The organism is Pseudonocardia sp. OZ21 (assembly GCF_059359135.1).
Genome location: NZ_JCADBN010000010.1, coordinates 224,987 through 281,994, shown reverse-complemented (window position 1 = coordinate 281,994; position 57,008 = coordinate 224,987). Strand labels below are relative to the sequence as shown.

At 70.8% G+C, this 57,008-nt stretch carries 52 protein-coding genes and 2 pseudogenes (1 of these 54 cut by a window edge); 27 read left to right on the top strand and 27 right to left on the bottom strand.

Going from position 1 to position 57,008, the window contains the following annotated elements; all coding sequences use genetic code 11:
• Nucleotides 1-6: 6 nt before the first annotated feature.
• From AC5L35_RS23705 to AC5L35_RS23695, 3 genes are all read right to left on the bottom strand, one after another.
• Nucleotides 7-258 carry a hypothetical protein gene (locus AC5L35_RS23705; protein ID WP_495061870.1) on the bottom strand — a complete coding sequence of 84 codons (252 nt, stop codon included), beginning with the start codon at nt 256-258 and terminating at the stop codon, nt 7-9.
• Between the two features lie 188 nt (nt 259-446).
• A complete protein-coding gene (locus AC5L35_RS23700; protein ID WP_495061869.1) occupies nt 447-1,166 on the bottom strand; it encodes a YoaK family protein in 720 nt (239 codons plus the stop codon).
• A 441-nt stretch (nt 1,167-1,607) separates the two neighbouring features.
• A complete protein-coding gene (locus tag AC5L35_RS23695; protein WP_495061868.1) occupies nt 1,608-2,957 on the bottom strand; it encodes a Rieske 2Fe-2S domain-containing protein in 1,350 nt (449 codons plus the stop codon).
• A gap of 249 nt (nt 2,958-3,206) precedes the next feature.
• On the opposite strand from AC5L35_RS23695, the gene AC5L35_RS23690 reads away from it, so the two are divergent.
• Genes AC5L35_RS23690 through AC5L35_RS23665 form a run of 6 tightly spaced genes read left to right on the top strand, consistent with a single transcriptional unit; the run spans nt 3,207 to nt 11,144 of the window.
• Nucleotides 3,207-4,502, top strand: a complete 1,296-nt coding sequence (locus AC5L35_RS23690) for an ABC transporter substrate-binding protein (RefSeq protein WP_495061867.1) — start codon at nt 3,207-3,209, stop codon at nt 4,500-4,502.
• Nucleotides 4,502-5,395, top strand: a complete 894-nt coding sequence (locus AC5L35_RS23685) for a carbohydrate ABC transporter permease (protein WP_495061866.1) — start codon at nt 4,502-4,504, stop codon at nt 5,393-5,395. The genes AC5L35_RS23690 and AC5L35_RS23685 overlap by 1 nt, the downstream gene beginning before the upstream one ends.
• Nucleotides 5,392-6,267, top strand: coding sequence for a carbohydrate ABC transporter permease (locus AC5L35_RS23680; RefSeq protein ID WP_495061865.1), 876 nt, complete (start codon nt 5,392-5,394; stop codon nt 6,265-6,267). The genes AC5L35_RS23685 and AC5L35_RS23680 overlap by 4 nt, the downstream gene beginning before the upstream one ends.
• Nucleotides 6,268-6,309: 42 nt before the next feature.
• Entirely contained in the window at nt 6,310-7,521 is a 1,212-nt protein-coding gene (manD, locus tag AC5L35_RS23675) for a D-mannonate dehydratase ManD (RefSeq protein WP_495061864.1), read from the top strand.
• Nucleotides 7,522-7,557: 36 nt separating this feature from the next.
• The gene (locus AC5L35_RS23670; RefSeq protein ID WP_495061907.1) at nt 7,558-9,849 is read left to right on the top strand and encodes a glycoside hydrolase domain-containing protein; all 2,292 of its coding nucleotides are present in this window, start codon (nt 7,558-7,560) and stop codon (nt 9,847-9,849) included.
• Entirely contained in the window at nt 9,786-11,144 is a 1,359-nt protein-coding gene (locus AC5L35_RS23665; protein ID WP_495061863.1) for a glycosyltransferase, read from the top strand. Before AC5L35_RS23670 ends, AC5L35_RS23665 begins: the two co-directional genes overlap by 64 nt.
• A 460-nt stretch (nt 11,145-11,604) precedes the next feature.
• Here the strand turns inward: AC5L35_RS23665 and AC5L35_RS23660 are convergent, their stop codons facing one another.
• From AC5L35_RS23660 to AC5L35_RS23650, 3 genes are all read right to left on the bottom strand, one after another.
• A complete protein-coding gene (locus AC5L35_RS23660) occupies nt 11,605-14,379 on the bottom strand; it encodes a helix-turn-helix transcriptional regulator (protein ID WP_495061862.1) in 2,775 nt (924 codons plus the stop codon).
• 325 nt (nt 14,380-14,704) lie between these two features.
• On the bottom strand, nt 14,705-15,886 hold the full coding sequence (locus AC5L35_RS23655) for a C45 family autoproteolytic acyltransferase/hydrolase (RefSeq protein WP_495061861.1): 1,182 nt from the start codon (nt 15,884-15,886) through the stop codon (nt 14,705-14,707).
• A gap of 23 nt (nt 15,887-15,909) precedes the next feature.
• A complete protein-coding gene (locus AC5L35_RS23650; RefSeq protein ID WP_495061860.1) occupies nt 15,910-16,458 on the bottom strand; it encodes a GNAT family N-acetyltransferase in 549 nt (182 codons plus the stop codon).
• 485 nt (nt 16,459-16,943) lie between these two features.
• On the opposite strand from AC5L35_RS23650, the gene AC5L35_RS23645 reads away from it, so the two are divergent.
• Nucleotides 16,944-17,321, top strand: coding sequence for a hypothetical protein (locus tag AC5L35_RS23645; protein ID WP_495061859.1), 378 nt, complete (start codon nt 16,944-16,946; stop codon nt 17,319-17,321).
• Nucleotides 17,322-17,401: 80 nt separating this feature from the next.
• Here AC5L35_RS23645 and AC5L35_RS23640 read toward each other — a convergent pair whose 3' ends face one another.
• From AC5L35_RS23640 to AC5L35_RS23610, 7 genes are all read right to left on the bottom strand, one after another.
• Nucleotides 17,402-18,379, bottom strand: a complete 978-nt coding sequence (locus AC5L35_RS23640) for a 5-oxoprolinase subunit C family protein (protein ID WP_495061858.1) — start codon at nt 18,377-18,379, stop codon at nt 17,402-17,404.
• Nucleotides 18,376-19,260 (bottom strand): 5-oxoprolinase subunit B family protein, encoded by an 885-nt coding sequence (locus AC5L35_RS23635; protein ID WP_495061857.1) that lies wholly within the window; start codon nt 19,258-19,260, stop codon nt 18,376-18,378. The genes AC5L35_RS23640 and AC5L35_RS23635 overlap by 4 nt, the downstream gene beginning before the upstream one ends.
• 30 nt (nt 19,261-19,290) lie before the next feature.
• Complete coding sequence (locus tag AC5L35_RS23630; RefSeq protein ID WP_495061856.1) at nt 19,291-20,649, bottom strand: acetyl-CoA carboxylase biotin carboxylase subunit; 1,359 nt, start codon at nt 20,647-20,649, stop codon at nt 19,291-19,293.
• Complete coding sequence (locus tag AC5L35_RS23625) at nt 20,646-20,906, bottom strand: acetyl-CoA carboxylase (protein ID WP_495061855.1); 261 nt, start codon at nt 20,904-20,906, stop codon at nt 20,646-20,648. Before AC5L35_RS23625 ends, AC5L35_RS23630 begins: the two co-directional genes overlap by 4 nt.
• Before the next feature lie 10 nt (nt 20,907-20,916).
• On the bottom strand, nt 20,917-21,642 hold the full coding sequence (locus tag AC5L35_RS23620) for a LamB/YcsF family protein (RefSeq protein ID WP_495061854.1): 726 nt from the start codon (nt 21,640-21,642) through the stop codon (nt 20,917-20,919).
• Nucleotides 21,643-21,876: 234 nt separating this feature from the next.
• Complete coding sequence (locus AC5L35_RS23615) at nt 21,877-22,605, bottom strand: HAD-IA family hydrolase (protein ID WP_495061853.1); 729 nt, start codon at nt 22,603-22,605, stop codon at nt 21,877-21,879.
• Nucleotides 22,581-23,561 (bottom strand): MurR/RpiR family transcriptional regulator, encoded by a 981-nt coding sequence (locus AC5L35_RS23610; RefSeq protein WP_495061852.1) that lies wholly within the window; start codon nt 23,559-23,561, stop codon nt 22,581-22,583. The genes AC5L35_RS23615 and AC5L35_RS23610 overlap by 25 nt, the downstream gene beginning before the upstream one ends.
• A 140-nt stretch (nt 23,562-23,701) precedes the next feature.
• Between AC5L35_RS23610 and AC5L35_RS23605 the strand changes: the two genes are divergently transcribed.
• The 4 genes and pseudogenes from AC5L35_RS23605 to AC5L35_RS23590 form a co-directional block, all read left to right on the top strand.
• Entirely contained in the window at nt 23,702-25,096 is a 1,395-nt protein-coding gene (locus AC5L35_RS23605; protein ID WP_495061851.1) for an MFS transporter, read from the top strand.
• 53 nt (nt 25,097-25,149) lie between these two features.
• A complete protein-coding gene (locus tag AC5L35_RS23600) occupies nt 25,150-25,560 on the top strand; it encodes a GAF domain-containing protein (RefSeq protein WP_495061850.1) in 411 nt (136 codons plus the stop codon).
• A complete protein-coding gene (locus tag AC5L35_RS23595; RefSeq protein ID WP_495061849.1) occupies nt 25,557-26,771 on the top strand; it encodes a metal-dependent hydrolase family protein in 1,215 nt (404 codons plus the stop codon). Before AC5L35_RS23600 ends, AC5L35_RS23595 begins: the two co-directional genes overlap by 4 nt.
• A gap of 37 nt (nt 26,772-26,808) precedes the next feature.
• Nucleotides 26,809-26,907, top strand: a pseudogene (locus AC5L35_RS23590) (DNA-binding response regulator); the annotation flags it as partial.
• Between the two features lie 61 nt (nt 26,908-26,968).
• Here the strand turns inward: AC5L35_RS23590 and AC5L35_RS23585 are convergent.
• The 3 genes from AC5L35_RS23585 to AC5L35_RS23575 all read right to left on the bottom strand — a co-directional run bounded on the left by AC5L35_RS23585 (nt 26,969) and on the right by AC5L35_RS23575 (nt 30,034).
• Complete coding sequence (locus AC5L35_RS23585; protein WP_495061848.1) at nt 26,969-28,579, bottom strand: ABC transporter substrate-binding protein; 1,611 nt, start codon at nt 28,577-28,579, stop codon at nt 26,969-26,971.
• 328 nt (nt 28,580-28,907) lie between these two features.
• Nucleotides 28,908-29,912: a hypothetical protein gene (locus tag AC5L35_RS23580; RefSeq protein WP_495061847.1), complete on the bottom strand. Its 1,005-nt coding sequence runs from the start codon at nt 29,910-29,912 to the stop codon at nt 28,908-28,910.
• A complete protein-coding gene (locus AC5L35_RS23575) occupies nt 29,909-30,034 on the bottom strand; it encodes a hypothetical protein (protein WP_495061846.1) in 126 nt (41 codons plus the stop codon). The genes AC5L35_RS23580 and AC5L35_RS23575 overlap by 4 nt, the downstream gene beginning before the upstream one ends.
• Nucleotides 30,035-30,177: 143 nt before the next feature.
• Between AC5L35_RS23575 and AC5L35_RS23570 the strand changes: the two genes are divergently transcribed.
• Nucleotides 30,178-31,107 (top strand): GntR family transcriptional regulator, encoded by a 930-nt coding sequence (locus AC5L35_RS23570; RefSeq protein WP_495061845.1) that lies wholly within the window; start codon nt 30,178-30,180, stop codon nt 31,105-31,107.
• Nucleotides 31,108-31,462: 355 nt separating this feature from the next.
• Here AC5L35_RS23570 and proS read toward each other — a convergent pair whose 3' ends face one another.
• From proS to AC5L35_RS23540, 6 genes are all read right to left on the bottom strand, one after another.
• Nucleotides 31,463-32,881 carry a proline--tRNA ligase gene (proS, locus tag AC5L35_RS23565; RefSeq protein WP_495061844.1) on the bottom strand — a complete coding sequence of 473 codons (1,419 nt, stop codon included), beginning with the start codon at nt 32,879-32,881 and terminating at the stop codon, nt 31,463-31,465.
• Between the two features lie 109 nt (nt 32,882-32,990).
• The gene (locus tag AC5L35_RS23560) at nt 32,991-33,641 is read right to left on the bottom strand and encodes a hypothetical protein (protein ID WP_495061843.1); all 651 of its coding nucleotides are present in this window, start codon (nt 33,639-33,641) and stop codon (nt 32,991-32,993) included.
• A 76-nt stretch (nt 33,642-33,717) separates the two neighbouring features.
• Entirely contained in the window at nt 33,718-35,433 is a 1,716-nt protein-coding gene (locus tag AC5L35_RS23555; RefSeq protein ID WP_495061842.1) for an acyclic terpene utilization AtuA family protein, read from the bottom strand.
• Nucleotides 35,430-36,236 (bottom strand): TIGR03084 family metal-binding protein, encoded by an 807-nt coding sequence (locus AC5L35_RS23550; protein WP_495061841.1) that lies wholly within the window; start codon nt 36,234-36,236, stop codon nt 35,430-35,432. Before AC5L35_RS23550 ends, AC5L35_RS23555 begins: the two co-directional genes overlap by 4 nt.
• Nucleotides 36,237-36,258: 22 nt before the next feature.
• Nucleotides 36,259-38,241 carry an acetyl/propionyl/methylcrotonyl-CoA carboxylase subunit alpha gene (locus tag AC5L35_RS23545; RefSeq protein WP_495061840.1) on the bottom strand — a complete coding sequence of 661 codons (1,983 nt, stop codon included), beginning with the start codon at nt 38,239-38,241 and terminating at the stop codon, nt 36,259-36,261.
• Nucleotides 38,242-38,249: 8 nt separating this feature from the next.
• Entirely contained in the window at nt 38,250-39,848 is a 1,599-nt protein-coding gene (locus tag AC5L35_RS23540; protein ID WP_495061839.1) for an acyl-CoA carboxylase subunit beta, read from the bottom strand.
• A 255-nt stretch (nt 39,849-40,103) separates the two neighbouring features.
• Here AC5L35_RS23540 and AC5L35_RS23535 point away from each other — a divergent pair, with 255 nt between their 5' ends.
• From AC5L35_RS23535 to AC5L35_RS23525, 3 genes are all read left to right on the top strand, one after another.
• Nucleotides 40,104-40,589 (top strand): MauE/DoxX family redox-associated membrane protein, encoded by a 486-nt coding sequence (locus tag AC5L35_RS23535; RefSeq protein ID WP_495061906.1) that lies wholly within the window; start codon nt 40,104-40,106, stop codon nt 40,587-40,589.
• Nucleotides 40,586-41,389 (top strand): DsbA family protein, encoded by an 804-nt coding sequence (locus tag AC5L35_RS23530; RefSeq protein ID WP_495061838.1) that lies wholly within the window; start codon nt 40,586-40,588, stop codon nt 41,387-41,389. Before AC5L35_RS23535 ends, AC5L35_RS23530 begins: the two co-directional genes overlap by 4 nt.
• A 124-nt stretch (nt 41,390-41,513) precedes the next feature.
• Nucleotides 41,514-41,981 carry a nuclear transport factor 2 family protein gene (locus AC5L35_RS23525; protein WP_495061837.1) on the top strand — a complete coding sequence of 156 codons (468 nt, stop codon included), beginning with the start codon at nt 41,514-41,516 and terminating at the stop codon, nt 41,979-41,981.
• Here AC5L35_RS23525 and AC5L35_RS23520 read toward each other — a convergent pair.
• The 4 genes from AC5L35_RS23520 to AC5L35_RS23505 all read right to left on the bottom strand — a co-directional run bounded on the left by AC5L35_RS23520 (nt 41,899) and on the right by AC5L35_RS23505 (nt 44,458).
• Nucleotides 41,899-42,378 carry a hypothetical protein gene (locus tag AC5L35_RS23520; RefSeq protein WP_495061836.1) on the bottom strand — a complete coding sequence of 160 codons (480 nt, stop codon included), beginning with the start codon at nt 42,376-42,378 and terminating at the stop codon, nt 41,899-41,901. The genes AC5L35_RS23525 and AC5L35_RS23520 overlap by 83 nt on opposite strands.
• 740 nt (nt 42,379-43,118) lie before the next feature.
• Nucleotides 43,119-43,454 carry a winged helix-turn-helix domain-containing protein gene (locus AC5L35_RS23515; RefSeq protein WP_495061835.1) on the bottom strand — a complete coding sequence of 112 codons (336 nt, stop codon included), beginning with the start codon at nt 43,452-43,454 and terminating at the stop codon, nt 43,119-43,121.
• Nucleotides 43,451-43,903: a hypothetical protein gene (locus AC5L35_RS23510; RefSeq protein WP_495061834.1), complete on the bottom strand. Its 453-nt coding sequence runs from the start codon at nt 43,901-43,903 to the stop codon at nt 43,451-43,453. The genes AC5L35_RS23515 and AC5L35_RS23510 overlap by 4 nt, the downstream gene beginning before the upstream one ends.
• 84 nt (nt 43,904-43,987) lie before the next feature.
• A complete protein-coding gene (locus AC5L35_RS23505) occupies nt 43,988-44,458 on the bottom strand; it encodes an SLC13 family permease (protein ID WP_495061833.1) in 471 nt (156 codons plus the stop codon).
• Nucleotides 44,459-44,512: 54 nt separating this feature from the next.
• On the opposite strand from AC5L35_RS23505, the gene AC5L35_RS23500 reads away from it, so the two are divergent.
• The 12 genes and pseudogenes from AC5L35_RS23500 to AC5L35_RS23445 all read left to right on the top strand — a co-directional run bounded on the left by AC5L35_RS23500 (nt 44,513) and on the right by AC5L35_RS23445 (nt 56,609).
• Nucleotides 44,513-44,689: a hypothetical protein gene (locus tag AC5L35_RS23500; protein ID WP_495061832.1), complete on the top strand. Its 177-nt coding sequence runs from the start codon at nt 44,513-44,515 to the stop codon at nt 44,687-44,689.
• Nucleotides 44,686-45,363, top strand: a complete 678-nt coding sequence (locus tag AC5L35_RS23495) for a response regulator (RefSeq protein WP_495061831.1) — start codon at nt 44,686-44,688, stop codon at nt 45,361-45,363. The genes AC5L35_RS23500 and AC5L35_RS23495 overlap by 4 nt, the downstream gene beginning before the upstream one ends.
• Before the next feature lie 147 nt (nt 45,364-45,510).
• Complete coding sequence (locus tag AC5L35_RS23490; protein WP_495061830.1) at nt 45,511-46,020, top strand: hypothetical protein; 510 nt, start codon at nt 45,511-45,513, stop codon at nt 46,018-46,020.
• Nucleotides 46,021-46,022: 2 nt separating this feature from the next.
• Nucleotides 46,023-46,454 carry an SPFH domain-containing protein gene (locus AC5L35_RS23485; protein ID WP_495061829.1) on the top strand — a complete coding sequence of 144 codons (432 nt, stop codon included), beginning with the start codon at nt 46,023-46,025 and terminating at the stop codon, nt 46,452-46,454.
• A gap of 115 nt (nt 46,455-46,569) precedes the next feature.
• Entirely contained in the window at nt 46,570-46,947 is a 378-nt protein-coding gene (locus AC5L35_RS23480) for a hypothetical protein (protein ID WP_495061828.1), read from the top strand.
• 49 nt (nt 46,948-46,996) lie between these two features.
• Nucleotides 46,997-49,246, top strand: a complete 2,250-nt coding sequence (gene secD / locus AC5L35_RS23475; protein WP_495061827.1) for a protein translocase subunit SecD — start codon at nt 46,997-46,999, stop codon at nt 49,244-49,246.
• A 98-nt stretch (nt 49,247-49,344) separates the two neighbouring features.
• Nucleotides 49,345-49,773 (top strand): annotated as a pseudogene (locus tag AC5L35_RS23470) (acyltransferase family protein); the annotation flags it as partial.
• A 224-nt stretch (nt 49,774-49,997) separates the two neighbouring features.
• Nucleotides 49,998-50,207: a hypothetical protein gene (locus AC5L35_RS23465; RefSeq protein ID WP_495061826.1), complete on the top strand. Its 210-nt coding sequence runs from the start codon at nt 49,998-50,000 to the stop codon at nt 50,205-50,207.
• A gap of 8 nt (nt 50,208-50,215) precedes the next feature.
• Nucleotides 50,216-50,773, top strand: a complete 558-nt coding sequence (locus tag AC5L35_RS23460; RefSeq protein WP_495061825.1) for an SGNH hydrolase domain-containing protein — start codon at nt 50,216-50,218, stop codon at nt 50,771-50,773.
• Between the two features lie 300 nt (nt 50,774-51,073).
• Nucleotides 51,074-53,860 carry an ATP-binding protein gene (locus tag AC5L35_RS23455; protein WP_495061824.1) on the top strand — a complete coding sequence of 929 codons (2,787 nt, stop codon included), beginning with the start codon at nt 51,074-51,076 and terminating at the stop codon, nt 53,858-53,860.
• Nucleotides 53,861-54,065: 205 nt separating this feature from the next.
• Nucleotides 54,066-56,054, top strand: coding sequence for an AAA family ATPase (locus AC5L35_RS23450; protein ID WP_495061823.1), 1,989 nt, complete (start codon nt 54,066-54,068; stop codon nt 56,052-56,054).
• Nucleotides 56,055-56,192: 138 nt separating this feature from the next.
• Nucleotides 56,193-56,609, top strand: a complete 417-nt coding sequence (locus AC5L35_RS23445; protein ID WP_495061822.1) for a hypothetical protein — start codon at nt 56,193-56,195, stop codon at nt 56,607-56,609.
• A gap of 34 nt (nt 56,610-56,643) precedes the next feature.
• Here AC5L35_RS23445 and AC5L35_RS23440 read toward each other — a convergent pair whose 3' ends face one another.
• Nucleotides 56,644-57,008, bottom strand: partial view of an arylamine N-acetyltransferase family protein gene (locus AC5L35_RS23440; protein WP_495061821.1) — the 3' portion only. The gene runs 496 nt beyond the window's last position; the window shows 365 of its 861 coding nt (coding positions 497-861); the start codon falls outside the window, past its right edge; the stop codon is at nt 56,644-56,646.

Genomic DNA, 57,008 nt, shown 5'->3' with positions numbered 1-57,008 from the left:
TCACCCTCAGGCGGCGTCGCCGACCTGAAGATCCAGTTGCAGGAACATGCGACGTTCGAGCAGCAGGTTGATGTCCGCCCAGAGGTCCTGGATGGCACTCGCCGAACCCGCGCCGTCGATCCGCCAGTACAGCCAGGCGATGTGCTTGTCGACCGCCGAGACGTCCGGGCACGCATACGGAGTGCCGCGGCTCCCGATCACCGAGGTGAGATACACGTCGTGGGCGCGCTGGTCCGACCCCGCCCTCCGGTTGCTCATACAAGAAGCGTCCCGGCCACACCCCCCGCGTCGCATCACCGCCAGCAACCGTCACGGTCGGGTGCTGGCCGGGATCGTCCACCCCTGCTGGCAGGAAAGGGCGCCGTGGCGGTCGGACGCCCGGACACGAAGCGCCCGTGCACCCGTCTCGGTGGGTGCACGGGCGCCACGTGGTGGACGTCGGCCGGCTACCGCCGTGCGTGCTCCTCCTTCAAGGAGACCGACGCGATCACGAGCACGATCCCGATCACAAGCACCGGCACGACCGCGGCGTACGGGTGCGCGTGCTTGAGCGACCAGGTCCCCACGAACGCACCCAAGATCAAGGCCACGACGACACCGGCCAGGCGACGTGCCGCAGGAGCCTTGTGCGACCAGGTGGCGGCACCGGTGGCCAAGGTGATGAAGGTGGCCGTCGCGGCCGTGGTCGAGATGCCCGGCACGTGGAGCGACCGGATGGCGTTCATCTGCATGCCCAGGGCGAACGCGCTCAGGGCGACCAGAATGTTCTCGACATCGCTGGACAGCGGAAGGGCGATCCACAGGGCGAGGAAACCGACCTGCGCGACGAGCGCGACGCCGAGTGCGGCCGACACGCGGCGCGGCCACACCTGGAAGACCTCGTCGTCCTCCAGTTCCTCGTCGCCGTCGAACGCCTTCAGGATCCGCACCGCCACCATCGCACCTATCGCGAACGCGCCGAGAGATATGAGGACGCGTACCTGGTCCGGACCATCCGGCGGGCGGACGCCGGCGATACCGAGACCGAGGAACACGATGTTTCCGGTCTGGAACGCCGTGAAGACTTTACCGAAGGAAATGAAACAGATCGCCTCGTAAATACCTGACGCGAACGCCAGGCCCACGAGCAGCCGGTCCCTGATCGCCAGAAGGCCTGGTGACGCCATTGCGGCAGCCAGGTCCACACTCCGGTCGTCCGGTCGATCGTCAGGTCTGAGACTTCTGGACGTGGTCAACCGATTTCACCCCCATCACGCAATTCGCGCGGAGTCACGCCCACGCGCCCGCCGGCGCTCTGACGTCTCCGCAAGGGTCGGTCGATCCGCCTGATGCTCGACGTCGTCGTCTTGTACACGCGACTACGTTCAACCGCCGTTTCGCCGATGTCAAGGTCGAATTCGAATCGGTGCCGCAGCCGCAAGAAGCTTGCCGGCCCCTCGGCGCGTTTCGCCTGATTCGAATATCGGTGCAATCGGTCGGCTGTTGTTTATCGCCCGGACGGGCCGTTCCGGTTCAACCGGACGACCAGGATCATGCGCGGCAGAATCGTCGGCGGCCCGGTCGGAACGATGACCGTGTCCACCGGTCCCGGCGTACTACGAAAGCAGTCAGGAGCCCGCGACGGAAGCGCGGTCGGATGCCCAGGCGATGTCCATCTCCTTGACCAACGGATCTTCGTTGGTACCGAGAATGCGCCACTCCTCGCCCGGCTCCAGGATCTTCTCCGCCGAGCGAATCTCGTGGTAGTCGTGATCGGCGGAGGTGGCAGGCGCCTCGCCGCCCTCCCGGACCTGCTTGGCCGCCGCGATCAACAGCCGGCGCATCCGGATGATCGCTCTGTCGGAGGTGCCGAGTCGCTCCTGGGTGCGGTCATAGATCGGACCCATCGACTCGGTCACCATGAGGTCCTGACTGGCGAACTCGGCTACGCCCGAGTAGGTCGTCGACCGCTGCTCGTCGCGATCGATGCCGTAGTCGTTCTCGGCCGTGTACTCGCGGGGAACGATCCCGTTGCCGTTCACCTCGGCCCTGGCGAGCCGGAACGGCGCCACCGCGAACAGGTTCGCCCCGCCAACGCCACGGGAGTTGTCGATCACGCGGGTGGTGAAGCTGTACCGCCAGCAGTTCTCGTCGTCGATCGGCACGAACATGCTCTGCCGCACACCGAACGGAATGGTCGCCACAGCCGTGTTGTACGGGTAGCAGAACGCGGTCATCCGGACGTGCGTGAACCCGTTGGGAGTGGTGCGGATGCCAGCGTACTTGAACCCGTACCAGGTGTCCTCGACCTCCAGTCGCGGCGCCCGGTCGTGGCGCCAGAACTTCCAGGACATCGCATGCGACGGGTAACCGGGCTTGTCGCTGCCGTCGTCGGGAATCTGGTCGACACCGTCGAACTGGTGCAGCCAGGAGACGTGGGAGGTGTCGAGGTTGCCCTCCATCGCCTGCACCCAGTTGCACGTGGTGTGCATCTTCGTGGCGGCGACGTGCTCGGGGGCGAGGGTCTCGGTGCCGAAGTCGCGGAAGGGGGTGATCGTGTCCGCCGGGCCCATGTAGGTCCACACGATGCCGCCCGACTCGTGGGTCGGGTAGGCCGTGGCCCTCACCTTGTCCTTGAAGACGCTCTTCGGCGGCTCGCTGGGCATGTCGACGCACGCGCCGTCGGCGTCGAACTTCCAGCCGTGGTACGGGCAGCGCAGCCCGCACTCCTCGTTGCGTCCGAAGTAGAGCGACGCACCGCGGTGCGGGCAGTTCTCCTGGATCAGCCCGACCCGGCCGTTCGTGTCGCGGAACGCCACCAGGTCCTCACCCAGCAGCCGCACCCGCACGGGGTCGCCGTCGGGGGTGGGCGCCTCACCGGCCAGGAGCGCCGGCGTCCAGTAGCGGCGCAGCAGCTCACCCATCGGAGTTCCGGGCCCCACCCGGGTCAACAGCTCGTTGTCCTCGGCTGACAGCATTGTCCCCCTCTTTCCGGCTACCCCGGGTTCAGCGCCGACGACCCGGCACCCGTGCTCCGCTCACCGCACGACCACTCGGGTGCCCGCCATGGCACCCGAATGTGCATTGCTAACCATAACGGCCGACACCCAGAGTGGCAACCAGATTGTTAACAATCTGGCTCGTCGCCACAGCACTTGATCATCGTTCGAGAACGTTGAACGCTGTCAGGGCGCGCAGGGCGAGGACTCGGCGGAGTGGGGGCAACGGTGCTGAAACGACGGGACTTCCTGCGGGCCGCCGGTGCGGGTGTTCTGGCAGGTGCGGGCGCCATCGGGTTCGGCGGATGCGGACGTGCCGGTGGCGGCCCGGACGGCGACCTGCGGCTCGCGCTGGCCAACCACGTGTGGACCACGGCGATCCGCGAGCGGATCGGCGAGTTCGAGGACATCGCCCACCGCCGCGTGCTCGTCTCGACGATGACGGCTGATCAGCTCTCGTCCACCTACAACGTCAAGCTGAACGCGAGCGCGCCCGACGTCGACGTGATGATGTACCGCCCGCTGCAGGAGCAACTGCTCTTCGCACGCAACGGCTGGCTCGCCGACCTCACCGACCGGGTCGCGGGCGACGCCGGGTACGCCTGGCCCGACATGCAGGCGGGTGTGCGGGAGCGCGTGACCGTCGAGGGCCGGGTGTTCGGCCTCCCCATCGTCACCGAGCGGCCGACGCTCTACTACCGGCGGGACCTCGTGCGCGACGGCCGCCCACCCGCCACGCTGGAGGAGCTGTTCCAGGCCGCTCGGCGGCTGCACGACCCCGCAGCCGGGCTCACGGGCTTCGTCGGTCGCGGGCAGCGCAACGCCGCCGTCAGCATGTTCTCCAGCTACCTGTACTCCTTCGGAGGCGACTTCATCGTCGACGGCCGCTCCGGCATAGCCGCGCCGGAGGCCGTCGCCGCCTACGAGTTCTACGGGCGGCTGCTGCGCGAGGCCGGGCCGCTCGGAGCCACCAACATGAGCCTCGAGCAGATCACGCCGATCTTCGCCCAGGGAAAGGCCGCGTTCGCCATCGACGCCGACGCCGTCTACCAGAACTTCATCGACCCGGCGACGTCGCTGGTCGGCGACAGGACGGGCTTCGCGGCCTTCCCTGCGGGGCCTGCGGGGTCACGGCCGTTCAACATCCCGTCATGGGGCCTGGCGATCAATGCGTTCTCCGAGCGCCGCGACGTCGCTTGGGAGTTCCTCCGCTGGGCGACGGGTCCCACAACCGTGCTCGCGCTGCAGCGCAACGGTGTCCCCGGTGCACGCACCTCGGCCTGGCAGGACGCGAGCGCACTGGCGGCGTTCCCGCCCGACCTCGCGGCGTCGATGGCAGCGGGCAGCGCCACCGGGGTCGCGCGGGACCGGCCGGACGTCGTCCAGGTCGGGCGGGCGCGTGACATCGTCGGCCGGCCCATGATCGCCGCCATCCTCGGTGACGACGTCGCCGCCGAGGCCCGCGACGCGTCCTCCGAGCTCGAGGACTTCCTCGCCCGCGACGCCCGGCAACGGAGGATCTGATGGCCGCCAGGACGCTCGAGCAGGAGAACCGGCGGCTCAAGTGGACGATGATCTCCCCGGCCGTCGTCTTCATCGGGCTGATGATCGTCTTTCCGCTGCTCTACACGGTGTGGCTGAGCACCACCGACGCCTTCGGCGCCGTGAACGCCGACACCGGCTTCCTCGGGCTGCTGAACTACTCCGACGCGCTCGGCGACGTCCGCCGGTTCTGGCCGGCGGTGCTGCGCACGGCCGTCTTCACCGTGGCGGCGGTGGTGCTCGAACTCGGACTGGGGCTGGCGCTGGCGCTGCTGCTGCGCAGGCCGTTCCGCGGGATGCGGTGGGTGCGCACGATCATGATGGTGCCGCTGCTCGCCACGCCGGTGGCGGTCGGCGTGCTCTGGATGCTGATACTCGACCCGACCGTGGGCATCGCCAACCAGCTGCTCGGGCTCGTCGGGATCCCGCCGCAGCCGTTTCTCGGGTCGATCGCCCAGTCGCTGCCGACTCTGATCCTCATCGACGTCTGGCAGTGGACGCCGATGATGACGCTGCTGCTACTGGCCGGGCTCAGCACGCTGCCGACCGAGCCGGAGGAGGCGGCGCTCGTGGACGGGGCCACGGGCTGGCAGCGGTTCCGCTTCGTCACGGTGCCGATGCTCGCCACGACGATCGTCACGGCACTGGTGCTGCGCAGCGTCGACGCGCTCAAGACGTTCGACCTGATCTACGCCACGAAGGGCCCCGGAGGGGGATCCAGCCACGAGGCCGAGACCCTCAACGTCTACGCCTACGGCCTCACGTTCGACTACCAGGAGTACGGGCTGGCCGCCGCTGTGCTCGTGGTGTTCACCGTCCTGATCATCCTCATCGTCGTCGCGCTGCGGCGCCGCTCCGCGAAGGCCGACTCATGACCACCACCCTCTCCCGTCCCGCACCAGCGGGCGCACCGTCGGGCCGGCGCGGGGCCCTGCGCGGCGAGCGCCGCCTGGAGGGCCTGCGGTTCGCCGCGATCGCCGTGGTGAGCCTGGTCTTCGCGGCGCCACTGGTCTGGATGGTGCTCGCCGCGTTCAAGACGAACGTGCAGATCGGCAACCCCGACAACGCGATCGTGTTCAGCCCGACCACGCAGAACTTCCGCACCGTGGTCGAGCAGGGCGTGTTCCTCCCCGCAATGGTGAACTCGATCGTCGTGGCGCTGGTGTCCACGGTGCTGTCCGCGCTGGTGGCGGTGCCCGCGGCCTGGGCGATCGGCCGGTTCGGGATGCGCCGCGGTGGGGGCTGGGTGCTGATCGCCCGGATCATCCCGGCGATCTCGCTGCTGGTGCCCTGGTACTACCTGTTCGCGCGGCTGGAGCTGGTGGGCGGCTACACCGTGCTGGTGCTCAGCCACATGTTCGTCTCGGTCCCGCTGATCACGTGGATCATGATCGGCTTCTTCGAGGGGCTGCCCGTCGAGCTGGAGGAGGCAGGCCGCGTGGACGGGCTGTCGGCGTTCGGGGCGTTCCTGCGCATCTCGCTGCCGCTCGCCACGGCCGGGACCGCCACCGCCTGCGTGCTCGCCGCCGTCTTCAGCTGGAACAACTTCATCTTCGCGCTGATCCTCTCCGACGAGACCACCAAGACCCTGCCGGTCGCGCTGTTCAACTTCATCTCCTATGCGAGCGTCGACTGGGGCGGGCTGATGGCCGCGTCGACGCTGATGAGCATCCCGGTCGTCCTCGCCGCCGTCTTCGGCCAGCGTTATCTGGTCGCCGGGCTCACGGCGGGTGCGACGAAAGGCTGAGACACCCCTCAAGCCCCACCACCTCCCCACGGAAGGAACCGCATGCGGATCGCCGGCGCGGACGTCATCGTCACCAGCCCGGGACGCAACTTCGTCACGCTCGAGATCACCACCGACGACGGGCTGACCGGGTACGGCGACGCGACGCTGAACGGTCGCGAGCTCGCGGTGGCGAGCTACCTCTCAGACCACGTCGCTCCCCTGCTGATCGGGCGCGACGCGCACCGGATCGAGGACACCTGGCAGTACCTGTACCGCGGCGCGTACTGGCGGCGCGGCCCGGTGACCATGGCCGCGATCGCCGCGGTGGACGTGGCGCTGTGGGACCTCAAGGCGCAGGTGGCGGGGCTTCCGCTGTACCAGTTGCTGGGCGGGGCGAGCCGCAGCGGGATCCGCGCCTACGGGCACGCGAGCGGGCGTGACCTGCCGGAGCTGCTCGACTCGATCCGGGCCCGCCAGGAGCAGGGCTTCCGATCCATCCGGGTGCAGTCCGGCGTACCGGGGCTGGAGACGATCTACGGCATCTCCGCCGCCCCCGACGCCGGCTCGGGGAACGGACGCCACCCGCAGCCGCCGGAGGAGATCTGGGACACCCAGGCCTATCTGCGCCACCTGCCGACGGTGTTCGAGGCGGTGCGCAACGAGTTCGGCCCCGAACTGCCGCTGCTGCACGACGTGCACCACCGGCTGACACCGATCCAGGCGGCGAAGCTGGGGAAGGCGCTCGAGCCCTACGACCTGTTCTGGCTGGAGGACTGCACACCCGCGGAGAACCAGGACGGCCTGCGGCTGGTCCGGCAGCACACCACCACCCCACTGGCGATCGGCGAGGTCTTCAACTCGGCGGTCGACTACCAGACGCTGATCCGCGAGCAGCTGATCGACTACGTCCGCTCGGCGGTCACGCATGCGGGCGGCGTCACGGCCATGCGCAAGCTGTTCGACCTCGCCGCTCAGTACCAGATCAAGTCGGGCATCCACGGCCCCACCGACATCTCCCCCGTCGGAATGGCCGCCGGGCTGCACCTCGACCTGGCGATCCACAACTTCGGCATCCAGGAGTTCATGCCGCACAGCGCGGAGACCTACGAGGTGTTCCCGCACTCCTACACGTTCCGGGACGGCTACCTGCACCCCGGCGAGACGCCCGGCCTCGGCGTCACCGTCGACCGCGCGGCCGCGGAGCGGTTCGAGTACCGGCCGGCCTACCTCCCGGTCAACCGGCTGCGGGACGGGACCGTCCACGACTGGTGACGATCGGGTCGACGTCGGACGCCCCGACGGCGGCAGCTGAGTTCACGCCGTCGCAACCTCCAGGCCGCACCCGGCACCCATACTCTGGCCATCTTTCACGACGTCGACCCCTTCATCGGGACAGCCGCGACGAGCCTGCCTCCCGCGAGCGGTCTCGCAGCGACCTGGTGGTCCCCCAAGCCGCAGGTCGGCAACACCCACCCCGGAGCCACGTCGCCGCTGGGCATGGTGTCGGCGTGCGCCTACTCGGGGGCGTACCCCACCGGCTACGGGCGCTACGCGAAGAGCACCGAGGGCGTGCCCGAGGAGATGCTGGAGTCACTCCAGGCGTCGGGCTTCACGCACTTCCAGCAGTCCGGCACCGGCGCGATCCGCAAGTACTACAACTACGTGCGGGTCACGCCGATGGTGCAGCCGCTGGACGACCTCGGGGAGGCGTGGCCCCTGCACGACGAGACGGCGGCGGCCGGGTACTACGCCGCCACCCTGGACACCGGCATCCGGTGCGAGCTCACGGTGGGCGAGAAGGCCGCCGTTCATCGCTACACGTTCCCCGCGAGCACCAGTGCCCGCCTGGTGCTCGACCTGTCGTGCGGCGGGCTCGCCATCGAGCACGGCCGGACGGTCCCGCTGCGGGCCCACGTGGAGAGCCTCGGGCACGGCCGGGCGCAGGGCACGGTCGTGATGGAGGGCGTGCCCCTGTCGGTGTACGTCGAGGTGCACAGCCCGAACTGGCGACAGATGCTCTGGTACGACCGCCGGCTCGTCGAGGGTGGCACCCGGCTCGACTTCGACAGCATCCGGCAGACCACGCTGCGCCCCTTCGGGCTGCTGTTCATGGGCCGCGCACTCGCGGGCCAGGCCGTCGAGGTGCGGCTGGGCTTCTCGCTGCGCGGCTGCGACCAGGCGCGGGAGAACCTGCGACGCGAGTGCGGTGAGACCGAGCCGTCCTTCGACGTCGTCCGGACCCGGACCACCGCACGGTGGGCCGACCACCTCGACCGCGTCCGGGTGGACGGCGGCACGCCTGCGCGGCGCACGGTGCTGACCACCGCGCTCTACCACTCGCTGATCAAGCCGTGCTTCGGCGACGACGAGAGCCCGTTCTGGCCGGCGTCAGGCCCGTTCGCGTTCGACGTCTGCACGATGTGGGACATCTACAAGACCCAGATCCCGCTGATGCTGGCGATCACGCCCGACCGGGCCGCTGACCTGCTGGAGTCGTTGATCCGGGTCTGCGAGGAGGAGGGCAACTTCCCCATCGGATACCGGATGGCCCGCGGTGCGGACCGGTTCTTCCGGCAGGCCAGCGCGCTCGCCCACACCGCACTGGCCGACGGCCACGCTGCCGGGATCGGCGATCTGGACTGGAGCTGGGCCCTCGTGCACATGGAGGCCGACCTGCGACGCCTCTACGGCGAGGACTTCTTCGAGCACGGCGTGGCCTACCCCATCTCGCACACGGTCGACCTCGCCTACGCCCACCAGTGCACGGCACGGATCGCCCGGGCGCTGGGCGACAAGCGGCTGGCCGACGACCTGGAGGCGCGGAGCCGGCTCTGGGTGAACGCGTTCGACTCCTCCACCGGCCTGCTGCGCGACTCGGAGTTCTACGAGGGCGGTAAGTGGAACTACTCGTTCCGGCTCCTGCACGACATGCGGGCGCGGATCGCCATGGCAGGCGGCGACGACGCGTTCGTCGCCATGCTCGACGCGTTCTTCGGCTTCGGCGCAGCCGCCGTCACCCAGCCCGGCCGGCGTCCCCCGCCCGCCACGATGGCCGCGGGCTACGCCCTCAACCGGTTCGAGGGGCTGAACAACGAACCGGACATGGAGGCGCCGTGGGCCTACCACTACGCCGGCCGCCCCGACCGCACGGCCGGCATCGTGAACGCCGCCCTGACCTGGCAGTTCGGCACCGGCGCAGGCGGGCTGCCGGGCAACGACGACTCCGGGGGGCTCAGCTCGTGGTACGTCTGGGCCTCGCTGGGGCTCTTCCCGGTCGCCGGTCAGAGCCTGTTCCTCGTCAACACGCCGGCCTTCGCCCGGGCCGCGCTCCGGGTTGCCGGCGGTGAGTTCGTCATCGAGACCACAGGGCACCGAGATACCCCGATCGGCGCCGACGGCGTCGAGGCGACACCCCCCACCCAGTACGTGCAGTCGGCGACGCTGAACGGACGGCCATGCGAGACAACCCACATCAGCGCGGCGGACGTGTACCGCGGCGGCGTCCTGCACCTGGAGCTCGGCCCGGAGCCGTCCCCATGGGGACGCTCGGCCCGCCCTCCCTCGCTGTCCGACTGCCGACCGGAGGGAGCGAGGGCATAGAGCGTCCCGAACGGCGGCTCGTCATCGTCGTGCGCGCCGACCCCGTGATCTGCGGCCACTCCGGCGAGGCCCGCAACCTCGCCGAAGTGGCACTGACCCGAGGGTTCGACGACGTGCGGCTGCTGACGTGGCCGATCGCGACGCTGCAGGCCGCCGGGCTGCCGCTCAAACCGCTGGACCGGCTGCAGCCCTACAGCGCCGGGATCACCGTCGAGCGCCCGGAACCCGTCGGCGACTACCGCGTGCCGGACGGCAGGCACCTGGCCGGTCTCACCGGCCGGCTGGTCGAACTGCTCGCCGAACCGGTGCCGACCACGTGCCTCTCGATGTACCTGGCGCCGCACGCGAACGTCGTCATGGACGCCGTGACGGCGGCGGACGCGGCCGGTGTCCTCACCGACGTCCACACGATCGCCAAGGCGGTGGGCTCGGACGTCACCAACGTCATCCGCTCCAGCCTGCGCGAGCAGCGGTTCGGCGCCGCCATCACGACGCTGACCACCTACCTGGCCCACGACGAGGTCGTGGCGGTCTCCGAGTACACCCGGGAGCAGATCGTCGCCTCCGCCGAGGACGTCGACCGGCACTGCGGCACCCTGTTCGCCCAGCAGTGCCGCGCCAGGGTGACCGTCAGCTATCCACCGATCGACACCTCGGCCTACCTCGACCTCGATCCGCAGGCCGTGGACGCCGCGCTCGCCCGCCGCGGCCTCCGGCGCGACGGCTACGTGCTGTTCCTGTCCCGGGTGACGACGGCGAAGGGCATCCACGACCTGGTTGCGGCCTACGCCGCGTCGCGGGCCAGGGACCGGGTCAAGCTCGTCGTCGCCGGCACCGGCCCGGCTCTGGCCGAGGTCCGCGAGCTGGCCGGGGGTGACGACCGCATCGTCTTCCTCACCGACGTCGACGACGACGAGAAGCCGCTGCTGATGCAGGGCTGCGCCACCTACGCCCTGCCCACCAAGGAGGAGCCCGACTTCGTCGAGACGTTCGGCATCGCACTGGCGGAGAAGCTGCTGGCCGGTGGAGGACCCGTGATCACCGCGCTGACCGGCGGCTCCGGAGAGGCCGTCGGCGACGCCGCCGTCATCGTGGAAGCCGGCAACGTCCCGGCCCTGACGGCGGCGCTGGACCGCGTGGTGCTGGAGATGTCGGAGCACGAGCGGCGCTCGTTGGAGCGGCGCGGCCGGGAGCACGCCATGGCCTTCGACCGCATCCGGGTGTTCGACGACCTCTTCCGCACCGAGACACCCCCGCGGCGGACGATCACGTCGCTCGGCCCCCGCGACGATTAGCGAGGCGGCCAACCCGCGGCGCACGGCCTGAGCATCATCCTCAGCCGACGGGCCGCTTCACCCCCTACTGCGCCCTCCTGGCACCCCCGATCTGCAGGCGCGGAATGACCGCCTCCAGGAGCGCTGCTGTCAGCAGGTGGGGCCGCGAGGGAGATAGGCACACCGACCGGCATGATTTCAGGAGGTGTACTGAAAAGCTCCTCACCGCGCGCCTCGGGACCCTCCCGCACCTTACCGTGCAAGTGCGCCTGCCAGTCATCCTCGGAATAGACGGACCCATCGCGGCCGGCGGCCACCGGCTACACCGACCGCCACTTCAACGGACAGAACAGTGTGCGTGTAGATGCGCTTCTCGACATTCGCGCACATCATCAGTGCCTCCTCGGGCACGAACGGCCGGAACTGGCTGTAGATCGCTGCCGTGATCCCCGCGGTGGGGTCGATCAAGAATAGGTGTTCATCAGTCCGGCCCACCCTCCGGTAACATGGCCAAGGCGTCGCGAAGAGCCGCCCGCCTGGTGATCCCCAGTTTCGGGTAGATCTGCTGCAGGTGTGACCCGACGGTGCGGTGTGACAGGAAGAGGCGCACACCGATCTGTTTGTTGGTCAACCCAGAACCAGCCAGCTCAGCGATCTCACGCTCCTTCGCGGTGAGCCCAGAAGATCCCGTTCCGGTTCTCCTGGGCTTGCTGATCCCGGTGGCCCGCAGTTCGTTGCCGGCCTGCTCGAGCCAAGGTTGGGCGCCGAGCAGGCCGAAGGTCTCTGCGGCAGCGGACAGCTGGATTCGAGCGGCCGCGACGGCGCGCGCCCGGCGCAGCCGTTCGCCGTACGCGAGTCGCACACGGGCGAGGTCGAAGGGCCACCTCTGGTTGTCCGGCAGGGCGAGCGCAAAGTCGAACAAGCGCCGGAACTCGGCGTCTCCCGCGACCATGGCGGTGGCGCCGGCAGTGAGCAATGCCAACCGGGACGACAGGGTCGGCAGGTCGTCAGCACGCATCGCCTTCGCGTGTGCCGTGGCCTCGGCAAGCCGGTTCGTCTTGAGTGCCGCCTCGACGAGATCGAAGCTGGTCCACATGGCGTGCGGGATGTGTGACGCGATCGTGCCCGGCTCGTTGTAGACGGTCGCCTCGCGGTACGCGGCCTCGTAGTTGCCCTGCCCGAGGTAGTTGAGCGTCCGGGGATGGGCCGCGAACCACTCCACCCCGCGGGCGCTGCGGGCACCGGCCCACCGGACCAGCTCGTCGGTCATCGTTTGGCTCGCCTCATGGTCCCCCCGGACAGCGGCGTGCAGGCTGCGCATGTGGCGGAAATACCAGATGAAGAATCTGTAGCCGTGCTCGTCGCACAGCTGCGCACCCTCGTTCGCGAGCTCGGCCATCGTGTCCCACTCGCCCGTGTGGAACGTGTCGTGGCACAGGTGCATGAGTGCGGCGACGTGACGCCGCACCGCGACGAGTCCGTCGCGGCCCTCGTGCACGATCCGCCAGTGCCCCTGCCGGATTGCGCCCAGCCGGTCCAGGTAGACGGACGCGGTGCCGAGCCGGACGAGCCGCGTCGGGTTGGTCTCGTCGCGCAACATGCTCAGCTGCGCGTCCAGGGTCGGCGCAGCGTCCTGCCCGGTGCGAGCTGGGTCCGGAAAGGTTCTGCGAAGGATCCGGAGCAGCTCCGGGGCCTGGGGAGTCAACCGGTCGATCGCTGCGATGACCGGACCCCACAGTTCGTGTCTGCCGGCGAACCAGCACATCATCAGCAGGGTGTACAACGCCTCGACCAGTGCCGGGTCGTCCGCGTCGTATCCGTGCGCGCCCGTCTCGATCGCGCCGAACAGCAACTTGTACGCGGTGAGCACGTCACCGTCGTCATTGATCAGCAGAATCGCGGTCGCGGCGACCGCGTGCAGCGACGCAGCCCCCGAAGGGCTGGTACGGCGGGCCCTTTCCAAGAGGTGCGACGCACCCAGCAGCTCGCCGACCGAGTCCGCTCCCAGGTAGGCCGCCGCAGCCAGTCGAGAAGCCCGGTCGGCCGCGTCCGGGCTGAGGTTTGCCGCACGGGTGACCGAACCGATGGCGCCGACGGCGTCACCGCGGAGCTGCGCGAGGTGCGCCGCTTTCTCCAGGCGTGCCGCGACCTGCTCGTCGGGACCGACCGTGCCCTCGCCGAGGTGCCAGGCCTGGCGTTCAGGGTGCTCGCTCAGCACATCGGCGAGGCGCCGGTGGGCCCAGCGCCGCTCGCCGGCGGTTGACACCTCGACGACGGCCGATCGGATCAGTGGGTGGCGGAACTCGAAGCACCGGGCGTTGTCGTCGATGTGGACGAGCTGCTCGCGCTCAGCGGGCGCGAGCGTTTCGAGATCGTAGGATTCGTAGGCCACGCGCAGCGCATCGCGGCCGCCGCTGCGGTCGAGCGCGCCGAGCAACATGATGCGCCGGCATGGTTCCGGCAGCGTCGAGATCCGGGATGCGAACAGGGCCTGCAGGCGCCTGGAAAGCGGCAGCACCGAAGGCAGGGACGCCGCCGCACAGCGCTGTGATCCGCTCAGCGCCGTCGGCAGCTCCAGCAATGCCAGCGGGTTGCCCCGCGCCTCGATCAGCAGCCGTCGCCGCACGCTGGGCGCCAGCCTCGGGAACCGCCGCGTGATGAGCTCCGTCGCGGCCCTGCCGTCCAGGGGTTGCAGTTCGTGCTCCGGGAGGTCGTTGTCCGCGAAGAAGCTCCCTCGGTGCGAGCGCGCGGCGCCCAGGAAGCCGACCCGGCACCCCACGAGCCGCCGGGCGACGAAGCTGAGCACCGTCGCGCTTGCAGGATCGAGCCACGGTAGGTCGTCCACCACCAGCAGAAGCGGTCCCTCGACGGCAGCCTTGCGCACCAGCAGTAATGTCGCGTTGGACACCACCAGACGATCCGCCGGTTGCCCGCTGCCGAACCCCAGCGCGACCTCCAGAGCCTCGCGGTGGAAGGGTGTGAGCTCACCGAACGACTCCAGCAACGGGAACAACAACTGATGCAGGCCCGAGTAGCCGACGTCAGCCTCGAACTCCACGCCGCTCGCCCGCAGCACCCGGCAACCCCGGTCGGCGGCGGTGGCAACCACGTCGTCGAGCACCGCGGTTTTTCCTATGCCCGGCTCCCCGAACAGCAGCAGCGCGCCGCCCGCGACGGCAGCATCCTCGAGAAACATTCGGATCACGCTGAGGTCGTTGTCCCGACCGACGATGTGCGTAGGCAGCCCCGAGCTCACGTGGTCACCACACCGGCAATTCTACTTCGGTAAGCACTTACCCACTAGCCGTCTGTCAAGAACGTCAGCGTTTGTCCGTGGCCGGTACGCGTCGTTGGCCGGTTCTGCCTCTAACACGGTAGTAGGTCTCCTTTCCGAAAAACGCACACATCTCGCCGAGGTGGCCACGGATCTCGCCATCTCGGGGGCCGAGCGGTGGTCAGTCGCGGTCCGATACGGATGCCACGCACAGTCGGCGCAGACGACGCGGAATCGTCCTCCGGCGCAGAATGAATCCGGGGATGTCCCTGCGGCGGATGATCACATCGCTCGGACCTCACGAGGATTAGTTGTGCGCCCGGCTCCCCTGCAGGGCAGGCACCGCGAACTCCAGTTCCGGGCTGTAGCGCGGCACGCCGTCCGGCGCGTCGCCCAGGTAGAACTGCGTCGCCATCGTGCCCAGCTCCAGGTCGAACACGGTGCGCCAGACCGTACGGATGGGGTATCCCGTGTCGGTTGCGGCGTCGACGCGCACCGCGTCGAGCGCCTCGCGCATCCGGTCCCCGGACAGGCCCTCGCCCGCCGAGCGCTCGGAGATCGTGCGGTAGCGCTGGTAGGTCAGCATCGTCTCCGCGTTGTCCGCCGGGAGGTCAGCCGGGTCGCGTTGGCGGTGCAGGAGGTGGTTGGTCACGCAGAGCGCGCCGCTGTCGGCCCGGACGACGTGCTCGTCACCGCCCGGGCCACGCTCCCAGACGAAGGCGTCCCCCGACCGGTCGGCCACGACGTAGTGCAGCGGGGTGCCCAGGTCGTACTGCTTGGCGCCCAGCAGCGCGTCCACCGCCTCGGCGGCCGTCGCGCAGGTGTCGAGCAGGAAGCGCGGTAGCTGCGCGCTGGACACCCCGACCTGTGGGCCGGCGTCGACCGGGCCGGACGCCGACTCTGCGTCGGCGATCAGCAGGGCCACCGCGAGCCCGTGCTCGTTGATGCCTTCCATGCAGCCGTCCAGCTCGTTCATGGTGAGCAGGGTGGTGGCCGGTCCGCCGTCCGGCACGCTCGTGAGCACGTACGGCCGGGAGGACATCGGTGGCTCGTTCCCGCCCGGGTCCGGGGCGCCGGCGAGCATCGCGAACAGCGCCGCCGCGCTCGTCGTGAAGAAGTCGTAGTTCCGGCCGAGCACGGCGCGCCCGTCGACCGTGCTCGCCGGCGGGTAGTAGCTCGCCGAGCAGGCCGATCCGTTCGGGACGCCGGTGAGGCCGTCCAGGTACACCTCGTCGGCCTCGAGATCGAGACCGAGCGCGTCCGCCGCGCCCTGCATGCGCGCCAGGTGCTGGGGCCAGTGCCGGGCGAACCAGGCGCGGCGGGCACGGGCCTTGACCCGGTCGGCCGGGACCGGCGTCCAGCCGTAGGCCAGCCGGGCCTGCGCTGCGAGCGCCCGGCCGATCTCGACCTGGCTACCGGACGCGGTGACGTGCCGCACGGCCAGGAAGTCGGTGCTGCTCCCGGCGACGGTCTCGGTGGTGGCGGGCATGGTTCCTCCGGTTCGGATGGGTGTCAGGGACGGGGGTCGCGCCACATGGGCCACAGCGGCGGACCGTCGGGCAAGGTGATCGGTTCGCCGGTGACGCGGAACCCGCAGCGCTCGTAGATCGGCAGGTTGCGGGGCGAGCTCGCCTCGAGGTACGTGGGCAGGCCTGCGGCGTCGGCCCGGGAGATGCGCTCACGCAGCAGCGCACCGCCGAGCCCCCGGCCTTGCGCGTCGGGCCGGACACCGAGGAACACGAGGTAGAGGTGCGCGCGTCCGCTCGGGTGCCGCTGCTCGGTCAGGGTCATGAAGGTGCGCAGCCGCGCGAGGTGGTCCGGGATCGCCTCCACGTCGAGGACGGGCGGCTCCGCTCCTCGCGGCAGCCAAACGGCGGCGGCGGCTCCGTCGGGCGAGACGGCGAGCTCGCCGAGCGACGCCGACTGCTCCACGACCGGGCGGAAGACCCGCTCGGCGGAGCTGGTGCTGCCAGGCAGGAGCCAGCGCAACACCGGATCCTCGGCGAAAGCCGCCACCAGCACGCGGACCGCGAGCTCGCAGTCGGCTGTTGTCGTAGGCATGCGTACACCGTATTAGCAGCGTCGATGACGACGCGAGCACAAGCAGTGCACTTCTCGTAGTGCACCAGTAAGCCCGATCGATCCGGGCGGGAAACTCGAACTCGCCGCCGTTCCAACACCGATACGTACTAGTACAGTTGAGCTGGTCGCCGCCTGGCGGGAGTCCGCCTTGTACACCGAGGCCGAGCGGGCAGCGCTGGCGGTCACCGAGAAGGGCGCGGCGCGCCTCAGGAGAACCCGAACGCATCGGACAGCCCGGCACGGGTTCCCCGACTGGGACGCCCCGTGCGAGCCGGTCCGGTCCGGCCCCACCTCGGATACCTGCCAGCATCACCCCGAGGACACCCGTCAGCACCTGACGATGACGACCGCTGGCGGTGATGCGCAGGAGTGGGTGTGACCGCGATGCTGCTCGTATGAAGCGGAAACCGGTCACGCTCCTCGTCGGTGGCGGAATCGGTGGTGATGGTGGGGAGGTCGGCGGCATGGACCAGCGGGAGCCCCGTGGTCAGGTGCGCAGCTCGACCGATCATGACGTCGCACACTGGCTGGCCGCGGAGGACCAGGCGGAGGACGCCGGCCGGCTCGACCCCGACGATCGGCGCACATGCCACGTGCACGGCCGGTGGATCCACCAGTGCGTCTCTTCACCGGTTCACGTCAACCCGGTCACGCGACACCGCTGGTGTCGTGACTGCGCAGCGGAGCTGACCGTTGCGGTGGACGAACTCACGCGATCGGTGACCATGCGATGCCCACACTGCAACCTGGGCAGCAGCGCCGCCACCGCCCGGGTGTTGGCGGCCTGCCGTGCCAGCCTCAGCCAGGCCGGCCGCAAGATCCGGCCCCGCCTCGTGGCTTGACGCGGTGACGTCGGGTGTGAACGCCGGTAGCGCGCCGCAGCCGCAGCGCGCTCATGCCGCCACGGTAGTCAGGCTCGCTCTCACGACCGGTCCCCCTGGAGCGCCTCGGTCAACCGGCCGGTGCGCGCTCGGTAGTCGGCCCGAGCGCCCAGGGCGCCGTCCAGGTCGACCGCGACGAACCGGGTGCGGGTGTTGGGCGCCGACTGCGCAACCATGTCGAGGTCGCCGGACAGGACGGTGGCCACCATCATGTAGCCGCCGCCCGACACCGCGTCGCGATGCAGGATGATCGGCTCGACGCTGCCGGGCACCTGGATGGAGCCGATCGGGTACGGCGCGTCCACGATGTTGGACGGGTCCTGCCCCGCACCGAACGGGGCCTCCCGCTCAACGGTCTCCAGCTCGGCACCCTTGTAGCGAAAGCCGATGCGGTCGGCCACCGGCGTGAGCGTCCACGTGACGCCGAGGAAGCTCTCCCGGCCCGCGGCGGTGAGTCGGTGGTCGTAGAGACCCATCATCACCCGGACCTCGACGTCCTTGGAGTAGGACGACCGCAGGTCGACGGGCACGCTACGGCCGGGCTGCACGCCGGACGAGACGCCGACGGGGAGCTTGTCGCCGGTCTGCAGCGGGCGTCCCGCGAAGCCGCCGAGGGCGCCGAGGCCGTAGGTGGAGCGGCTGCCCAGCACCTCGGGCACGTCGATCCCGCCCGAGACGGCGAGGTAGGCCCGCGCACCCGCGGTCAGGTAGCCGAAGTGGAGGACGTCTCCCGGGGCCACGGGGAACGACTCCCACAACGGCCGCTCCTCGCCGTTGACCCGCGGGGCCATGCTCGCGCCCGCCACGGCGACGACGGCGGGCGCCTCGAACGCCAGCTCCGGTCCCATGTAGACGATCTCCAGGGCCGCCGCACCCGCCGGGTTGCCGACGAGCAGGTTCGCCGCACGCAGCGCGTACTGGTCGAGGGCGCCGGACGGGGGGATGCCGACGTCGTAGTACCCCGCACGGCCGGCGTCCTGGACCGTGGTGGACAGGCCGGGCTTGCGTACCTCGATCACCGCAGCACCTCCAGCAGCCGGGCGTTGTAGCCGTCGGGGTCGTCGAGGAACTCCTGCAGCGCGAACTCCGCCGGCGCCGTCCGGATCCGGAACGTCCCCGCCTCGACCTCGGCGACGTGCGCGTCGTACTGCTCGCGGTCGATCGGGGTGTACTTCACGATGTCGCCGGGCCGGAAGAACACCATGAAGTCGGTGAAGTCGGGCAGCTGCTGGGTGGGGTCGTAGATCGGCGCCGGGGTGATGCCGAACATCTGGTAGCCGCCCGCGCCGCGCACCGAGTAGATGCAGGCGAAGCAGCCGCCGTAGCCCACGGTCTGCTTCGGGGTGTCGGTGCGGGGGCGCAGGTACTTGGGCACGAGGATCGCTCGCTCCCGGGGCACCATCTGGAACTTGAACGGCAGCCCGGCCACGAACCCGACCATGGAGACGAACCACGGCGAGCCGGCGTGGGCGTCGATGAACTCCTCCACCGACGAGTAGCCGTTGATCCGCGCGGCGTACTCGATGTCGGTGGCGTCCGGGTCCTGGTGGCGGTCGCGGAAGCGCATCTGCGTCTCGGTGGTCCACGGGTCGCGGTAGAACACCGGTATCTCGACGACCCGGGTGGGCAGCGCGAGGTCGTGCGCGTCGCCGACCTGCTTCTCGAGGTCCTGCAGCAGCCCCAGCAGCTTCCGTGGCTCGAGCACGTCCGGGTCGTAGCGCACCTGGTAGGACGCGTTGGCCGGGCAGATCTCCAGCACGCCCTCGGGGCGGTTCTCGCGCAGCGCCTTCGTGATGGCCATGACCCGGAAGTTGGCCTGCAGGCTCATCTCCTCGGCCAGCTCCACGAACACGAACTCGTCGCCGCCCCAGCTGTAACGGGCGGCCTGCACGTCCGTCACGTTCCTGCCTCCCTCACGTCGCCGCCGTACTCATGTGACCGTCCGCTTCCGTTCTGCCAACCACTGCTCCAGCGCGCCGGTGTGGAAATCCGCCGCGGCGAACCAGTCCTCGCCGAGGATCTCCGCACTCAGCGCCGCGGTGGTCGGCACGCCGTCCAGGGCGAACTCCCCCAACGCACGGCGCCCACGGCGAATCGCGGTCTCCCGGTCCTCACCCCAGACCACCACCTTGGCCAGCAGCGAGTCGTAGAAGGGCGGGACCGTGGCGCCGGGCTCCAGCCACGTGTCGACGCGCACCCACGGCCCGGCGGGCAGCACCAGCCGTTCGACCTTGCCGGGCGAGGGCAGGAAGTCCTTCTCGGGGTCCTCGGCGCACACGCGGAACTCGATCGCCGACCCGCGCGCGACGATCTCGTCCTGCGCGAACCGCAGCCGCTCCCCCGCGGCGATCCGGAGCTGCTCGGCCACGAGGTCGACACCGGTGATCAGCTCGGTGGTCGGGTGTTCCACCTGGATCCGGGTGTTCATCTCGATGAAGAAGAACTCCCCGGTGTCGTCGTCGACGAGGAACTCGGCGGTGCCCGCGCTGGTGTAGCCCACCTCCCGGGCCAGCCGCACGGCCGCCGCCGTCATGGCCTGCCGAACGCCGTCGTCGATGCCGGGGGCGACGGCCTCCTCCACGACCTTCTGCCTGCGCCGCTGGAGCGAGCACTCGCGTTCGAACAGGTGCACGACGTCGTGCCCGTCTCCGAGCACCTGCACCTCGACGTGCCGGGCGCGGCGGAGGAATCGCTCCAGGTACATCGCGCCATCGCCGAACGCGCTGGCGGCCTCCTTCGACGCCGCGGGGAACGCCGAGCGCAGGCCGGCCTCGTCCGCGACGACCCGGATGCCACGCCCGCCGCCGCCCGCCGCGGCCTTGAGCATGATCGGGTAGCCGATCTCGGCGGCCGCGGCGACCGCGGCGTCGACGTCCGCGACTCCGCCCGGGGTGCCGGGCACGGTCGGGACACCGGCTGCTGCGGCCACCTGGCGGGCACGCACCTTGTCGCCCATCTGCTCGATCACCGCAGCCGACGGCCCGACGAAGGCCAGGCCCGCGCCGGCGACCGCCGCGGCGAACGACGCCCGCTCGGAGAGGAAGCCGTAGCCGGGATGCACGGCATCGGCACCGGTCTCCGTCGCCGCGTCGAGGATGGCGTCGGCGAGCAGGTAGCTCTTCCCGGCGGGCGGCGGCCCGATCTCGACAGCGGCATCGGCCAGCCGGACGTGCGGTGCGTTCGTGTCGGCGGTGCTGTGCACCGCCACCGTGGAGATGCCCAGGTCCCGAGCAGCGCGCACGATGCGGACCGCGATCTCGCCGCGGTTGGCGACGAGGAGACGCTTCACCCCTGCCCGTCCGAGGACGACTCGATGACCGCCACCGGCTGGCCGGCGTCGACGACGTCCTCGTTCTCCACGAGGAACTCCACGACCGTGCCCGCCGCACCCGCGGACACCTGGTGGAAGGACTTCATGACCTCGACCAGGCAGACGGTGTCGTCCGCGCCGACGTTCTGGCCCTCGGCCGCGAACGGATCGCTGTCGGGATCGGGCCTGCGGTAGAACACGCCGGGAATCGGCGAGACGACCTCGTGCCGGGCCATGGGTCTCCTCTCAGGCTGACATGTGGGGGCGTAGGGCTTCGTGGACGGCCTTGGCGACGTCCACGGCGTTCGGGGTGTCGGAGTGCACGCAGACGCAGTCGGCGCGCACCGGGATCTCGGTGCCGTCGACGGCCGTGGCGACTCCGTCGGTCACCGCGCGCACCGCCCCTTGCGCCGACGCGGCCGGGTCGAACGGCTGGTGAACGCGCGTGATGATGAGCGAGCCGTCGGGGCGGTAGTCGAGGTCGGCGTAGTACTCGGAGATGAACCCCTCGTCCCGGGCGCCCCAGACCTGCTCGTGCACCGTGCCCGCCATACCCATGAGCGGCACGCCGAAGACGTCGGCGGCGTCGGCGAGAGCCTCGGCGACCTCCGGGTCACGCGCCGCCATCCCGTACAACGCGCCGTGTGCCTTGATGTGGTTGAGCTCCATGCCCTGGCCAAGCAGGAAGCCTGACAACGCGCCGACCTGGTAGACGACGGACGCGGTGAGCTCGTCGCGGTCCAGCTTCATCTCACGGCGGCCGAAGCCCTCACGGTCGGGCAGCGACGGATGCGCTCCGACCCGGACGCCATGCTCCCTGGCCAGCGCCACGGTCTGCTGCATGACACGGGGATCCGAGGCGTGGAACCCGCAGGCCACGTTGGCCACCGTGATCCACGGCATCAGCCCCTCGTCGTCGCCGCAGCGATAGATGCTGAAGGCCTCACCCATGTCGCAGTTGATGTCCACCATGCCGACCTCCTTCCTTCAGGCGGTTCCGCCATCCTTGCCCACAGTGCGGACCCCCGCCACACCCCCTGCGGGCCCACCCCAGTGGAACCGGAAACCTCCCAGCGTGGTCGTCGGATCACCACGCTCGCGTCGATCGCATTGCGGTTCGTCGCCATCAGCACCTCGCATCGACGTCGTATCGACGCCGACGGAACGGGTGGTGGCCGGCGGGGTTGCTCGCAGACGGGGCCGTGTTCAGTCGGCCGGCGCAGCGCGGTCACGCCGGTGGCCGCTCGCCAGCTGCGCGAAAGCAGCCATCGAGGGGTACTCCCAGTCCGGAGCGACACTCTCCCCGGGCTCCGGGGTCGCCCCCCAGCCCGGGCGATCGTGTCGCCGGTTGATCCAGACGCCGGGCAGTCCCGCCCGCTTCGCGGGCACGTGGTCGTGGAAGAGGCTCTGCGCGACGTGCACCAACCGCAGTCCCCTGCTGTGCGCGTACCCGGTCAGTACGTCGAAGTTGCGCGGCGCCGGCTTGTAGGTCCCCACGTCCTGTGCCGTGATGATGTGGTCGAAGTCGACGTCGAGCCGCCGACGGCTCCCCTCGAAGCTCGCGTTGTCCACGTTGGACAGGATGATGAGCTCGAACCGATCGGCCAGTGACACGAGCGCGTCATGGGAATCCGGGAAGGCGGGCCATTCCGGCACCGACGATCCGAGCCGCTCCGCCTCGGCGTCGGTGACCGGGTAGCCGAGCTTCGCCCCGGTGGCGCGGAATGCATCGGCCAGCACGTCGGGATACAACGTCGTCGGCCGTTCCCGGACGATCCTGGCTTCCTCGTCGGCGTAGGCGGTGAGCACCCGCTCGTCGGACGACGCCGGGTCGAAACGACGTGCCCACGGGCCGAGGATCGCGGCGATGCCGGCCTCCCAGTCGATCAGAGTGCCGTAGCAGTCGAAGCTCAGGGCGTCGTAGCAGTCGAACACGGTTCTCCTCCCTCCGGTTCACTGCCGGGGCTGCGTTCTCGGTTCGGCTCGCGGTCGACCTCGACGCGTTCCGAGGGAGCCCGGCGGGATGGACGGTGGTGCAGCAGGCCGAACTTCGACCACATGCCCTCGGCTGCTTCGATGGATGCGCTGGTACGCGCCGGATCGACCGCGGCCAGCTGCGCGACCATGGCCTGCACCACGGCGATGCCGGCCGTCAGCGACGGGAAGAACGCGACGCCCTCCGCCGGGACCATCACCACTTCCTCCGCCGCTCCCGCCAGTGCCGGGCTCGCCACATCTGTCACCGCGAACACGCGGACGCCGCGCGCCCGGGCCTCGCTCGCCGCGAGAACGGTGCTCTCGTACAGCCGCCAGAAGCTGATCGCGATCAGCACGTCCCCCGAGCCGCTCGCCGCGATCGCGTTGGCCAGTCCTGCGTCCCCGGACGTCACGGCAGCTACGTCGTAGCCGGCGAGCCGCGCGTTGTGCGCGAACGCGACGCCGACGGCCGCGAAGCTGCCATCGGCGACCACGATGGTGCGGCGGGCGGCCGCCACCGCCTCGGCGATGGTCCGGACGGCCGCCTCGTCGAACCGCCGGGTGAGCAGCGCCATGCTGTCGAGGTCACGGCGCAGTGACGCCGAGCCGGGTGACCTCACGCCGTGGTGCTCGGCAGCAACCTCGGGGGCGCTGAGCGAGGACAGGTACCGGGCGCGCAGTTCCTGCTGGAGCGCAGGCCACCCGGCGAAGCCCAGTGCCTGCGCGGTGCGGGTCACCGTCGCCGTGTTGACGCCCGCGAGCTGGGCCAGCTCGACCGTCGAGCCGAACGACGCTCTGCGCGGCTGGGACAGCAGGACCTCCAGCACCGCCGCCGCCTTCGAACGCAGCCCGCGCTCGGGCACCCGGTCGCGCAGCCAGTCCTCGAAGCCGTCATCCGGCACGTGCTCGGTCAACCTGCCCCTCTCCTTCGACCGCGGGAAGACGCTACACAGTCGTAACGCAGAAGATCTGCAACAGTCGTTGCATCCTGCTTGACCTGCAGCATAGTTTGCAGAGATTCGTTCTGTCGTTCCCTCGATCGGGAAGGTGCTGCATGGCCTTGTTGGCCCGCCTGGACAGGCTCCCGCTGAGCCGCCCGCACTACGGCCTGCTGGTGATCGGTGGGCTGGGCTACACCTTCGACGGCATGGACTCGGCTGTCGTCGCCTTCCTGCTGCCGAGCGCCCAGCAGGTCTGGAATCTCGACAACGCCCACCTCGGGCTCATCGGGTCGGCGACCCCGTTCGGGTTCCTCTTCGGCGCGACCCTCGCGGGCCTGCTCGGCGACCGGATCGGCCGCAAGAAGGTCATGATGTACGCGCTGGGCTTCTACGCCGTGTTCTCCGTGCTCGGCGCATTCGCCCCCAACTACGAGGTGTTCCTGGCGGCCCGGGTGCTGGCGGGGGCGGGAGCGGGCGCCGAGAGCGCGATCATCGCGCCGTTCCTGTCGGAGTTCGTCCCCGCGGCGCGGCGCGGCTGGTTCGTCGGAGCGCTGGCCGGGTTCTTCTCCTTCGGGTTCGTCATGGCCGCGCTGATCGGCCGCTTCGTGGTGCCCACGTTCGACGACGGCTGGCGGATCGCCCAGCTGATCACCGCGCTGCCGATCGTGATGCTGCTGTGGTGGCGGCGCGTGCTTCCGGAGTCGCCCCGCTACCTGCTTCAGAGCGGGCGTCACGCCGAGGCCGAGGCGGTGGTCGCCGATCTCGAACGGCGGGTCGAGAAGGCCACCGGACGTCCGCTGCCGCCTGTTGCGGATGCCGCCGCCGCACGTCCGGTGGTCGCCACGCCGAAGGTGACCCTGGTCAGCGCCATGAAGTTCCTCTGGGCCCCGGCCATGGCCCGGCGCACCGCGATCATCTGGCTGGTCTGGTTCGTGATCACGTTCTCCTACTACGGCTTCTTCTCGTGGATACCCACGCTGCTCGTGCAGCGCGGGATCACGGTGACCAAGAGCTTCGAGTTCTCGCTCATCATCTATCTCGCGCAGATCCCCGGGTACTTCTCCGCTGCCTGGTTGTCGGAGAAGCTGGACCGCAAGAACACGATTGCGATCTACCTGGCCGGCTCGGCGGTCAGCGCGTTCTGGCTGTCCCAGATGGACGATCCGGTGGCGATCACGGTCGCGGGCGCGGTGCTGTCGTTCTTCCTCAACGGCACCTACGCCGGCGTCTACTCCTACACCCCCGAGGTGTTCCCCACCTGGATCCGCGCGACCGGAACCGGCCTGGCAAGCGCGTTCGGTCGCGTCGGCAGCATCCTCGCACCCACGATCATCGGGCTGACCGCCGCCAGCCTCGGATTCGCCGGCGTGTTCGGCATGACCACCGCCGTCCTCACGGTCGGCGTCGTGTGCGTCATGGTGTTCGGGCTGTCCACCGCAGGCCGGAGCCTGGAGGACCTCACCGAGCAGAACGCGCTCGCCGCCACCGCAGAAGGGATGAAGAAGTGACCGAAAAGTGCACACTCGAGGAGCTCGAGGAGAAAGTCAGGGAGTCAATCGGTGTGCGGTTGTTCACCGTGCTGGCCTGGATCCCCGACCGGCGCGCGCTGCATCGCGCCCACAGCAGTCACCCCGAGCAGTATCCCGTCGGCGGGGAGAAGACCGTCGAGGTCGCCGCGGGCTGGCTCGACCGCTGCATCGAGGCCAAAGAACCCTACTTCGGCCCGAATCCCGCCGCGGTTCGCGAGATCTTCGCCGACCACGAGCTGATCGAGAGCCTGCACTGCGGCTCGATCCTCAACGTGCCCGTCCTCGGCGAGGACGACGAGGTTCTCGGCGTGCTCAACATCCTCGACGCCGAGGGCAGCTACGACGACGAGTCGATCATCGTGGCGAGTTCCCTCGCCCCGCTCGCCGCATCCTCGCTGCGCGAGCTGGTCGACCGCCTGTCCATCCAGGGAAGCCGCACGTGAGCCTGCTGGTGCGCAACGCCGTGATCCTCGACGCGAGCACTGGCGACTACACCGAGGGCGACCTGCGTTGCGAGGACGGCCGCGTCGTCGAGGCCGGTCCCGGCCTGACCGCCCGCGACGCCCGCGTGCTCGACGTGGGCGGTGCCGTGGTCGTACCCGGCCTGGTCGACGCGCACGTCCACGTCACCGCGGCGTCCACCGCCGACCTCGGGTCCCTGTCCTCCCAGTCACCGTCCTACGTCGCCGCGCACAGCGCTCGCACGATGGGACAGATGCTCGACCGCGGCTTCACCACCGTCCGGGACGCCTCAGGCGCCGACTACGGGCTGGCCGACGCGCAGGCAGAGGGCCTGATCCGGGGGCCGCGCCTGCTGTTCTGCGGCAAGGCGTTGAGCCAGACCGGCGGTCACGGCGACGCGCGCAATCGCGGCATGACCGCATATGACAGCCACTCCTGCTGCGCGGGCCTCGGCCGCGTCGCCGACGGCGTGGACGCCGTCCGCGCGGCCGCGCGCGACGAGCTCCGCAAGGGCGCCCACCACATCAAGGTGATGGCCTCGGGCGGAGTCAGCTCCCTCACCGACCGCGTCGACTCCACCCAGTACTCGATGGACGAGCTGCGGGCGATCGTCGAGGAGGCGGGGGCAGCCAACCGCTACGTCGCCGCGCACGCCTACACCGCACGCGCGGTCAACAGGGCGCTGGAGGCAGGCGTGCGGTCGATCGAGCACGGAAACCTGCTCGACGACCGCAGCGTGGAACTGCTCGTGGAGCACAAGGCCTACCTCGTGCCGACGCTGGTGACGTACTGGGCGCTCAAGGAGGAAGGCATGTCCCACGGCCTACCGGAGCGCAGCTCGCGCAAGGTCGACGACGTGCTCGGTGCGGGCCTCCAGGCGCTGGAACGGGCGGCCCGCGGCGGCGTGAAGCTCGTCTACGGCAGCGACCTCCTCGGCGGCATGCAGCGCCACCAGAGCCACGAGTTCCGGTTGCGCAGCGAGGTGCAGAAGCCGATCGAGGTGATCCGCGCGGCCACGGTGAACGCGGCCGAACTCGTCGGCATGGCAGGCGAGATCGGCACGCTCGCGCCGGGCGCGCACGCCGACCTGCTCGTACTCGACGGCGATCCGCTGGAGGACATCGGGTTGCTGGCCGACCCGCGGCGCATCCGCCATGTCGTGCAGGCGGGCGAGTGCGTCGGCGCCTCCTGAGCAGGGAGCAGGCCAGGGCTTCTCGAAGTGCGACCGTGCCCTCGTCGCCCGCGGCCTGTCCAACGACGAGATCGCCCGCGACCGCGCCCAGCTCGTCATCGCTGCCTACCAGGGCGGCCTCGTGACACCCGCGTAGTCCGATCCGCAGCTTGCGGGACGAAACCCACAGGCTGAGCCCACGTGACCGGCACCCCTGCTCACCGGTCCAGCCACGTCGTGGCGAAGAAGATGTCACGGCCGATGGTCCGGTCGATCCCCTTCACCTCCGGTTTCGTGATCGTCGACGCGTAGCTGCGGCTGAGGAACAGCAGCGCGATGTCCTCGTTGACCAGCCGCTCGACCTCCTGGTAGGCCCTCGTCCGCACGCCGGAATCGAGAGTGGCTGCGGCCTCGTCGAGCAGTCGGTCGACGTCCGGGTTCGAGTACTTCCCGAAGTTGATCGCGCCGCTCGTTCCCAGCAGGCGCTCGACGGCCGGGAACGGGTAGTCCACCGGGGCGAGGTTGCTGATCAGCTGGAACTCACCGCCCTGTAGCACCCGGGACGTGAACTCGGCCAGGTCGAAGAACTCCACGTCGACCTGCATTCCGACGGCGGACAGTTGCGCCTGCACGAACTCGCCGAGCGAGACCTCGCTGCGGCTGGTCGTGAACGTGATGCGCGGGCTTCCGCCGTCCGCCACGTACTCCTGCACGAGCCGGCGGGCCTGCTCCGGGTCGTACTCCGGCCAGCGGTCCGACGCGGCGTCGGTGTGATACGGGCTGCGGGCCTCGAACAGGCTGTCCGAGCCGACCAGTTGGTTGCCGTACTGGCTCGCGGCCATGGCCCGCAGGTCGATCGCCCGCACGGCCGCCTCCCGCATCCGCCGGTCGTCGAACGGCGTGCGGGCGAAGTTGAAGGTGAAGAAGAAACCTGCGCTTCCCGGCCCGTAATAGACGGTGAAGTCCGGGTCGACGTAGGCCCGGACCAGCTCGGTGTTGTAGCCGCCGTAGATCAGATCCACGTCGCCGTTGACCATCGAGGCGTAACGGGTCTCGGTGTCCGACAACGGCCGGAACTCCAGCCCGTCCAGGCGAGGCAACCCCGGCTGCCAGTAGTGCTCGTTGCGGGTGAGCTTCATCCGGTTGTCCCGCTGCCAGCTCGTGACCTCGAACGGGCCGGCCCCGACCGGGTTGTTGCCGATGTCGTCGCCGTACCGCGCGAGCGCGGCCGGCGAGATGATCATCCCCAGCGTCCCCGCGAAGATCGACCCGGTGAACACCACCGGGAAGTCGCCGAGCGGCGCCGCCAGCGTGAACTCGACGGTGAGCGGATCGACCGCCCGCATCGCGGTGATCTGCTTCGCGTACCTCGCCGCGGGCGAGGCGGGCGCGTCGATGTGCCGCTGGGTGTTGACGATCACCGCGTCGGCGTCCAACGGCGTCCCGTCAGAGAACAGCACCCCCTCGCGCAGGCCCATCACCCAGGTACGCCCGTCGTCGGTGGTCTCCATCGACCGGGCGAGGTACGGCTCGACCTCGCCCTCGGGCGTCAGCCGCAGCAGCAGGTCGTACACCGCCATCGCCACCGCGTTGCCGTTCTGCACGGTCGGGTCGAAGCTCACGACCTCGCGGTCGTTGCCGATGACCAGGGTGCCGCCGCTACGGGGCTCCCCCTCGGTGGCCGGGTCTCCGCCGTAGGGGCGCATGGCCTGCAGCGGGGGCCGCCCGTCTCCGCCGCCCTGGTTGGCGCCGACCGCCCCGCAGGCGGCCAGGACGACCACGGCCGCGAGCACGGCGAACGTCCTCGACGCACGAGATCTCCAGAGCATCGGCGTTCCTCCTCGTCGAGTCCACCGCGAATCCGTTCCGAGCGTCCGCCAACACCGACCGCCGGCCCAAACGGCTGCGCGCACACTTTCCTGGCGATACGTGCGCCCGCCATTCGGGGCGCTGGGCCGAGCCGACGCGAGCCGGCGGCGAACCGGCGCTACTTCACAGATCACGGGCCAGGATCCCGGCGACCATCCGGCGGCCGACGACGACGACGAACAACACGAGCAGCGGGACGTGGCGTGTAGCTGTTCTGCAGCGCCGGCGGACCCTGCCGGGCCAGGCAACTTGCCACGTCGCGGCCCGTGCGCGCTGTCTCAGGACAGATCAACACCCGCTGGTCGGTGAGCGCGCGCCGGCGGGTGCCACGTCGCTGCGGCGGGCCGCTGCGATGGCGAGAGTCGCCAGCAGTGCGGTCACGACGACCGTCACCGCGAGCGCGGTCCAGGTGGCGGCGTCGGGGTGGACGAGCGACTGACCGCGGAGCGCCTGCCACGCCGTGATGACGAACAGCGCGGTGTAACCCAGGACGACGACCCCGGTCAGCTGGGCGCGCACGCGTTCGCTGCGCAGCCAGCCGATCCGCGCCGCGAGGGCAGCCAGGACCAGCGCCGTGAGCGCGAACACCTGGATGGAGTGCAGGCTGATGAAGTGGGGAACGCGCAGATCGCCGCCCACGGTGCTCCAGTTCGTGATCGGCATGCCGCCGCCGTCCGGGACCCCCACCCCGTGCTGCCCCACCAGCGTGACCGGGTTCCCGTAGGCATCCTGGGCCGTCCGCGCAGTCGTGGCCGACCCGCCGATGAACGACGCCAGCCCCATGCCGATGACCGCCACCGCGATCCCGGCTCGGAAGGCCACCGTGAGTGCCGCCTCACCGACCCGTTGGAACAGCATCATCACGGCGATGAGCAGGTTCGCCCCGAACAACGCGACAACACCCGATGAGAAGACCACCTGCCCGATCTGGTTGAACGCATCGGTGTCGGTGTTGAAATGACTGTAGGTGCCGCGAGCCGCCTGCACCGCGATGAAGCCGACGTCGACCACTCCCATGACGGCGAAGACCGTTCCGAGGGTCCACATCGTGCGCCGTGCCCTGCGGAGCTTCGGCAACAGCCAGGCGAGTGTCGCGCCGTAGATGACGAACGACACCCCGAACTTCACCGGCTTCGACCAGATCGACTGCGCCATGAGCTCGCGACCGTCGGCGACCAGACCGACGCTCGCGACGACGACCAGCACGACCATCGCAGCCACCATGATCATCAATGGTCGGTGCCACGACCGCACGTGCGCAGTGATGGACAACCTGTCTGCCAACAGGCTCATGCGACCTCTGCTCCTGCGCATCGAGACCTGCCGGGACGGAGCCGCCGCGCCACCGGATCGTCGGCGAACGCCGCGACCAGAACGCCGACCGCGGTATCGCAGTCGGTGGTTGTCGTTGTCATGCGTACACCGTATGAGAACTATCAGCAACGACGTGATCTTGACAGTGCACTTTCGCAGTGCCCTAGCGGACCCGCCCTATCTGCGGGAGGGAAACCATGATGGCCGTCGTTCAGCGGCCCGTTCGTACTAGTACAGTTGGACTGTGTCGCCAGTCGAGGAGAGCGAGCGGCCCTACCTTCGGGTCGCCGCGGCCATCCGCCACCGGATCACGTCGGGCGCGCTCCGGCCTGGTGACCGCGTGCCGTCCACCCGGCAGGTGGTTCGCGACTTCGGCGTCGCCATGGCCACGGCCACCAGGGCGCTCACTGTCCTACGGGACGAGGGACTGGTGGTCACCCGGCCGGGATCGGGCACGGTCGTGCGCGGCCCGGAACCGCCGTCGCGGCGCGCCGGACGCCCACCGGACCGGGCACTCACGACGGAGCGGATCGTGGCCACCGGCATCGCCGTCGCCGACGCGGACGGCCTGGACGCCGTGTCGATGCGCCGGCTCGCCGCCGAGCTCGGCGTCGGCCCGATGTCGTTGTACCGGCACCTGTCCGGGCGCGAAGAGCTGGAGCACCTCCTCGTCCGCGCCGTGTTCCGCGCGCATCGGCTGCCCGAGCCGGGGCCGCCCGGGTGGCGCGCGAAGCTGGAACTGGTGAGCCGCGTGGAATGGGCGGCGTACCGCAGGCACCCGTGGCTGCCCGAGCTGATCTCGCTGACCAGGCCACTGCTCGCCCCGGAGGCGATGGCCCACACCGAGTGGACGTTGCGGGCTCTCGACGGGCTGCCCCTGACCCCCATCGAGAAGACGCGCGAAGCGCTCACCCTGCCCGCACTCGTCCGCGGCCTCGCCGTCACCGCGGCAGCGGAGATGCGGGCCGAGCGGGAGACCGGGATGGCCAACGACCAGTGGTGGGTCACGCTCGACGACGAGGTGCGCGCCCTCATGGCCTCCGGCCGCTACCCGAGGCTCGCCGCGGTCCCCCCGGAAGGGGTGCAGGACCTCGACGCCCTGCTGACCCACGCCATAACCCGCCACCTGGACGGCCTAGCAGCACATCTGGCTCGGAGCACTGTGGAGCCGTAACGCTGTTCCGTCAGCCGTCAGGCAGCACTGTGGCTCCCCAGTGCGCATCCTTGGCGAATCCGTCGGACCGCGGGCGCGGACACCGTCTGCACCAGGTCGGCCCCGGAGTGCCGGATGTGCACGAACGCCGTCATCGACTACCTGACGCAGCTCCTGCAGGCCGCAGGCCATCCGGCGCCCGACCCCACCGCCCACGCGCTGCACATGCTCATGGACGGCGCGGTTGTCACCGCCCTCCGTGAACGCACGCCCGACGCGGCCCGCCGCCATCCTCCTGGCTGCCCGGAGCACTCCGGAGCCATAGCGCTGTTCCAGGAGCCGTCAGACAGCACTATGGCTCCGATCTGCGCTCCTCCTAGTAGGCGCGCCCGATCAGGATCGTGTGTTTGGCGGGGTCGCCCGTCATCAGGCACGTGGGGGCGGGCGGGTCGGCGTCGACGATGCATCGGATGGTGGCGCCGGTGCCCTCGTTGAGCGCGCGCTCCGACCCCTCCGCGCCGGACCAGGCGGCGAGAAACAGCCCTCCGTCGCCGACCCGCTGCGTGAGCTCGTCGAGGTCGGTGACGGGATGGGTGTGCTGTTCGCGGAAGGTGCGGGAGTCCTCGAACAGCGTCCGCTGGATCTCCTCGAGCAGGCCTGCGGCGGCCCGTGCGGCCCCGTCCAGCGGCACCGGACGCTTGGTGCGGGTGTCGCGCCGCACCACGGTGGCCTGCCCGGCGGCCAGCTCCCGCGCACCCACTTCGATCCGGACGGGGACGCCCTTCAGCTCCCAGTCGACGGTGCGCCGACCGAACGAGGTGTGGGCACGCGTGTCGGCGTGCGCGCGTACGCCGGCGTCGCGGAGCTCCGCGACGATGCGCTCGGTCGCCTCTGCGACCGCGCTCTCCTCCCCCAGCTGCATGACCACCACCTGGTGCGGCGCGATCGACGGGGGCAGGCGCAGCCCGCGGTCGTCGCCGTGGACCATGATCACCCCGCCGATCATCCGGGTGGACGTGCCCCAGGAGGTGATGGCGGCGTGGCGGAGGTGGCCGCCCGCGTCCAGGTACTGGATGTCGAAGGCGCGCGCGAAGCTGTGGCCGAGGTTGTGGCTGGTGCCCATCTGGAGCGCCTTGCCGTCGCGCATCAGCGCCTCGCAGGTGAAGGTGTGGTCGGCACCGGCGAAGCGCTCACCAGGCGACTTCTCTCCCACCGCGACCGAGATCGCCAGCGTCTCCTCCATGAACCGCCGGTAGACCTCCAGCATGCGCCGGGTCTCCGCGACCGCGTCGTCATAGGTGGCGTGGACGGTGTGGCCCTCCTGCCAGAGGAACTCGGTGGTGCGCAGGAACAGCCGCGGCCGCAGCTCCCAGCGGACCACGTTGTTCCACAGGTTGATCATCAGCGGCAGGTCACGATGGGACTGGACCCACTTGGCGAAGTAGTGGTTGATGACCGTCTCGGAGGTGGGCCGCACCACCAGCGGCTCGGCAAGCTGCTCCCCGCCGCCGTGGGTGACCACGGCCAGTTCGGGGGAGAAACCCTGGACGTGCTGCTTCTCCTTCTCCAGGAAGCTCATGGGGATGAACAGCGGGAACGCGGCGTTCTGGGCGCCGGTCGCCTTGATCCGACGATCCATGTCGGCCTGCATGAGTTCCCAGATCGCGTAGCCCCACGGTCGGATGACCATGGTCCCTCGAACCGGGCCGTTGTCGGCCAACTCGGCGCGAGCAACGACATCCTGGTACCAGGCGGGGAAGTTCTCCGCCTGCGAGGTGAGTACGGCTTTGGCCACGATCCTGCCTCTTCTTGTGTGCCGGCGGCACATCGGAACGGACAGTCATGACGGTAGCCGGAGCGAGCAAGCAGTTTTCGGGGTCGCCGGATCACAGGCGCCTCTCGTACTATTCTTCGAATGCGACCTTTACTTCGGGTACGTTCATCTTCCCGGCCAGCCTTCTCTTGTTGGGAGCCACCATCCCGTTCCAGGTGATATAGGCACCATCGGCTTCGCCGGCCTCGACGATATGAGCGTCTGGCAGGTGCCCCTCCCTCTTGAGGTACTGCATCGTGCCCTGCACGGAGCCGCCGATCAGGGTGAGAGTGAAGCCGGCCCCCTGACCGATGCCGCCGACCAACGCCCGCAACCCGGTGATCAGGTCGATCCGACCCTTTCCGCCGGTCCCCGTGGAGTCACTGTGGAGCATGAAGGCGATCTGCCCGTTGTAGCCGCAGACAGCGACACACGGCCCCATGTCGGTGGTCGACAGCGTCTTCGACGTGTCGGTCGCGCTGATGACCTTGCCCTTGCCATTCCCCTGGGTGACCTCGACACCCGTGAGAACGGTGGCAGCGACGTCAGCTCCGTCCTCCTCCGTTCTTTGGGCGATCAGCTGGTTCACTGCCTGGTTGCCGCTGGAACGCTGGAGTTGCACGATGCTGTGCGGAGAGAGCAACGGAGACGTGGCGCCGGCCTGATTGGCATCGGCTCGCTGCTGCGCGTGCCGCTTGGGCACGACCTTGCCTTTGCCCGGATTCTGCCCTTTCGCCCTCACGCTGCGACTCCTCCCGACCTACGTCGAACATGTCTGATCACGCGGATATCCGGAATTGCGGATACGAAGCCGCCCATCACGGAAGCAGCTCCACCGGTACCTCCACAACCCTGCTGCGCAGGTACTCCCCCAGCCCTTTCGCCTGCGGGTCCGGGCGGGTCGAGGAGGCCACGCCCGCGCCGAGGATCCCGTGCACCACGACGTTGAGCGCCCGCAGGTCGGGCAGTGGCCACACGTCGATCGGGAGGTCCGCCGCCTCGGGTCCGAGCAGTTCGCGGGCCTTGTCGGCGGTCAGGAAGCCACGCAGCCAGGCGTACTCGGCGTCGGTGCGGGTCCACACCCCGATGTTGGCGTTGCCGCCCTTGTCCCCGGACCGCGCCCCGCACACCACACCGAGCGGAACCTTCGTGCGCGGCCCGTCGTGGACCGGCGCGGCGGCGGGGGCCTGCGGAGGCGGCGGCACCGCACCGACCTCCGGATCGTCGATCACCAGCCGCTCGCCGTCGGGCAGGACGACCGTGTGCTGCACGGCCGAGCGCGGGACGGCGGCGGGCCGGTAGATCCCGTAGGCCGACTCCGCGGTGGGCGGGGACGTGGTGTGGAAGCCGGCGTACCCGCCCAGCGCGAGTTCCATGGCGGCGTTGGAGAACGCCCGGCCGACCGTGCGCGGGTCGGGGTCCTTGACCGTGATCCGCAGGTGGGCGGTAGCGCGCTCGTTCGACGGCGCATCCGGGGTGTCGAAGCGCAACAGCCGGACGTCGACCTCGGCGAACCGGTCCCTGCCGCCGAGCACCTCGAACAGCAGTGCCTCGGCGTGCGCGGCCTTGGCCTCGATGTCCAGCCCGGTGAGCACCAGCGTCATGGTGTTGCGGAAGCCGCCCGCCTCGTTGAGCGCGACCTTGAGCATGGGCGGAGGTGCGCTGCCCCGAACGCCGGAGATCGCCACCCGGTGCTCGCCGTCCTGTGCCAGCCGGATCGTGTCGAAGTGCGTGGTGCAGTCCGGACCGAGGTAGGCGGGCTCGGCGATCTCGTAGAGCAGTTGGGCGGTGACCGTGCCGACCGAGACCAGCCCGCCGGTCCCCGGGTGCTTGGTGATCACCGACGATCCGTCCGCGGCGACCTCGGCGATCGGGAACCCGGGGTAGCGGCGGTCGGTGATCTCGTCGAGGAAGGCGTAGTTGCCGCCGGTCGCCTGCGGTCCGCACTCGATCACGTGCCCGGCGACGACCGCGCCGGCAAGGGCATCCCAGTCGCCGTGCCCCCAGCCGTGCCACCACGCTGCCGGCCCGACGACGAGCGAGGCGTCGGTGACCCGCCCGGTCACCACGACGTCGGCCCCGGCCGCAAGGGCCTCAGCAATCCCCCAGCCGCCGAGGTAGGCGTTGGCGGACACGGGCTTGCCCTCGACGGGCGGGGTGATCGCCCCCAGCGAGCCGCGCAGGTCGTCGCCCTCGACGTGCGCGACCTTCGCATCCAGCCCGAGCCCGGCGGCGACCTCCCGGACGGCCACGGCCAGCCCGGCGGGGTTGAGGCCGCCTGCGTTGGCGACGATGCGGATGCCCCTGTCCAGGCACGTCGCGAGAACCGCCTCGACCTGGGTCAGGAACGTCCGCGCGTATCCCGCGGTGGGGTCCTTGGCCTGCGCCTTCGCCAGGATGAGCATGGTCAGCTCGGCGAGGTAGTCGCCGCACAGCACGTCGATCGGGCCACCATCGACCATCTCGCGGGCGGCTTCGATCCGGTCGCCGTAGAAGCCCGAGCAGTTGCCGATCCGCACGGCGCGCCTGCTCACGCGGTCCCTCCCGAGAACTGCGCCGGCTCGCGGCCAGGTCCTGGCGTCCCGGCGAACGCCTGCCCGATCTCGACCCACTCCCGGGCAGCGGGCCCCGTGACGTCCAGCACGAGGTCGTCGCGGTGGCGCCGCCGGGTGACGAGGAGGGCGAAGTCCAGCGCCGGACCGGCGATCTTGTTCGCGGCGTCCGCCGGTCCCCACGTCCACACCGACCCGTCCGGCGCGGCCAACTCGACCCGGACCGGGACGTCGGGCAGCACGCGGTCGTGGATCGCGTAGCTGAACGCCCGGGCGCCGACCCCGATGTGGGCGACGTGCCGCAGCCGCGCACTCGGCTCCCGCACGACCCCGAGCGCGTCGGCGACGTCCTGGCCGTGCGCCCAGGTCTCCATGATCCGCGCCGTCAGCGACGATCCCGCGCTCATCTCCGGCCCGAACCACGGCACCCGCAGGCGCGGATCGAGCCCGCGGAACGTCTCGACCAACCGGTACCGCGACCGGTCGAACCAGCGCAGCAGTTCGGCCCCGGACCGGTCGCGGTACCGGGCGGCGACGGCGTCCGGGTCCACGCCGTCCCGGGCGTCCACCCGCTGCCGCTCGGCGCGGAAGGCGTCGGGATCGACGGCGGACTGCACGGCCATGTCGTCGAAGAAGGCCAGGTGCGAGACCTGATCGGAGATCGTCCACCCCGCCGCGGGGGTGTCGCGCCGCCACCCGGCCTCGTCCAGGCCGGCGACCATCGCGCGCAGCACGGCGGACTCGGCCGCGAGGTCGTCGGCGAGCGCCGTCATCGATACCGGCATCGGCTACCACCTCCCGCGATGGTCATCGTCGGTCCACGCCTGCCTCCTCGACCACGGCCAGCACCTGGCCCATGTCCACCTGGGTGCCAGGAGCGACCGCCAGCTCGGCGACGATCCCGTCGACCGGCGCTGCGACGGTGTGCTCCATCTTCATCGCCTCCAGCACCACCAGCGGCTGCCCCGCGGTGACCGCGTCGCCGGGGCCCGCGAGCACCCGCACCACGCCGCCGGGCATGGGCGCCAGCAGCGACCCGGGGTGTGCGACGGCGTTCGGATCGGCGAAGCGCGGCACCTCGGCCAGCGCGGCCGACCCGTCCGGTCCATCCACATAGGACCAACCGGGCACGCGGTGCACGGTGTAGGTCCGCCGCACGCCCCCCACCTCCAGCTCCACGGCGTCCGGTGTCGCCAGCAGGAGCCGGGCGGGCAGCGGCTCGCCGTTCACCGCCAGCTCCAACCCGGCCCGCCGGAAGGCGTAGGTGACCTCGAACGTCTGCTCGCCTGCGGTGTAGGCGGCGCGCTGCGGCATCCCGCCGACGTTGCGCCAGCCGGACGGGAAGCCGCCCAGCACCCGTGCCGACGCCCGGTTCGCGGCCTGGGCGGCGAGTGCGGCGGCAGCGGCGTGCACCGGCCCGCCGGCGGCAGCCGCGCCGAGCGCGCGAGGGTTGTGCCTGGTCAGGTAGCCCGTGTCGGTGCGGCCGGCGAGGAACTCCGGCTCGCGGAGGATCCCGACGAGCAGGTCCCGGTTGGTCGTGACGCCGTGGATCTCGGCCCGCTGCAGCGCCCGGGCCAGTATCCGCACCGCCTCGGCGCGGGTGCGGCCGTGGGCGATCACCTTGGCCAGCATCGGGTCGTAGTGGGTGCCGACGACCGACCCGTCGACCACGCCGGAGTCGACGCGCACACCGGGCAGCGCGGGGATGCGGAAGCGGTGCAGTGTTCCGGTCGCGGGCAGGAAACCCGCGGCGACGTCCTCGGCGTAGAGCCGGACCTCGATCGCGTGCCCGGTGATCGCGGCGCCGGTGACCTCCGGGGGCAGCGGCTCCCCCTCGGCCACCCGCAGCTGCAGCTCCACCAGGTCCAGCCCGGTGACCAGCTCGGTGACCGGGTGCTCCACCTGCAGCCGGGTGTTGACCTCCAGGAAGAAGAAGCGCCCCTCCCGGTCCAGCACGAACTCCACGGTCCCGGCGCCGGTGTAGCCGATCGCCTTCCCGGCGGCCACGGCGGCGGCACCGAGCTCGGCGCGCAGCGCGTGGTCGACGACCGGCGACGGGCTCTCCTCGACGATCTTCTGGTAACGGCGCTGGATGGAGCACTCGCGCTCGAACAGGTGCACGACCTCGCCGTGGGCGTCGCCGAGGATCTGCACCTCGACGTGCCGCGGGTCGACGACGAACCGCTCCAGGAACACCGTCCCGTCGCCGAACGCCGACGCGGCCTCCCGCCGTGCTCCCTCGACGGCCGCCGCCAGCTCGGCGGGCTCCGCGACGGTCCGCATCCCGCGTCCGCCACCACCGAATGCGGCCTTGACCAGCACCGGGAACCCGATGTCCGCGGCGACCGTGGCCAGGTCGGTGTCCTCGGTGACGACGACACCGGGCAGCACCGGCACCCCGGCCTTCTCCATCAGGGCCTTGGCCTCGAGCTTCGACCCCATCGACGCGATCGCGTCCGGCCGGGGTCCGACGAAGGTCAGCCCCGCCTCCGCACATGCCCGGGCGAAGCCGGCGTTCTCGGAGAGGAAGCCGTACCCGGGGTGCACGGCATCGGCGCCGGTGGCCCGCGCCGCGGCGATGACGAGGTCACCGCGCAGGTAGGTGTCCGCCGGGGCGGACCCGGGCAGCCGCACCGCCTCGTCGGCCAGCCGGACGAAGGGGGCGTCGGCGTCCGCGTCGGAGTACACGGCCACGGTGGCGACACCCATGGCGTGAGCGGTGCGCACGACCCGCGCGGCGATCTCCCCGCGGTTGGCGACCAGGAGCTTCGAGATCCCTGTCGACGGCATGGGGGCGCTCACATCCGGAAGACGCCGAAGCCGCGACGGCCGGCGACGGTGGTCGAGTGGACGGCGGACAGCGACATGCCGAGCACGGTCCGGGTGTCGCGGGGGTCGACGATGCCGTCGTCGTAGAGCCGGGCGGTGATGTGGAAGGCGTGCGACTCGGCCTCGATCTGGGCCTCGATCGCCTCGGTGCGCCGCCGGTCGGCCTCCTCGTCGAACGGCTTGCCCTGCGACGCCGCCGAGGCCCGCCCGACGATCGACATGACGCCCGCGAGCTGCGCCGCGCCCATCACGGCCAGCTTGGCGCCCGGCCAGGCGAACATCAGCCGCGGGTCGTACCCGCGGCCGGACATCCCGTAGTTGCCCGCCCCGAACGACGACGCCATGGTGATCGTCAGGTGCGGCACGGTGCTGTTGGTGACCGCGTTGATCATCTTTGCGCCGTCCTTGATGATCCCGCCCTGCTCGTACCGGGCCCCGACCATGTATCCGGTGGTGTTCTGCAGGAACACCAGCGGCGTGTCGGTCTGGTTCGCCAGCAGGATGAACTCGCTGGCCTTCTTGGCCTCCTCGCTGAACAGCACGCCGCGGTGGTTGGCGAGCACGCCCACCGGATAGCCGTGGATGCTCGCCCATCCCGTGACGAGCGAGGTGCCGTAGAGCGGCTTGTACTCGTCGAAGTCCGAGCCGTCGACGGTGCGGGCCAGCACCTCGCGGGGGTCGAACGGCACCTTCGGGTCCGGAGGGATGATCCCGAGGATCTCCTCCGGGTCGTAGCGCGGCGGTTCAGGGGCCGCCGCCGGGAGCGGCCCGAGCTTGTGCCAGTTGATGCGGGAGATGATCTGCCTGCCGAGCCGGATGGCGTCGTGCTCGTCGACGGCGAAGTAGTCCGACAGTCCGGAGACGCGGGAGTGCATCTCGGCGCCGCCGAGCGCCTCGTCGTCGGACTCCTCGCCGGTGGCCATCTTGACCAGCGGCGGCCCGCCGAGGAACACCTTCGCCTGGCGGTCGACCAGCACGGCGTAGTCGCACATGCCGGGCACGTACGCCCCTCCCGCTGTCGAGTTGCCGAAGACGATCGCCACGGTCGGAACGCCGAGCGACGACAGCTCGGTGAGCTCGTGGAAGATCCGTCCGGCCGGCACGAAGAGATCGGCCTGCGTGGGCAGGTCGGCGCCGCCGGACTCGACGAGGTTGACCACCGGCAGCCGGTTGACCCTGGCGATCTCCAGCGCGCGCAGCGCCTTGCGCAGCGAGTAGGGGTTCATCGCGCCGCCGCGCACGGTGGGGTCGTGGCCGATGACCATGCACTCCACACCGCACACCACGCCGATCCCGGTGAGGACGGACGCGCCGACGGTGAACCCGGTGCCCCACGCCGCCAGCGCCGAGAGCTCCAGGAACGGGCTGTCCGGGTCGAGCAGCAGCTCCAGGCGCTCGCGGACCGGGAGCTTCCCCCGGTCACGGTGCCGCTGGGTGTAGCGCTCACCGCCGCCCGCGACGACCAGCTCGAGCTGCTCGTCCAGCTGTGCCAGCACCTCGAGCTGGGCCGTGCGGTGGCTCGCATACGTCTCGGAGGACACGTCGAGCTGCGACCTCAGTACGGTCATCGGGCTCCCTGGTAGTGCCCGGCGTACAGCTCCCGGACCACGTGCTTCTCGATCTTGCCACTGGACGGGGGCGGCGGGGCGTCGACCGTACCGCGCGGTTCACGGCGCGGCCGTGCTCAACGGGGTCATGAGCGGCCCGGCCGATGTCGAGCAGGCGGCCGACCGCTGAACCGGCCGCACCGCGTGATGCGCATCCCCCGGGGACACACATTTTCCGGCGGTAGCCTCGCGACCGTGGCGCGTCCCTCGACCCGAATGCTCGACACCGTCGGCACCCTCGCCCGGCTGGGCCTGGCTGCCGTGTGGCTCGTGTCGGGCGCGATCAAGCTGGCCGACCCCGGGGGCACCGTGGCGTCGGTGAAGGCCTACGAGCTGATCCCGGACGGCCTGGTGAGCGTGGTGGCAGGCGTGCTGCCGTTCCTGGAGCTGGCGCTCGGCCTGCTGCTGGTGCTGGGCGTCGGCGTCCGCCTGGTGGCGGTGCTGTCCGGAATCGTGCTGCTCGTCTACATCGCCGGCATCGCGCAGTCCTGGGCCCGTGGCCTGACCATCGACTGCGGCTGCTTCGGCGGCGGCGGGCAGGTCGCCGCGGGCCAGACGCACTACCCCGAGGAGATCCTGCGCGACACCGGGTTCCTGCTGCTCGCCGTGTGGCTCGTCGTCCGGCCGAGGACGTTCGCCTCCGTCGACGGCTGGCTCGTCCGGTCGCAACCGGAACCCGTGACCCTGGAGAACGCATCGTGAGCAACACCCAGCAGAGCAAGGGCGCAAAGAGGAAGTCGGCCTCGTCGGGCCGGGCGGTCGCCGCCGCTCGCGCCGACCGCGACAACAAGCGCAAGAACATCGTCGCCGCCGTCGTGATCGTGGTGATCGCGGCGGCCGTCTTCGGCGGGGTCTTCCTCCAGAAGCAGAAGGCCACGACCGCGGCACAGTCGGTCATTCCGACGGTGACGGTGGCCGGTTCCGCCCAGTACCCGGTGGTGCTCGACCCGGCCACGGCCACCGTGCTGGCCGGGAAGCCGACCGCACCCACCACGGTCGACGCGTACGAGGACTTCCTCTGCCCGATCTGCGGGGAGTTCGAGTCGGCCAACTTCCCCGCCATGGAGAAGCAACTCGAGGCAGGCACCATCAAGGTCCGGTACCACATGCTCAACCTGCTCGACGACCGCTCGACCCCGTCCGGCTACTCCACGATGGCCGCGAACACCGCGCTCGCGGTCGCCGCCGCGGCACCGGACAAGTTCATCGACTTCCACGACAGCCTGTTCAGCAAGCAGCCCGAGGAGAACGGACCCGGCTGGACACAGGCCCAGCTGTCCAACCTGGCCGGGCGGCTCGGCGTGAGCGGCCCCGCCTTCGACTCGGTGGTCAACGGCAACACCTACGGCGCCAAGATCCAGTCCAACCTGACCGCCGCGGAGGCCGACCCCGCCCTCCAGCAGCAGGGCGCCTTCGGCACGCCGACCGTCGTGGCGAACGGCAAGGTCGTCAACTGGCAGCAGGACCCCAACTGGCTCAGCTCGGTGGTCCCGACCCACTGACCGACGCGGTCGTACACATCGCTCGGACGCGTGATGCCTTGCCGTATCGCGGCTCTTAACGTGGGGCTCGGCGCCCGGACCTCCCGGACCGTCGCCGTTTCCTATGAATGATCGAGGAGCTGGCATGGCCGACCGCTACCCGATTCCCCCCTACACGTTGGAGACGGCGCGGGAGAAGGCGCGCCTCGCCGAGGACGCCTGGAACAGCCGCGACCCGGAGAAGGTGGCGCAGGGTTACACGATCGACTCCAGGTGGCGCAATCGTCACGAGTTCCTGCACGGGCGCGATGAGATCATCGCCTTCCTGACGCGCAAGTGGGAACGAGAGCTGGAGTACCGGCTGATCAAAGAGCTCTGGGCTTTCGAGGGCAATCGGATCGCCGTTCGCTTCGCCTACGAGTGCCACGACCTGGACGGGAACTGGTTCCGCTCCTACGGCAACGAGAACTGGGAGTACGACGAGCACGGCGTCATGGCTGTCCGGCACGCCTCCATCAACGACCTGCCGATCAGCGAGTCGGAGCGCGCCTACCACTGGCCGCTCGGTCGCCGTCCGGACGATCACCCGAGCCTGAGCGACCTGGGCTTCTGACCACCGTCGACGCTCCGTCGAGGCGGATGATGTCGTCCCGGTGGAGGGTGCGGTCGGCGACGGCGTCCAGCAGCGGCTGGTCGTGGGAGATCGCGAGCACCCCGATCCCGCTGTCCGGGCCCTGGTCAGCAGCAGTTGCCCGATGCGGGCCTCGGTGACCGCGTCGAGGAAGCCACCAGGCACCGGCGGTGAGGTAGCGCATCGACTCGGCGAGCAGCACCCCGATCGACGGCTCGGCCGGGTCGACCCCCAGGCCGAGGAACGACAGCGCGGCCTCGTGCAGGATCGCGTGCGGGACCAGCAGCACCGTCCCGACGAGGAAGTGGCCGGTCAGATGCCGCACGAGGTGGCGGCGAGCGATCCAGCCCCGGCCGCGCCCGAGCTGTCGGGCGACCACCTGCCGGGCCTGGCCGCCGCGAGTCGCCCGGTCCGCGCGCGCGAGTCGCCCGCCCACGTCCTCGCAGAGCGGGCGTCCTCCTCGCAGACCCCACCGCCCCTGCGACGAACCCACCCGGGCTGCGAGGACACCCCACCACCCGCGAGTCGCCCGGTTCAGGCGCGCGAGTCGCCCGGTTCGGGCGCCCAGCCACCCCCGCCACGTCCTCGCAGAGCCGCCGTGCTCCTCGCAGGGCCCACAGCCTCTGCGACGAACCCACCCGGGCTGCGAAGACGCCCCGCCACCCGCGAGTCGCCCGGTTCAGGCGCGCGAGTCGCCCGGTTCGGGCACCTGGGCCGTCGGCCAAACTGGCCTCCCGACCTTCACGCCGCTGCGCTCGGCCGGCCCACCCGCGAGTCACCCGGTTCGCGGGGCGAGTCGCCCCGACCACGTCCTCGCAGATCGGGCGTGATCCTCGCAGACCCCACGACCCCTGCGACGAACCCACCCGGGCTGCGAGGACACCCCACGACCCGCGAGTCGCCCGGTTCAGGCGCGCGAGTCGCCCGGTTCGGGCGCCCAGCCACCCCCGCCACGTCCTCGCAGAGCCGCCGTGCTCCTCGCAGGGCCCACAGCCTCTGCGACGAACCCACCCGGGCTGCGAAGACGCCCCGCCACCCGCGAGTCGCCCGGTTCGGGCACCCAGCCACCCCACCACGTCCTCGACCACTGCACCCGCCGGGTCGGTCGAACGGGTCGGGTCAGGGCGTTTCCCGCGGGGCGGCGCCGGATGCGGACACCGAGGGCGCGCGGTTGACCAGTTGCCGCAGGGCTTCGACGTGGCCGTCGAAGGCTTTCCGGCCTTTCGGGGTCAGGGTGACCAGGGTGTGCCGTCGGCGACCCGCGCCTTCCTTGCGGATCTCGGCATACCCGGCGTCGCTGAGGGTGGAGACCTGTTTGGAGAGTGCGGAGTCGGTGAGTTCGAGGCTTTCCTTGAGGAAGCTGAACTCCGCCCATTCGGCGGCCGCGAGGAGTGCCATCAGGCCCAGCCGGGTCGGCGGATGGATCAGTTCGTCGAAGCCGGCTGGGGTGGTCATACCGTCGTCCGGCGCAGCAGCGCCCGGTACAGCGGTTCGCCGGCCGCGACGAGGACGACGAACAGCACGCCGACGAGGGTGTTGCGCAGTGGGAAGTCGATCTGGTCGACCAGCCACAACAACGCGAGACTGACAGCGCCGGCCGCGAGCCCCATGCCACCGAGCACGGCCCAGAACCGGCCCGTCATCTGCGACTTGTGCATGACTACCGTGCTGCGCCGGCCGGCCCGGGTGAAGCAGATCACGGCGGCGACCATGCCGATGAGGAAGAGGGTCAGCCCCAGTAACTCGGACACCGGAAGGTCCATTGCCGCGAAGCCGGCGACCATCGCGAGCATGCCGGTGGCGTCCCAGCCGCGGTGCCGGCCGCGGGACGCGCCGTCGATGGCCTGGTTGCGGCGCTTGGCGACCTCCGCGAGGCCGGCCTGGGCATCCTCGATGTTGTTCATTCCGATCCCTCCGACGTTTGACTTGCCTGGCAGGAAAGTTACCACTCGACTTGCCTACCAGGCAAGTCAGACGTCGAGCACCGGCTAGGTGAAGTAGCGGAGGTACACGTAGACCCGGGCCATCGTCGTGCTCAGGGCGGCGACGACGATCCCGTACTCGGTGAACTGCCAGAACGTGATGCGGTGGCCGGTGCGGGCGGCGATTCCGATGGCCACCACGTTGGCGCTCGCGGCCACCGCGGTGCCGTTGGCCGCCGAAGTCGGCGCCGAGCGCGAACGCCCACCAGAGCGCCTGACCGGTGGCCGGGTCCGGGACCTGCTCGACGAGGCTTTCGACCCGGGGGTCATGGTGGCGACGTAGGGGATGTTGTCGAAGAAGGCGCCGTGTACGGCCGAGCCGAAGATCAGTGCCGTGGCCGCGCCGAACCAGTTGTCGCCCACCATCGCGATGCTCCACGTCCCGACCGTGGCGATGACCCCGGTGTGGACCAGCCCGGCCACCATGACGAACAGCCCCATGAAGAACACCAGCGTGGGCCATTCGACCTCGCGCAAGGTGTCGGAGACGTCGGCACGACGACGACCGGCGCCATGTGGACGAGGAAGTCGTTGAAGGACAGCCCGGCCCGGCTGCCGATGATGATGTTGGGCGGATCGCCGATCATCGGCATGCGGGAGCGCGCCCACCTCATCGGCGCCGACCTGACCATCACCACACCGGACGGCGGCGGCACCGATGTGCGGCTCGTCGTGCCCGCGGCCACCCAGCAGAGGCGGAACCCGTGAACTCCTCCCCCACCCGGATCCTGCTCGCCGACGACCATGCCCTGGTCCGGCGGGGGTTGCGCCTGATCCTCGACGCCGAGCCGGACCTCACGGTCGTGGCCGAGGCGTCCGACGGAGCGGAGGCCGTGCAGATCGTCGCCACCGCGTCCGCCACGCCCTCGTCCGATGGCCGCGATCTCGCGATCCTCGACATCGCGATGCCGAGGATGACCGGTATCCAGGCCGCGAGGGAGATCTCCCGCCGCGCCCCGGGCATCCGCATCCTGATGCTGTCGATGTACGACAACGAGCAGTACTTCTTCGAGTCCCTCAAGGCGGGGGCGTCGGGCTACGTCCTCAAGTCCGTGGCGGATCGCGACCTGCTCGAGGCCTGCCGCGCGGCGATGCGCGGCGAACCCTTCCTCTACCCCGGCGCGATCACCGCGCTCATCCGCGACTACCTGCAGCGCAGCAAGCAGGGCGACCGGCTCCCCGACACCATCCTCACCCCGCGCGAGGAGGAGATCGTCAAGCTCATCGCGGAAGGGAACTCCTCCAAGGAGATCGCCGAGACGCTCGTGATCAGTATCAAGACCGTCGACCGGCACCGCGCCAACATCCTGCAGAAACTCGGGATGCGCGATCGGCTGGACCTGACCAGGTACGCCATCCGCGCAGGCCTCGTCGAACCGTGACGGGCGGGGTGCGATCCCTCTGCATGTCGCAGGGCGCGGAGATGGGTGTTGGACCCGATGGTGCCGGCATCGGCGTCGCGTCAGGCTGGCCGGAGCGCTCCTGCCCCGGGAGCGGCACCGGGGCCTGACCACGACGAGAGGCCGAGCATGGACACCTACGCGCTGGTCGCCGCGCTCGGTGCGGACGCGTCCGCCGCCGTGCAGGGGTACCGGCTGGACGTCATGTCCGAGGCCCGCGGACGGGGGCTGCGCCTGGTCGACGACCAGGCGACCGGGCCCGGACGGCCCGACCCTCTCGAGATCTGCCTGACGTTCCTGCACTGTCCCGGCCGGCCCGACCTCGCCGGCCGGACACTGCGCTGGTGTACCGCGCACGGATGGTCCTCGTCGCACCGCACGGCGAGCGCTGCGCTGAGCCACTACGCCGGCTCCCGGGCGGCCGCGCTGGACCTCGTGCCGACTGCGGCCGACGTCCTGAACTGGGCGGTCACCGGCTTCGACGGGACCTCCGTGCCACCGCCGGGTGTCGATCTCGACAACGACCCGCGGGCCATCCGGCGCCTGTTGACCCGCATCGACCTGCCCCTCCCACGTCCTGGCGAGCCGGGCGAGGAGCGAACACCCGTGCCGCGGCCGCGCGTGCACTCCGGGGAGTGACGATGGGTCTTCCGCCGCTGCTCGTCGTCGGGCTGGTCGTCGCCATGTTCGCGGTCGTGACCGTCGTGCAGGCGGTGCGCATCGTGCCGCAGGCGCGGGCACGCAACGTCGAGCGGCTGGGCCGCTACCACCGGACTCTGCAGCCGGGCCTCAGCATCGTGATCCCGTATGTCGACCGGGTGTACCCACCCATCGATCTGCGGGAGCAGGTCGTGGCGTTCTCCCCGCAGCCGGTGATCACCGAGGACAACCTCGTGGTGGAAGACCTGGAGCGTGCGCTCACCTCCCGCGACAGCGTCAACAGCCGGCTTCGTGTCGTACTCGACGACGCCACCGGGAAGTGGGCCTGCGCGTCAACCGGGTGCTTCCCCAGCTCGCCCAAGGCGCGGGCTCGACGTTCTGGATGGTCCCCACCGAGGTCACCACCGCCATGAGAGCCGTCTCGCGGGCGTTCACCGACCCCGCGAGCGCGACGGACGACCGCCCGGGACAGGAGGCCTAGTAGGCTTTTGCCCGATTCGGGGCGGGCGGACACCGGGAGGTGGGGACGTGCAGCAGTCGAGCGCACTCGTCCGGCGCCTGCTGGGCTCGGTGCTCGTGCTGCTCGCCACGCTCGCACTCACGGCCGCGGCTCTGCCCACCGCGGCCTCGGACGCACCGAACGCACCGGCGCCGTCCGCCCCCGCCGCGTTCGGCTGGGGTGTCGACCAGGCGCCGGCAGGCGAAGCCACTGTGCGCACCGACCGCCCCCTGGTCACCTGCACAGGGATCGGCAGCCACCCCGCGATCGTCCCCGCACCACCCGCTCCCGTCGCGCCGGCGGTGTGCTCCCACACGCCCGTCCGCGGCACGATCGGGCAGCGGACGGGCGAGTCCACCGCGGTACCAGGGCGGGCGCCGCCCGCCGGGGATCAGCCGACCATCTGATCCCCCGGCCACGCGCGTATGCGCGGCGGCCCTGTTCGCAAGGACCCCTGTGCACCGATCCGTGCTGGTGCGCGCCCTGTTGGCGCTCGCCGTGCTCGTCCCGTCCATCTGGTCAGCCCTGACCCTGACCCCCACCCTCGGCCTCGACCTGCGTGGCGGCACGCAGATCGTGCTGGAGACCCGCGACGCCCCCGGCACCGTGGCCGACGCCGCAGCCACCGACCGGGTGCTGGGCGTCCTCCGCGACCGCGTCGACGGCCTGGGCGTCGCCGAGCCCTCGCTCTCCCGCTCGGGCGAGCGGCGCATCGTCGTCGAGCTACCCGGACTGGAGGACCCGGCGGAGGCGGCCGACGTTCTCGGCCGGACCGCCCAGCTCACGATCCACCCCGTGCTCGGCCCGGCAACCGGCGCCGACGCGGCCCGCGTCCTGCCGGACGAGGCCGGAGCGGCACTGGCGCTCGGCCCACCCGCCCTGGCCGGTGAGGACGTCTCCGGGGCCCGTGCGTCCAGCGCAACGCCCGGCGTCATCGGATCGGTGGTGGACGTCGCGTTCGCCGGGGATGGTCGGGAGCGCTGGCGGGCGCTCACCGCGCAGGCGGCGTGCGCGTCGCCGGGTGATCCGGCCCGGCGCATCGCGATCGTGCTCGACGACCGCGTGATCTCCTCCCCGCAGGTCGATCCGTCGATCGCCTGCGGGGCAGGCATGCCCGGCGGCTCGACGCAGATCACCGGGTCGTTCAGCCGGGAGCAGGCCGGTGACCTCGCCGTGCTCATCTCCGGGGGTGCGCTGCCGGTCCCGGTCGAGATCATCGAGCAGCGGACGGTCGGCCCGACGCTCGGCGCGGCCGCGATCGAGGCCAGTGCGGTGGCTGCGGCGATCGGGGTGGCGCTGACCGGGGTGTTCCTGCTGACGGCCTACCGGCTCGTCGGGCTGGCCGCCGTGGCCTCGCTCGTCGGGTACGTGGTGATCAGCTACGCGGGCCTGACCGCGCTGGGGGCGACGCTCACCCTGCCCGGGCTGGCCGGCTTCGTGCTCGCGATCGGGATGGCGGTCGACGCCAACGTGCTGGTGGCCGAACGGGCCAGGGAGGAGTACCAGCGCGTACGGCGGCTGGACCGGGCCGCCGAGATCGGCTACCGCAGCGCTCTGCCCGCCGTGGCCGACTCGGCCGTGACGACGCTGCTCGCCGCCGGCCTGCTCTTCGGCCTCGCCTCCGGACCGGTGCGCGGGTTCGGGGTGACCCTGACGCTCGGCGTGCTCGTCTCGCTGTACTCCGCGCTCGTGCTGTCGCGGATGCTGACGATCTGGCTCGTGCGCCGCCCGTCGATCCGGCGGCGGCCGGCGTGGTCGGGACTGGCCTCGCCAGGGCCCGTGCGCACCTGGCTCGGGCGCCGCGACCCCGACCTGCTGCGCAGGCACCGGCGGTGGCTGGCGTGCTCGGCCGTCGTCGTCCTGATCGCGCTGGCCGGGGTCGCTGTCCGCGGGCTGAACTTCGGTGTCGAGTTCACCGGGGGCCGCGCCGTCGAGTTCTCGACCGCCCAGCCGCTCGAACCCGAGGTCGCGCGCGAGGCCGTCGCCGACGCCGGGTTCCCGGCGGTCGCCGTGCAGAGCACCGGCACGGGCGGGCTGTCCGTCCGTAGCGGCGACCTCACGGACGAGGACGTCACGGCCCTGCGCGACGTACTGGCCGACGCCGCGGGCGGTGCGAACCTGCTGCGCGACGAGCGGATCGGCCCGAGCCTCGGCGAGGAACTGCGCCGCGGCGCACTGGTCGCGCTCGGTGTGGCGCTCACCGCGCAGCTGATCTACCTGGCAGTCCGCTTCCGCTGGGTGTTCAGCGTGGGCGCAGTCGTCGCCCTGATCGCCAACGTGAGCGTGGTCGTCGGGGTGTTCGCCTGGTGGGGCCGGCCCGTGGACGGGGTGTTCCTCGCGGCGCTGCTCACGGTGATCGGCTACACCGTGAACGACTCGGTGGTCGTGTTCGACCGCGTCCGCGAGGGCTGGACGACCCAGCACGGGCCGGCCCTGCGCAGGCTCGTCGGGTCGGCGGTGCTGGCGACGCTTCCCCGCACCGTCAACACCGGTGTGTCCACCCTGGTCATCCTCGTGGCGCTGCTCCTACTGGGCGGCGACACGCTCGTCGACTTCGCGCTCGCCCTGCTCGTGGGCATCGTCGTCGGTACGGCCTCGACGATCAGCGTGGCGGCCCCGCTCGCGATCGAACTCCAGGGCAGGCGCAGGCCGCCGGCACCGCGGCGCACGCCTGCCCGGCGCCGCAGCACCGGAGCGGTGGTGTGACGGTGCCCCAGCCGTCGGAGAGGAGCACGCGTGCGCGGGAGGGCACGGTCCACCGGCCCGAGCTGCAGGGACTGTGAGCGCTGGCGATCGCCCTCGTCGTGGTCTACCACGTGTGGATCAACCGAGTGTCCGGCGGCGTCGACGTGCTCTTCCTGCTCACCGGGTTCCTGCTCACCGGGCAGCTGGTGCGGGCCGCCGAAGCGCGCACGCTCGACGTCCGGCGGCAGTGGAGCCGCACGCTGCGGCGCCTGATCCCGGGGGCAGCTGTGGTGCTCGTGGCCACGGCAGTGCTGAGCATCGCCGTGCTGCCCCACGGACGCTGGGCGCAGACGATCCGGGAGATCGCCGCCTCGGCGCTCTTCGCCGAGAACTGGCAGCTCGCCGCTGACTCGGTCGACTACGCCGCCCGCACCAACATGACCGGCGTCGTGCAGCACTTCTGGTCGCTGTCCATCCAGGGCCAGGTGTTCCTCGTCTGGCCGCTCCTGGTCGCCGTCGTGGCGGTCAGCTGCGCCGCTTCCCCGGCCCGGCTGCGTCCCCGGCTGACCGCCGTGCTGACAAGCCTGTTCTCCGCCTCCCCGGTGTACTCGGTGGAGCTGACGATCACGAACCAGCCCCTCGCGTACTTCCACACCCCCCGCCCGCCTGTGGGCAGTTCACTCTCGGCGGCCTGCACGCCCTCACCACCGACCGGATCGCGCTCTCGCCGCGTGCGCGGGTCGCGGCCGGCTGGGTCGGCGTCGCCGGCCTCGTGGCGTGCGGCGCGGCCATCCCGGTCGCCGACGTGTTCCCCGGCGTGGCCGCGCTGTGGCCCACCGGCTGCGCGGCCCTCGTGCTCATCGCCGGCCGGACGGGCGCCCCCGCAGGCGCCGACCGGCTCCTCGCCTCCCGTCCCGCTCGGTACCTCGGCGACCTCAGCTACTCGCTCTACCTCTGGCACTGGGTCCTGCTCGTCGGATAGTGCTGCTGGTGGCCGTCACCTGGCAGGTGGTCGGGGTCCGGGCACCGGAGGCCACGGGGAAGCAGGCGACGCCGCCCACCCCGGCGCGGCAGCCCTCCGGACCGGAGCCGTGGATCTCCTTGCACCCCGATACCGTCGTCACGTTGGCCAGCCGGGATGTACGCGCCGGGCTGACCGAGTGGACCCCACCGGGGTTCGTCGACCAATGGCGCCGACTCGACGCCGCCGGGATCGCCGTGGTGGCCGGGCGGGACACGCCCCGGTTCGCCTACTCCGTGCCCGACTGCGTGCAGACCCGACCGGACGACCTCGACTCCTGCGGGACCGACCGCGCCGAGGTCTACACGCCGGCCCCGCCGTGGACGCGGCTGTCGGACGTCCCGTCCGACGTCACGTTCATCGACATCGCCGACGCGGTCTGCGACACCACCCGCTGCCCAGCCGTGATCGGGAACATCCTGGTCTACCTCGACGACAACCATCTGAGCCCCACGTACAGCGCCACGATGGCCGGCCTGCTCGCCGACCCCCTGCACGCAGCGAACCAGTCGTCCTGCGGGTCGTGAGCTCGCCTCGCTCGGTGGTCGCCTGCGCCTGTGGAAACGGGTCTACTCGCTCTTCCGGGCGAATCTCACCGCTGCACTCATCACCTCGCCCGTGGGCTTTCGCGCACACTACGCGATCACTGCGTTCTACGCAGAATGGCAGGAATCGTAGTCGTACGGATTCGTACCGTCACATATGAATTTCCGCATTTGGCGCCGATTTTTCATCCGGCGAGGGTAGCTTTACCCGCCGACGGTCGTTATGGACGGTCTGAAGGCCGGGCATTGTCCGATTTTACGGTTCGGAAGGGGGTTGACGAGATGTTCGGCCGAAGCACGGATCTCGCGATCGTGCGTTCTTTTCTCGACGACGCGGCGGCCTCGGGCGCCGCGCTGTCGCTGGTTGGCGATGCCGGGATCGGTAAGACGACGCTCCTCCGGGCGGCGGTGGAGATGGCGGCGGTGGCCGGGGTGCGGGTGTTGTGGGCGGCCGGTGTCGAGTTCGAGGCCGGGGTCGGCTTCTCCGGTCTCAACCAGGCTCTGCTGCCCGTATTCAGTGAGTTCGACCGGCGTCTGGGTGCGGCATACCGCGAGGCACTCGCGGTGGCGCTGGGGTTCGGGACCGGAGCGGCGCCGGACCGGCTGGTCCTGTCGAACGCCACGCTCGCGCTCCTGCGCTCGATCGCCGCCGACCAGCCGGTGCTCGTGGTCGTCGACGACGCCCAGTGGATCGACCGGCCGAGCGCAGCGGTGCTGGGATTCGTCGCCCGCCGACTCGACGGCTCCCGGATCGGGTTCCTGGCGGCCTCTCGCTCCGACATCGAAGGCTTCTTCGAGCACAGCGGCCTGCCTGAGCACGAGCTTCGGCCCCTCGACGACGACGCGGCGCGCAGCCTGATGAACCGCCGCTTCCCCACGCTGCCCGCCGCAGTCCGGCGACGGCTGCTGACAGAGGCACAGGGCAACCCACTCGCCCTGGTGGAGCTACCCACCGCGCTGAACGGCCCCCCAGGCGACGCACTGCAGCCGCAGCCGGCCGTCCTGCCCCTGGGCCGACGGCTCCAGGCCCTGTTCACCGCCCGGATCGCACAACTCTCCGAGCCCACCCGCCGGCTGCTGCTGCTCGCCGCACTGGACGGCACCGGCGACCTCCATTTCGTCCAGGCCACCGGCGACGAGCGCACCGCAATGGAGCACCTCGCAGCGGGCGAACGTGCGGGGCTCGTGCGCATCGACCGTCGCATTCGACGGCTGGCCTTCCGACACCCACTGACCCGGGCGGCGATCGTGGAGATGTCGAGTGACGTCGAACGGCGCCGCGCGCACCTGGTGCTCGCGCAGCTGGGGACGAACCGGCCGGAACGCCAGGCGTGGCACCTGGGCGAGGCGACCGACAAGCCTGACGAACGGGTAGCCCGCCTGCTGCAGGAGTCAGCGCACCGCAGCCTCGACCGCGGCGACGCCACCGGCGCCATCTCCGCGTTGGTCCGGGCCGCGCACCTCAGCCCCCAGGGCACGGACCGGAGCAGACGGCTGGCCCAAGCAGCGTTCATCGGAGCCGACGTCACCGGCGAGATGGGAACGGCGTCCCAACTGCTGGTCGACGCGCACGCTGCCGGCCTGGACCGCGCCCCCGACGCCGGCCTGGGCCAGGCCGGGTCCCTCTACGCCGCAGCCACGACCGCCTACCTGCTCGTGACCGGCGACACCGATATCGACACCGCCCACGCACTGCTGGTCGGGGCAATCGAGAACCGATCGACGCAGGAGCCTGCCGACGACACCGAGCTCGTGGAAGCAGTCTGGGCACTGTCGCTGCTGTGCTGGCTGGGCGGGACACCCGAACACTGGGCGCCCTTCCAGGCAGCGGTCGCTCGACTCCCCCCGTCCGATTCCGCCCTGATCACTCTCCAGACCAGCACCTTCCTCGACCCGGTCCGCGCCACCCCCTCAGTGCTCGACGAGCTCGACCTCGCCGTGACCCGCCTCCACACCGAAGACGATCCGGCCACGATCGTGCGGACCTCCCGCTGCGCCGTCTACCTCGACCGGCTGGGACCCTGCCGCGACAGTTCCTGGCGCGTTCTGCGCGACGGCCGCGACGGCGGCGCCGTCATGAAGGCCCTCGTCGCCACCATGCACCTGTGCGCCGACAACTTCACCGCAGGCCGGTGGGACGAGATCGTGGAACTCACCGACGAGGCCCTCGAGATGTGCGACAACAATCGCTACCGGCACTTCTTGTGGCAGTTCCACTACTACAAGGCACTCATCGCAGCCGTTCGCGGTGACCAGGCCGCCAACCTGCACTGGACCGACGAGATCATCCGGTGGGCGTCGCCGAGAGGGGCGAGGGGACCGCTGCACTTCGTCCACCACGCCCGCGGACTCGCCGCACTCGGCCACGGCGACTTCGACGGCGCCTACCGCCACACCACCGCGATCAGCCCCGCCGGTTCGTTCGCCCCCTACACACCGAACGCGCTGTGGGTGATGGGGGATCTCGTGGAGGCCGCGCTGCGAACCAGCCGCCAACGCGCAGCCGCGGCACACGTCGCCGCGATGCACCACGCGAACGTCGCCGCACTCTCACCCCGACTCGCACTGCTCGTCGCGAACGCCACGGCCCTCACCGCCACCGACGACCAGGCCACCGAACTGTTCGAACAAGCCCTCACCCTCCCCAGCACCGATCGCTGGCCCTTCGACCTCGCCCGGACACAGCTCGCCTTCGGCGAACACCTCCGCCGCACCCGAGCCACCACAGCCTCACGGGACAATCTCACCGCAGCAATGGAAACCTTCCGGCGCCTCGGTGCCCACCCGTGGTCACACCGCGCCGAGAACGGACTCCGGGCCACCGGGCAGAGCCGCGCCGGCCGCACCGAGGCCGCAGCCACCCTCACCCCGCAAGAACGCGAGATCGCGATGCTCGCCGCATCCGGCCTGTCCAACAAGCAGATTGCACAGCGACTCTTCCTGTCCCACCGGACGGTCGGCGCCCACCTCTACCGCACCTTTCCGAAGCTGGGCATCAGCTCTCGAGCAGGGCTCCGGGACGCGCTCGCCGCCACTCCTGATCGTGGTGGACGGCCCGAACCCCGGTGAACGTCGGCCAGATGATTCCGACGATCTGTAAAAGACCGTTCGACAATGCGGTGGAGCGAACTGTCCGATCATCGACCCGCGGCCGCCCATGGAGTCATATGACCGATGTTGGCCTCTTGCGCGTCGATCAACCATGGGCCGGGGCGCGACGGTTGCGCCGAAAGGGATGGTGCGGCCCCGGCCGTGCCGGTGATCGGAGACGACGATGAGCGTGAATTCCGGGGAGGCCCCCGGCTGGGCACGGGTCGATGATCAGGGTGCTGTCCGGGTGAGCCTGAACGCGCTCCGGGCCGGTCATGGGTCGGTCGTGATCATCCGTGGAGCGGCGGGGGCCGGGCGGTCCGCGTTGCTCGTCGAGGCCCGTCGGATGGCGCACTCGATGGGGTTCCGGTCGCTCTCCGGGGTGGCGGGGCGGGAGACCCGGACACCCCTCGGGCCGATCATGGACGCCGTGGCGGCCGATCCGGAGCCGCTGCCGGACTTCCCGGCCGGGCCGGCCGCGCTGGTCACCTCCGTCGACCAGCGGTTCCGGCTCCTGCAGACGGTCCGACGGCGGCTGGAACGTGCCGCGATGCAGGCTCCGGTGCTCCTGACGCTCGATGACCTCCAGTGGGCCGATCCCACCACCCTGCTGGCGCTGCGCAACCTGCCGCGCAGGCTCGCGCATCTGCCCGTGCTGTGGCTCCTCTCCGCGCAGGAGGACCTCGCGACGGAGCCGCTGCTCGCCACGCTCGACCGGCTCACCGACGAGGGCGCACACACCCTCGACCTGCAGCCGGCGGTCGCGGCCACCACTCGTGAGGTCAACGGCGCGCGAGCGGGGCTGTCGGACGCCGCTGCGCTGCTCGCCGCGCTGGCGGTGCCCGGCGACTCCGCGGTGGTCTCGCTGCTGCGTCAGGCCGCGTCGATGTCGGCGGACTCGGACCCGCAGGCGGCGGCTGAGCTCAGTGTGCGGGCGCTCGAGCTCACCCCGCCCCGGGCTTCGGGGTGGGCGGACCTGGTCACGGAGACCGTGCGGCTGCTGCTCGGCGCCGGCCGTGGGGCTCAGGCCGCCGCACTCGCGCAGCAGTCGCTGGAGACTCCGGTCGGCCCGGTGGCCGAGGCCCGGGTGCGGCTGGGCAACGCGCTGGTCGGCCTCCGGTCCGCGTTCGTCGACGCGATCCGGCACTGCAGGGCCGCCCTGGCACTGCCGGGGGTGCCGCAGTCGCTGCAGGCCGACCTGCTCGCCGTGCTCTCGCTGGCCACCGCGCTCGACGGGGACCCGGAGGCGGCCGGTGACATCGCCCGCGAAGCGATGACCGCGGCCCACGAATCGGGCAACGCGCCGGCGGAGGCGCTCATCGTGTGCGTCAGGTCCATCGCGGACTTCCACCGGGGCGACTGGCGCACGGCCCTCGCGGGAGCGGAGGCAGCAACACGTTTGACGCAGCGGGTGCACGCGCCGCAGCGCCTCTGGGAGCCGGATTTCTGGCGGGTGTCCGCACTGGCCGGCGTCGGGCGGCTCGACGAGGCCCTGGTCATCGCGGACCGGCGCCAGGCAGGCACGGGGGCCTGCCCGGCACTGAGCCGGTTGTGGGACGCGACCCGATCGCGGCTGCTGCTGGACGCCGGACGGCCTGCTGATGCCCGTGCGGCGGCCCGGACAGCGCTCACCGCCGCCGGCGAGTTCGGTCCCGGCGACTTCTCAGCCGTCACCGCGATCTCCACGCTGGGGCGGGTCGCCGTGCTGACCGGCGACGAGGAGGCGCTGGCCACGGCGGAACGAGCCGCGCACACGATGGTGACCAGCCGGTCGGCGTCGGTACGCACTGCGGGCGCCTGGCTGCGAGCCCTCATCGCCGACTTCCGAGGTGACCCCGGCGGCGCCATCGCGATCCTCACCGAGGGGGCCTGCCGTTTCGACACCATCGGCCCGTGGGCCGGCGGCCCGCTCGACATCGCCGACGTGCCGTGGTTCGTCCGGGTCGCCCTGCGTGCCGGGCACAGGGATCGCGCCGAACGAGCGGCCGCCACCACAAGGCGTCGGGCCAGGGCGAACCCTGACGTGCCCCTGTTCGTCGCCGCGCACGCGCACGCCCGCGGGCTGCTCCTGCACGACCGCGACGGGCTGCTCCGGGCGGCCGCGATGTTCGAGGCCGCACAACGACCGCTGGCCCGCGCCTCGGCCTTGGAGGACGCAGGTCGGCTCGACTAGCACGTACCCGTTGCCGGCTGGGTGCGCGTAGCCGGTGAGCACCGGGCTCGGCTATCGCCATTCGACCGGCAAACCACAAGCCATTCTCAGCCGTCTGCACGACGCCGGTTGGACGAACCGGCCGAGAAAGGTGTCACGATGCCACGATTCGAGATGGTCGGCCCCACCCGGGCCGCGCGAAGGGCCCGAACCGCCCTGCAGATCACCGCGGCCCTGTGCACGCTCGAACTCCTGTTCCAGGGTGCGACAGCCGGAGAGATCCTGAACGGCAGCGAGGCCGTGGTGAGCGTCCACGGTGGTGGCGCGATCGTCTTCCACGTGCTGTCGCTGCTCATGCTGATCGCGGCTTTCCTGCTGTGGCGCGCAACAGGCGGGCACGTGTGGACCGTGGTGATCAGCGCCGCGGTGTTCGTCATCGGCCTGGCACAGGCCTATGTCGGAGACCGTGGGCTGCTCCCGGTCCACGTCCCGCTCGCCATCGCGCTGACGCTCGCCACCGCTTGGGTGCTCGCCTGGTCGTGCCTGACCGGGCGCACCGCTCGGCGCCGTGTCTGATGCCCCTCCCCCTGACCGGCCCGTCAGCGAACGATCAGAAGAGGCGGGCGAGGGCGGCGTCGAGGTCGGGCAGTTCGGAGAGATCGAGCAGGAACTGCTTTTCCAGGGCGGTCCGGACCGCGGCGGGCGACTCGAGGTCGTGTCGCTCCGACGGGCCGTCGAGATGATGCACAGCGAGGCTGGCGCCGTCGGACCTGGTGCCTTTGAGGGTGAAGCGGCGGTCGGAGGCCGGACGCCCGATCAACAGTCCGTTGACGAACTTGGAATCGGGATGGTTCGCGTTGTACCAGCTACTGACCTCGTAGTCGGCGAGATACTGCTCGGCGAGGTCGAACCGGTACAGCCTGCGCCACTGACTCCCTGTCCGGGCCTCCATCACGAGCGCGCGCCCGTCCGGCC

Excerpts from the sequence above, each read along its gene's own strand:
- AC5L35_RS23705 (WP_495061870.1), bottom strand. The coding sequence starts at position 258 with ATGAGCAACCGGAGGGCGGGGTCGGACCAGCGCGCCCACGACGTGTAT.
- AC5L35_RS23700 (WP_495061869.1), bottom strand. The coding sequence starts at position 1,166 with ATGGCGTCACCAGGCCTTCTGGCGATCAGGGACCGGCTGCTCGTGGGC.
- AC5L35_RS23695 (WP_495061868.1), bottom strand. The coding sequence starts at position 2,957 with ATGCTGTCAGCCGAGGACAACGAGCTGTTGACCCGGGTGGGGCCCGGA.
- AC5L35_RS23685 (WP_495061866.1), top strand. The coding sequence starts at position 4,502 with ATGGCCGCCAGGACGCTCGAGCAGGAGAACCGGCGGCTCAAGTGGACG.
- AC5L35_RS23680 (WP_495061865.1), top strand. The coding sequence starts at position 5,392 with ATGACCACCACCCTCTCCCGTCCCGCACCAGCGGGCGCACCGTCGGGC.
- manD (WP_495061864.1), top strand. The coding sequence starts at position 6,310 with ATGCGGATCGCCGGCGCGGACGTCATCGTCACCAGCCCGGGACGCAAC.
- AC5L35_RS23665 (WP_495061863.1), top strand. The coding sequence starts at position 9,786 with ATGGGGACGCTCGGCCCGCCCTCCCTCGCTGTCCGACTGCCGACCGGA.
- AC5L35_RS23655 (WP_495061861.1), bottom strand. The coding sequence starts at position 15,886 with ATGCCCGCCACCACCGAGACCGTCGCCGGGAGCAGCACCGACTTCCTG.
- AC5L35_RS23650 (WP_495061860.1), bottom strand. The coding sequence starts at position 16,458 with ATGCCTACGACAACAGCCGACTGCGAGCTCGCGGTCCGCGTGCTGGTG.
- AC5L35_RS23645 (WP_495061859.1), top strand. The coding sequence starts at position 16,944 with ATGGACCAGCGGGAGCCCCGTGGTCAGGTGCGCAGCTCGACCGATCAT.
- AC5L35_RS23625 (WP_495061855.1), bottom strand. The coding sequence starts at position 20,906 with ATGGCCCGGCACGAGGTCGTCTCGCCGATTCCCGGCGTGTTCTACCGC.
- AC5L35_RS23620 (WP_495061854.1), bottom strand. The coding sequence starts at position 21,642 with ATGGTGGACATCAACTGCGACATGGGTGAGGCCTTCAGCATCTATCGC.
- AC5L35_RS23605 (WP_495061851.1), top strand. The coding sequence starts at position 23,702 with ATGGCCTTGTTGGCCCGCCTGGACAGGCTCCCGCTGAGCCGCCCGCAC.
- AC5L35_RS23585 (WP_495061848.1), bottom strand. The coding sequence starts at position 28,579 with ATGCTCTGGAGATCTCGTGCGTCGAGGACGTTCGCCGTGCTCGCGGCC.
- AC5L35_RS23580 (WP_495061847.1), bottom strand. The coding sequence starts at position 29,912 with ATGAGCCTGTTGGCAGACAGGTTGTCCATCACTGCGCACGTGCGGTCG.
- AC5L35_RS23575 (WP_495061846.1), bottom strand. The coding sequence starts at position 30,034 with ATGACAACGACAACCACCGACTGCGATACCGCGGTCGGCGTTCTGGTC.
- AC5L35_RS23550 (WP_495061841.1), bottom strand. The coding sequence starts at position 36,236 with ATGCCGGTATCGATGACGGCGCTCGCCGACGACCTCGCGGCCGAGTCC.
- AC5L35_RS23545 (WP_495061840.1), bottom strand. The coding sequence starts at position 38,241 with ATGCCGTCGACAGGGATCTCGAAGCTCCTGGTCGCCAACCGCGGGGAG.
- AC5L35_RS23540 (WP_495061839.1), bottom strand. The coding sequence starts at position 39,848 with ATGACCGTACTGAGGTCGCAGCTCGACGTGTCCTCCGAGACGTATGCG.
- AC5L35_RS23535 (WP_495061906.1), top strand. The coding sequence starts at position 40,104 with ATGCTCGACACCGTCGGCACCCTCGCCCGGCTGGGCCTGGCTGCCGTG.
- AC5L35_RS23525 (WP_495061837.1), top strand. The coding sequence starts at position 41,514 with ATGGCCGACCGCTACCCGATTCCCCCCTACACGTTGGAGACGGCGCGG.
- AC5L35_RS23515 (WP_495061835.1), bottom strand. The coding sequence starts at position 43,454 with ATGACCACCCCAGCCGGCTTCGACGAACTGATCCATCCGCCGACCCGG.
- AC5L35_RS23510 (WP_495061834.1), bottom strand. The coding sequence starts at position 43,903 with ATGAACAACATCGAGGATGCCCAGGCCGGCCTCGCGGAGGTCGCCAAG.
- AC5L35_RS23490 (WP_495061830.1), top strand. The coding sequence starts at position 45,511 with ATGGACACCTACGCGCTGGTCGCCGCGCTCGGTGCGGACGCGTCCGCC.
- AC5L35_RS23485 (WP_495061829.1), top strand. The coding sequence starts at position 46,023 with ATGGGTCTTCCGCCGCTGCTCGTCGTCGGGCTGGTCGTCGCCATGTTC.
- AC5L35_RS23455 (WP_495061824.1), top strand. The coding sequence starts at position 51,074 with ATGTTCGGCCGAAGCACGGATCTCGCGATCGTGCGTTCTTTTCTCGAC.
- AC5L35_RS23450 (WP_495061823.1), top strand. The coding sequence starts at position 54,066 with ATGAGCGTGAATTCCGGGGAGGCCCCCGGCTGGGCACGGGTCGATGAT.
- AC5L35_RS23445 (WP_495061822.1), top strand. The coding sequence starts at position 56,193 with ATGCCACGATTCGAGATGGTCGGCCCCACCCGGGCCGCGCGAAGGGCC.